Origin of the sequence: Variovorax palleresanus, assembly GCF_051144945.1 — a bacterium.
Classification (GTDB): domain Bacteria; phylum Pseudomonadota; class Gammaproteobacteria; order Burkholderiales; family Burkholderiaceae_C; genus Variovorax; species Variovorax paradoxus_S.
In genome coordinates, this window is sequence record NZ_JBJNVP010000001.1 from 724,268 (window position 1) to 779,497 (window position 55,230).

Genomic DNA, 55,230 nt, shown 5'->3' on the forward strand with positions numbered 1-55,230 from the left:
GATTTCGACACACGACGACCGAAGGCGGGCCGGTCCCGCCTTCGCGATCTGTTGAGAACGAGCGGCATGAAATCTTCGTCACTCCCGCCGTCCCGCGCCCAACATGCCATGCTGGGGCTCGCCCTGGTGTGCGGCGCCTGGCTGCCCAGCGCGCATGGCTTCACGGCCACCATCTTGCCCGGGCAGCGTTCGCTGTTCCTGCAGGTAGGCGCGGGCACCATGTCCGGGGGCAATTTCAACTTCGGCGGCACGCCGGGCGACAACCCGACGGTCAACAGCGCATCGGTCACGGTCCCGGCGGCCCAGCTGGGCACGGGCGCAGCGCAGCTCATGACGACGGACAGTACCGTCACGGCCAGTCCCTGGGATGGGAACGCCTTCTGCACGTCGCCCGCCACCACCGGTCAGGTGTACGTGGGCGGATTCTTCCGCCGGCCCGGGGTGGGGAGCGGAGGCAACGAAGCCCTGCTGACGGTCACTACACCGGCCGCGCTGACCAACACCAACGGCGACACGATTCCGTTCAGCAGGATTGCATGGACCTCTTCGGGCATCGGTGACGCCACTGCCACCATTCCGAGCGGCACCTTCGTCGGCGGCACGCAAGACCTGCTGACCGTCAGCCGCAACACCTGGTTCGAGAGCTGTCTCGCCTTTCGCTACCTCAATTCAGAGGTCGTCCCGGCCGGCACCTTCACCGGCACGGCCACCTTCACGCTGACCGCCCCATGAAAGCCCGACGCACGCTTGCCATGCTGGCCGGCCTGCTGGCCCTGGGGACCGTGATCCCCGCGGCTGCCGCCACCTACCGCATCGACGACACCGGCACCTATGCAAGCCAACCGGTCACGCAGATGCGCTGGCGCCGGCTGGCGCCCGGCCGCGCGGGCGACCACACGGTGGAGGGCCGCGTGTCCGTGTCGCTGCGGCTCAACCTGTCGCAGTGGCTCAACCGGCCCGCGCGCATCTACCTGTCGCTGGCGCCGACCGACGGCGAACAGCTGGTCGCCACGTGGCGCACGCAGGGCCGCCTGCTTCCGGGCACGGTCCGCGGCGGCGGCCGCACGCTGGTGTACGAGGGCGTGGTGCGCGAGTCTTTCCTGCAGGAAAGCATCGTGCTCGATCTCACGGCCGATGGCCGCAAGGTCGAGCACGCGCAGTCCCTGCAATTCTTTTTCGAGATCGAGGTATCCCCGTGATGCACCGAGTCGCAATTCTTTTCCGTGGCCGCTGCGCGGCCGTTTTTCTGCTTGGGGCCCTGGCGATGGGCACGACGGCGCAGGCGCAGTTTTCCCTTGCCGTGTCGCCGCCGCGCTTCGAGCTGTCGACCAAGCCCGGCGAGCGCGTGCGCGAGGTGATCGAACTCACGCATCGCGACACGCCGACCGGCGCCTACAAGCTCAAGACCGCCGACTGGACCTTCAGGCCCGACGCCTCGGTCGACTTCAGCGACGAGCTGTTGCCCGGCAGTTGCCGGCCCTGGGTGGCCATCGAGCGGCGCGAGCTCAACATCACGTCCGGACGGCCCTACCGCTTTCGCTTCGAAGTGACGCCACCAGCCGACGCGCCGCCGACCGAATGCCGCTTTGCGGTGTTGATCGAGGGCCAGCAACCCACCGCAGCTCCGGGCATGCCTGTGGCGCTGGGCGCGCGCATCGGCGTGATCGTCTATGTGGCCGTGGGCAACGTGGCGCCAGTGCTGGAACTCGTGGGCAGCTCGGTGCAGACGATCGACGGCCGTCCCACGCCCATGCTCAAGATCCGCAACACGGGCACGGCGCACGGCCGCCTGGCCGGCTTCCTTGCGGGCACCGATGCGGGCGGCACCGCCCTCGAACTGCAGGCCGGCACCACGCCGATCCTGGCCGGCGAAACCCGCGACATCGCGCTCGTGGCCAACAAGCCCGGCGACACCGAAAACGCGGTCTCGGTGCGTTTCCCGATCACCATCGCCGGCAAGCTGGAGTGGGGCAAGAGCGGCTCGCTGCCGATCAACCAACGCTTCGCCCCATGAAACGCTGGCTCCGTTATGGAGCCCTCGGATTGTGCGGCGCAGGACAGGTGCTGACCGGCACATCCGCATGGGCGCAGCCCCAGGGGACGCAGTACGTCGATCGCGTGCTCGACGACAGCCCGCAGGCCGCGCCGGTCGATGAGCCCCAGGTCCAGGGCAGCGGCTGGCCGCGCGGCTGGACCATCGAGGGCCAGTCCACCCAGCAAAGCGGGGGCTCGCGCTCACGCAACGATTCGCTGCTGTTCTCGGGCTACCTCGACACGCCCGACTACGGCACGCTTTCCGCCAATCTGAACCTGAACCGAAATTCCGTGCCGGTCAGCGGCATTGCGCTGTATGGCACCACCGGCACGCCGGTCACGCAGGTGCCCTACACCTACCGCAGCGGCAGCACCTGGCGCATCGACCAGCGCGCCATGCCTTTCAACGGCGGCTGGTTCGGCAACAACAGCATCGGCAACATCAACATGGCGAGCACGCCGCTCGCACGCGGTGTAGGCCGGGTCTACCTGCCCAGCCTGCCGATCGAGGGCGCGTCGCTCAGCATCGAGCAGCCGGGGCGAACCATGTTGAATGCGTCGGCTGGCCGGCTGGGCTATTTCGACGGCATTTCGTCCCAGGGCTTCACGTCCGGGCGGGGCACCGCGGCGGGCGCCGGAGCCCAGACCCAGCTGAGCGGCAGCGACGGCCCCTACGCGCTGGGCCGCACCGATGCGGCGGTCCAGTTGGTGGAAACGCGCAATTTCAACGCCAACGGCGTGGCCGGCTTTGCCCAGGACACCCGCTCGGTGTGGAGCGCCGTCTCCTGGCAAGGCCAGGCACCCTGGGCCGAGTCGGTCGGCAAAGGCTATGGCGGCATCGGCGAACGCGTGGGGGGCCTGCGCGTCCAGGCCAACCTGGCGCACAGCACCGGGCAGCCTTCCGACGCCTCGTCACGCGCAGCGCGCGATTCAGCCACCGGCGGCTGGGTCGACGCGACCTGGCGCACGGCGCTGATGCAGCAGAGCGCATCGGTGTTCTATTTCCAGCCCTCGCTGCGCTGGGGCGGCGACTCGCTGCCGAGCGACCTGCGGGGTGCCTCGTGGCGCGGCGACGTCTCCTCCCGCCAATGGCAACTGGGCGGCAACATCGAGGTGAGCGACAGCGTGAGCGGGCTGCAGCGCCGCTCGCTGTACGGCAACCTCTTCGGCCGTTTTCGCTTCGATTCGCGCGACTCGATCTCCGGCAACGTGGCCGCCCGCACCGGCAACTATGCCGCCCAGTCGGCGCAGCTCACCTGGGAGCACAAGTCCGACTGGGGCTACAGCCAGTGGCGCACCGACGTTGCGCACGGCACCGACCTGCGCGTGCTGCGCACCGGCATCGACCACGCCTGGCGCGTCAGCGAGGACCAGACGCTCTCGACCTCGCTGGCCTACGAGCAATCGCGCCAGGCCGGGGTCGATTCGCGCACCGTGCACTGGGGGGTGCTGGGCACCACGCCGCTCGCGGCCGGCGCCCGGCTCGACCTGAGCCTGCGCGGCAGCAACGGCATCGGCGACACCGATTCGCGCTATTTAAGCGCCAACGCGCGCCTGAGCTGGCCGCTGGGCCTGGGCTGGTCGTTCATCGCCCAGTACGCCGCCTCACGCGGGCAGGAGTCGCTCAACCCCGCCGTGGTGTCGGCGCTGACGACGGCCATGCAGCAGGCCGTGCGCGTGCTGCCCTCCAACCGCTCGTTCATGGTGGCGCTTCGCTACGAGAGCCGCGCCGGCGTGGCCAGCGCACCGATCGGCGGCGCCCCCGGGGCCGGCGCGGGCAGGCTCGAGGGCTATGTCTTCTTCGACCAGAACAACAACGGCCTGCGCGAGGCCAGCGAAGGCGGCGTTCCGGGCGTGACGGTGGTGCTCGATCGCAACTACGTGGCCCGCACCGACGCCCAGGGCCTCTACAGCTTCCCCTCGGTGGCCGCCGGCAGCCACCAGATCGAGCTGGTCCAGGACAACCTGCCGCTGCCCTGGAGCAGCGCGGGTTCCCCATCGCGGCGCGTCAACGTCTATGTGCGAGACGCCGCCATGACCGACTTCCCGATCCAGAAAGACCGGTGAATCCGACGAAAGGCAGTTGCGCTCACCGCGCCTGCTGTATTTACTTGCCCCTGCGGTCTTCACTTTTGAAGCCCGCTGCCGATATACGAAGGTCGGGCATCGCCAAGATGCCTTCAGCCCAGTGTTTTTCGGGGGGTCAGCCTTATGTCCGGGAGCAGGATATTTGCAGGGGTGTGCATGAAAGGCGCCCTGTCCGCATTGCTTGTTCTGCCGCCTGTGTGCACGGCGGAGACCATGCCCGGGGCGATGGCCAGCAGCGCCACGCGCCAGCTGAGCTTCAAGGTGGTCGTGCCCCCGGTGATGCGCGTGGTGCAGGTCACCCCCCTCAAGGACGGCTACGAATACCGCATCTGGACCAACACCCGATCAGCCTCGTTCAACGGCCGCGAGTACCGCTTCCCCAAGGTGGGCGAGTACACGCTGAAGGTGCCTTCGTCCCCGCGCGGGGTGTACCTCATTCACGGCCTCTGAAACCCCCGGGCCGCGGCTGCAAGCGACAGTCGGCGCCGGGTTGCCGTGCCCGCGCACGGCCGGCCCCAGCCATTCCACAGCCTGCATAGCCAAATGAAGACCTCCTATTGGACCCGCATGTGCGAAAACTGCGGGCACGGCCGACTGGTGTTGCAGCACGACATCACGAATCATCGGATCTACGTGCACTGCGAAGACTGCGAGATGGGATGGCTGCGCGCAGCCGACCAGGCCGACGTCGGCAAGGGATTTCTGGCGATGCTCGGCAATTTTGGATCCGTGGATCCGACCTTTGACGAGATCGCCCGGTCCGAATGGGCGGACCATGTCTGCGGGTCGTTCGACAGATGAGGGAGAAGTCGCCTAGGACGTGACGCCAGTCGTCTTCGGCATGGCCCCGCGGTGAAGAGGCAACCAGAGCGTGAAGCGGGTTCCGGCTCTGCTCGACTCCCAGCTCACGGCGCCGCCGATGGCCGATGCGCGCCGCTGCTGGTTGCGCAACCCCCGGCCACTTCGACGCAGGGCCTCGTCCACGGCAAAGCCCGCCCCGTTGTCTTCGATCACCACGCACACGCCCTGGCCATCCGTGGCGGTACTGAAGCAGATGCTGGTGGCCTGCGTGTGGCGCAGCACGTTGGCCACGCATTCCTGCATGATGCGCAGAATGTGCAGCGCGCTGCCCGGGTCCAGCCACGGCAGCGCAGGCACCGACTGCACTTCCCAGCGCAGCGCGAGTCCGGCGCTCTCGATGCGCGGCGCCAGGCGAAAACGCAAGGTCGCCAGCAGCAGCAGCAAATCGGCGTCCACGCTTTCCATGGAGTCGATCGCCAGCTTCAGGTCCTCCATGCAGCCCTTGAGCACGCCCGAGATCTCGGCCTTGTTCATGGCGCCCTGCTCCACCGAACGGATGGCGCTGATCAGCGACGAACCCAGCCCGTCGTGCATGTCCTGCATCAGGCGCCGGCGCTCGGCACCGAGCATGTGCTCGTTCTCGATCACGCGCATCCGCTGGTAGCTTTGCTCCAGCTCGGCTTCGCGCGCTTGCAGGCGCTGGGCCAGGCCCTTGTTCAGCCGGGCCACCTCGGCAAACGCGCCCGTGTACAGCTGGAACATGATGTACGAGAAGATGAAGAACAGGCCGATGATGGCGTAGGGTGAGGTGTACACGCTCTCCGGGCTGACCAGGTTGTTTTGCAGGAGCCCGTCGTACGAGGTGAAGGCCACCGCCAGCACGGCCCAGCCCGCCACCAGCCGCCCCTCGGGCAATTTGGCGCGCAGCGCCTTGCGCATGTTCACCGCAAAGATCAGCACCGCCACCGGCAGCACCATCAGGTTGAGCAGCGGCGTGAGCAGGTACAGGCTGGCAAACGACGCGTGAGGCAGCGTCGCGATGCTGCTGGCCGCCGCCAGGGCCACCGACAAACGGGTCAGCCAGACCGAGGGCTGCTGGTGCAGGCGCTGCAGAAACAGGTGAATGAGGATGATCAACCAGAGCAACGAGGCCACGGTGATCCACTCGAACCACTCATCCGAGATCGGGAGGTTCTCGCCGCTCACGTAGTAGTGCAGCGTGCGCAGGAAAGCCATCGTCGAGATCGCAAAGAACAGCAGGTAGAGCGATTCGCGCCTTTTGCCCACCCACACCGCCAAGGCGAATGCACCCACCGCAAGGAACGCGGCGCTGCCCATGAACGGCAACTGCACCTGCAGCAACTCGCGAGCCTGGTAGCGCCAGATCAGCGAATCCTGGTCGCCGACCCATACCGTCGAAAATCCGCTCCCGCTGCTGCGCAGGCGGTCGACCCGAATCAGCACGGACGCCGGGGACAGCGTATGGGCCGCTGCATTCAACGGCAGCAACAGCGGTCGGTTGTAGCCGTTGTGCACGGGGCTGCCATGCGATTGATAAAGCAGCACGCCGTCGCCATACACCGCGATGTGGCCCAGGGTCTTCCAGCGCGGAAGGTAGAGAAAGCGCTGCCGTTCCGATGACGCCAGCCGGGCCAGATCGATGCGGTACCAGTCGGTGACGGTCCGCTCGCCCCCCGTCGAGGTGGGGACCAGTTCGCGACCGGCCGTGTGCGGAAGATCGACCGTCTTCCACCCGTCGCTCGGCAATCCGGCATCGTCCGCACGCCGCGGAGGGGCGGAATAGCCCGAACCGGAAACGGACAGCAATTCGGCCTGGGTGATGTGGAGAACGCTGCCCGGCTGCTGCACCTCGTCCGCGGCCGGTGGCTCATTCGCGTGCGCGCAAGACAAGGCTGCCAGCGGCAAGGCCAGCCACAGCTTTGCGATCCACCGGCCCGCCCACCAACCACCGCTGCGGCCGGGCTTCATGAATTGCGTCTGCCTTCGACGCAAGCATCGACCGCCACCATCGCGACACGAGGAGTGTGGTGGCCAAGGGCAACGGAGGACGCTTTCATCAGGTCACAATTATGTGCGCGGCCGAACCACGCGCTCATCGAACGGACGGAACTGCTTCAGTCCCACCTCTGGTACAAAGCCGCATGAGCAGCGTCCCACTCGCGGCCTCCCTCGTCGATCTCTTGCTCGGGCTCGAACTCGGAGCTTCCGACAAGGCCGCTCGCGATCGCTGGTCGCTCGAGGGCGTCACCTGGCAACCCGAACAGGACGGCGTGATCGAAGTCGGCGCCCGGCAATTCGAGGCGAGCGCGCTCCGCCTTGCTTCGGGGGCGCTGGTGCTGGAGATCGATCGCATTGCCGTGCATGAACTGGTGGCTCAGCTGCGGACCGATGCCGGCTTACCGCATCTGTCTGCCATCCAAGCGGTCGAGGCCGAGCTCTCGGGCGTGAAGCTGCATGGCCCGTTGACCGTGCCGCCGCAGATGCGCGCCGCGTGGGACGCCCTGCGGAGTGCGGGCGCGGCCGCAACCCACGCGCCGCCGGCCGACGCATGGAGCCTCGGCCCGCTCGGCGAGGCAGACGGCACGATCCGCGGGGAAATCACCGACGCCCACCTGCTGTTCGACGCCGAGGTCACGGTGCCAATACGACAGGGGCAGATCGACTTCAACGATGCGACGGTCGAGCATGTGGGACCGGATTCGCGCATGGGCGTGAGTCGCCTGGGCCTGTATGTCGATGCGCCGAATGGGCGCAGCTATCTTTATCAGTTCGCATCGGCACCGCTCGCGGGTGTGGAATTCGAACGCCGCGGCGCATTGCTGAGTCCGTGGGTTTCGGAACGCGGCAAGCTGTACCTGAAGGCTTTCGGCGAGACGATGCTGCGCCAGAGCGGTGGTGGCCAGGGCCAGGGACTGACGGAGCAGGCGCGCCTGCTGCTGGGCCGCACCGCGCTTTCCGGCGAGGTGCAACTCGGTGATGGACTCTTTGCCGTGCCGGGCCTGCAAGTGCGATTGGAGGGGCGAGGCGAAGGCCGCAATGCGGTTGAATTGCACTCCGACGCCCTCGGCCAGGGCCTGGCCATCGAGATGGCTTCATTGTCGGCCGCCAATGCAGTGGCCCATTGGCGGGGCGCGCAGCTGAGCTGCGACAGCATCACGGCGCGGCTCAAGCTCCAGCTTGTTGTCGATGGGCCGCACATGCGTTTCATCCTCGACATCGGGAACTGCAAGGTTGCAGGGGCGCGGGTCGATCTTCGTCCGCATCCGGGCGTGCCGCCGGACGCGTAGCCGGGGCAGGCCACTCGGCCGCCTCGCAAGCATGTCGGCCGTGAGCGCCTTCGAAGACAATCGGATAAGCCCAGTTCGAAAATCACAGCCACGACCATGCCCCGTCTCGACGACCCCCTCCACGACGCCGAAATCGGCTCCCGCGACAGCACGCTCGACACCACCCGGATCGACGACGTGCGTATCGGCGCCGTTCGGCCGCTCATCACCCCTGCCTTGCTGCAGGAACGCGTGCCCGTGCGCGACAACACGCTGGCGCTGGTCGAAGGCAGCCGCGCGGCCATTGCCGACGTGCTCCACGGTCGCGACGACCGGCTGGTCGTCGTGGTCGGCCCGTGCTCCATCCATGACCACGACCAGGCCATCGAATACGCACAGCGCTTGAAGACCGTCGCCGACTCCCTGCAGGACGACCTGCTGATCGTCATGCGTGCCTATTTCGAGAAGCCGCGCACCACCGTGGGCTGGAAGGGCTACATCAACGACCCGCACCTGGACGGCAGCTTCGCGATCAACGAAGGCCTGGAGCTCGCGCGCCGCCTGCTGCTCGAGCTGACCACCCTGGGCCTGCCGACGGGCACCGAGTTTCTCGACCTGTTGAGCCCGCAGTTCATTGCCGACCTGATCGCCTGGGGCGCCATCGGAGCGCGCACCACCGAGAGCCAGAGCCATCGGCAGCTGGCGTCGGGCCTGAGCTGCCCGGTCGGCTTCAAGAACGGCACGGACGGCAGCGTCAAGGTCGCGGCCGACGCCATCCTCGCGGCCCGCGCGCCGCATGCCTTCATGGGCATGACCAAGATGGGCATGGCGGCAATCTTCGAGACCCGCGGCAACGACGACTGCCACGTGATCCTGCGCGGCGGCAAGGCGCCCAACTACTCGGCCGCCGATGTCGCGGCCAGCTGCGAGGCGCTGCTGGCGAACGGCCTGCGGCCTCAGGTCATGATCGACGTCTCGCACGGCAACAGCAGCAAGCAGCATCAGCGGCAGATCGTGGTCGCCGAAGACGTGGCGGCCCAGATCGCGGCCGGCGAGCGGCGCATCACGGGCATCATGATCGAGAGCCATCTCGAGGAAGGACGCCAGGACCTGAAGCCTGGCGTCGCGCTGAAGCACGGCGTCTCGATCACCGATGCCTGCATCGGCTTCGCCCAGACGGTGCCGGTGCTCGAGGGGCTGGCTTCGGCGGTCAAGGCGCGGCGGCGCTTGTCTTAAGCCGGCCAGCAGCCCTCCCTCAATGCGGCCGTCATGCGGCCGTCACGCGGCCGTCTTCCGCTACTCCTGCGGTTCCAGTGCCATGGGAGCCGGTCCCATGGCGCTTTTCTTTCGGGCCTGGAGAACGAAAGCGACCACCTGCCACACGACGAAGACCCCGATCAGGCTGAGCAAGGTGCCGCTGATGGGACGCGTCACGAAGGCGCCAAAGCTTCCCCGGCTCAGCAGCATCGCGCGGCGGAAGTTCTCCTCCAGCATCGGGCCCAGGATGAAGCCGAGCATGAGCGGCGCGGCGTCCAGTTCCAGGCGCATGAACATGTAGCCCATGAAGCCGAAGGCGGAGGTGATGAAGACGTCTTCCAGATTGTTGTTCACGCTGTAGGTGCCGATGCAGCAGAAGAACAGGATCGACGGGAACAGCACGCTGTACGGAATCTTGAATACCGAGAGCCAGTAGCGCACCAGCGGCACGTTCAGCACCAAGAGGAACACGTTGCCGATCCACATGCTGGCCACCAGGCCCCAGAACAGCTCGGGGTGGGCGCCGATCATGTTCGGCCCCGGCTGGATGCCCTTGATGATGAAGGCCGCCAGCATCAGCGCCATGACGGCGTTCTCGGGAATGCCGATGCTCATCAGCGGGATGAAGCTGGTGCGCGCTGCCGCTTCGTCGGCAGCGGCCTGGCCGGCCACGCCCTCGATGCAGCCGGAGCCGATCTCGTGCTTGTACTTGCTGACCTTCTTGTCGAGCGCGTAGGCAGCGAACTGCGCGATGGTGGGGCCGCCGCCCGGCAGGATGCCCAGCAGCGAGCCGACCACGCTGCCGCGCAGCGCGCTGGGGATGATCCGCTTGAATTCCGCCCAGGTGGGAATGAGGTTGATCTTGCCGTTGAAGGGCGAACGCTCCTCGCGGGAGTCGAGGTTCTTGGTGATCTCGGCAATGCCGAAGCATCCCAGCGCGATGCTCACGATGCCGACGCCGTCGGTCAGGAAGGGCATGTCCAGCGTGAAGCGCGCCATGCCGCTGTTCACGTCGGTGCCGATCGTTCCCAGCAGCACGCCGATCATGCACATCGCCAGGCCGTTCAGCAGGCTGCCCGTTGTCACGAAGCTCACGCACACGAAGCCCACCAGCATCATCGCGACATAGTCGGCCGGGCCGAACAGGAAGGCGACCTCACCCAGCATGGGCGCGAAGAACGACAGCACCAGGATGGCCACCGTGCCGCCGATGAAGCTGGAGAACCCGGCCGTGAAGAGCGCCAGGCCGGTCTGGCCCTTCAGCGTCATCGCGTACCCGTCGATGCAGGCCACGATGCTGCTCGCATGCGGGATCTTCATGGTGATGGCGCTCACGCTGTCGCCGTATTGCGCACCGTAGTAGATGCCGGCCAGCATGATGAGCGCACCGGTGGTGGGAATCGAATAGGTCAGCGGCAGCAGCAGGCTGATGGTGGCCAGCGGCCCCAGGCCGGGCAACAGGCCGACCAGTGTTCCCACCGTGCAGCCGATGGCGCAGAACATCAGGTTCTGCCACGTGAGGGCGTGCGAAAAACCGAACGCCAGATTGTTCAGGACTTCCATGATCGTGGCCTCAGTGGCCTCAGAAGAGCGGCAGGTTCAGGCCGAGGAGTTTCTGAAGCGCGAATGCCATGGCGATCAGGCCGGCAGAAATCTTGACGTTGCGCAACCATGAGTTCGAGCTGCCGGCGAAGGCCGAGCAGAACACCATGAAGACGATGCCCGCGACCATGTCCAGGTACATCGAGATCAACGCGAAGCCGCAAAGGCTTCCGAGGATGAGTGCGATGTTCTTGAAGTGGAGGTCCAGCCGCACCGGCGCGACGAGGAACGATCGGACCACCGTCGAGGCGCCGATCAGCAGCAGCAGGCTGCTCACCATGACGGGGAACAGACCCGGCCCGGCCCGGCTCAGGTCTCCAATGGGGTAGCGAAGCGCCGTGAGGCCGAAGGCCAATGCGATTGCCATGAGGAAGAGTCCCCTGACAAGATTTCTGTTTCTCATACGTTCCCGATGCGGTGGGTTTATTGAACGCAACCGGCGCAGGTGAAGCCGGCCGGGCTTGTCTCCATCCGGCTGGCACTCCGGACGATCGAATGCTCTTTCGCCGAGCTGATCGCAATCTGACCCCGAGGCGAGGGGAACTACGTACCCTTCGCTCCGAAGGGCTCCCCGGTCATCCGTCGCTTCGAGGAAAATGCGGCCCAGAAGCCGGAGCTTTCGAATGACCCCCACCATCACCGCCTTCGAACGATCGCCCGATCGCGGCAGAGGATTGGCGCGCGACATGCGCGTGCGCTGGGCGCTTGAAGAAGTGGGCCAGCCCTACGACGTTCGCCTTGTTTCGTTCAAGGAGATGAAGGAGCCCGCGCATCGGGCGCTTCATCCTTTCGGGCAGATTCCGACCTATGAGGAAGGCGATCTCGCCCTGTTCGAGTCAGGGGCCATCGTGTTCCATATCGCCGAGCGCCGTGCCGGCCTGCTGCCGGACGATGCGACCGCACGGGCGCGTGCGATCGCATGGATGTTTGCGGCGCTCAACACGGTGGAGCCGCCGATCCTCGATCGCGAGATCGCCACGCTCGTGGAGCGTGACAAGACCTGGTACGGGGAGCGCCTACCTGTGCTCGAGGATCGCGTCCGCATACGGCTGGGTCAACTCTCCAGCCGGCTTGGCGATGCCGATTGGCTCGATGGTGCCTTCAGCGCTGGCGACCTACTGATGGTGACGGTGCTGCGCAGGTTGAGCGGATCGGGGTTGCTGGATGGATATCCGAACCTCTGCGCGTATATCGCCCGCGGCGAGGCGCGACCGGCCTACAAACGCGCTTTCGCCGATCAGCTGGCGGTTTTCACTGGCAAGGCCCAGAGCCGCTGATGGGGTCTGCTCCAGGAGCAAGAAGCGCATCCATCGATCCTGGGTGGCACTTCAGAAAAGAATCACCCATTCGCCGCGAATGTACCGGTACTGGTAGCTGGGTCCGGAAAAGGTGGTGCTTCGACTGTAGCCGGCACCAAATCGAAACACCTGCGACCCTCTGACGGGACTTTGGAGACTGAAGTCCAGCAATTTCGTTGGCTGGCTCAGCTCGTGATTGATGGTCTCATTGCCGAGCCCCGCCGTCACAGCCGCGGTCCATCCCTGGAAACGGTGTCGCCAACTGACCGCCAGCATCGACTCGGCGTAGCTCTTCGGATTGAAATAGGCCCTGTCGACATCCTCGTGGGTACTTCGGTACGTTCGATAGCGCGCCTGCAGCGTCAGCCCCAGATCGAGCGACGGCTGATAGATCAGCCGCAGGCGGCCGTGGTCCCGCCGATTGCCGTCGGAGAAATACTGCTGTGCCAGCAGGCCCACCAGGGTCACGTGGCTCCCGAGCCCCTGATCCACGGCGACCCCGACGAAGGAAAAATCGATTCCGCGGTCCAGTGACTTGGGGGTTTCGACCCAGTCGCGCGTCAGAAGAAACTCCACCGCCGTACTCTTTGTCGGGGACATGCGGTAGCTGCCGTCGAGTGTCAGCAGCGTATGCCCTCCCTGTTGAAACACACCCGCCTCCATCGCCCCTCCGTCGCCCGTTCTGGTTTCGATCGAGCGGGCGAGAAACGAGATCTTCTGGCCATTTCTTCGCCAGTTGTCCTGCTTGTATTGGTAATCGCCCAGCCGGAACCCCAGGAAGCGATCCGCGTTTTCAAAGGCGGGAAAAAACTCCACGGACACGCGCCGCGATTGAAAATGATCGCTGTCATTGGTCAGAAAGAATTCCGTCCCAAACGCCATGCCGGCTGCTTTTTCGTTGGTTTTTTCTTCCTCTGCCTTGCAAGGAGAAATCAACGCCGCGAAGCCCAAAAGACCGGCCAGACCGCATTGGAGTCCCCCGCTCATTTCGTACCCCACGACTTCGGCTTTCTGAACAGTTCATCCAGATATCCCAGAATGCTGGCCGGCTGCAGAATGAGGCTGTACAGCAGCACGTAGACAAAGAATCCCTGCACATTTTTTCGCACGACCAAGCCTGTTTTCTTGAACATTCGGCGTTCGATCGAAAACATCAGAAGACTCAATGCGAAAGCGGCCGGCAGCAGCGCAAGGGTCATCAACCCCACAATCCAGTAATAGCCGAAGAAGGCAAGGATCAATCCAGGTATGAATCCGAAGGTGAACGCCAGATCCAACCATGGAAACAAAAGGTTCCAGTAAACGAAAAATGTCGACAACCGGGATTTGAGGAGGATCCCCGGATGCTTGATGAAGGCTTCCGTCATGCCACGCGCCCATCGCTGGCGCTGCTTGACCAGTTGTTTGACGGTGCTGGGCACGTTGGTAAACAGGCATGCATCCTCGCAATGGCCGACCCGATAGCCCGCCTTCAGCAGGGCCCACGTGAGCACGATGTCTTCTCCCACGCACTCCGGCCATCCGCCCACCTCGGCCAGCGCGGCACGGTCGTAGACGGAAAATGCACCCTGCGCAACCAAAGTGCCCTGGAACAGCGATTGAACCCGCTTGATGGCAGAAATACCGTGGAAATAGTCCCATTCCTGGCAACGGGTGATCCAGTTTTGCCGCGAATTTCGGACCAGGATCTTTCCCGCAACAGCGCGCGTATTCGGCGGATCCGCTTGATAACGCTCGACGATATTGACCAGCGCCCCTCGGTACAGAAACGAATCTGCATCCACCGTGATGACAAGGTCGTGCAGAACCTCCTTGAGCCCGATGTTCAGCGCGCGAGCCTTGCCTCCGTTCTTTTTCAGGTCGACGAAGGTCAGCCACGGGTACCGGTCCTGATTGCGCTGAACAACAAGAGAAGTGCCATCCGTGGATCCATCGTTGATCACGATGACCTGCAATTCGCCGGGGTATTTCTGGTGGCCGATGCTGACAAGCGTCTCCTCGATCGAAGCCTCTTCGTTGTATGCGGCAACCAGAATGGAGATCGGGGGATAGACGGACAAAGCGCGGTGCGGCGGCCTTTTGTCCAGGACCAGGCTTATCGCCAGGAACGCATTCATGAAGCCCGGAATGATGGCGATCCCATACACCAGGAAAATCGCCAAAGCGGGGCCGACATGGAATTGAAGATCGGCGAACCAAGGCCCCGCGGCCCATATTGAAAACCCCATCCAGGCGCTGGCACCAATCAATGCGATGAGAAATTTTCCCGACACCGGCAGGTAAAGTATTCGCTGCAGCGCTGTTTGGCCATCTTCGTTCATGTCGCCCTCGATAGTTCCAAAAATGTAACGCGCATGGAGCCCGGGGAACAGTCTGTTTACACTGTTCGAGGCGCGTTAACAACTATGAATCGAGGGCGTTGCTTCGCCCGGCGCCGCCGGCGGGTCGGTAGGTGACCGTCAGAGGGCCCCGACGATTTCAACTCAGCGAAGAGCTCCGCATCCTGTTTCGAGCTATCTGCAGCGTCCTGCCCATTCGTCGGGGTTCGTTGAGCATCTTGTTGATTTCCGCCATGCCGTCCTCCGTGATGCACGTCACGGTGGCTGTTCGGGCGACGTTGTACTTGCCGGCCGAGTCCGAGGCAGGCGCGATCTCTGCTTCAATGAGACCGGTCGCTTTCAATACGCTCACATGCTGAACGTCTTCGGGTCTCGCCACCACCTTCGGCAGGGCGACGTACTGCAGGCTTAGCAAATAGAACAGGGGCATGGCCGTTACCTCATTCGATGCGTTTTGTTGTCGAGATGGGGCGCTTGCTCGCGTCGCTCCTTCGTTGGAGAACTCGAAGATATGCCACTGCCCCGGCCAGCCTGTCGGACGCCAACCAGCAGCTCTGTAGCCCAAGAAACCTCCTCAGGGCTGCCGATCGCTCCGTCGAACAAGCCTGGATCAATGACTGTGGCCGGGTCTGCCACAGGCTGTGCTCGCGGGGTCTGGATATCGATTTCCGCAGTCTCCAGACATAAGCAAATTCTTAACTCGGCCAAATGACCCAGAGCGGCGTAGTTGGTCGAGATCGCCTTGAGGACGACCAGCACCATCGGGTCGTCCTTGCCGATCGGCATCCCGTTGATCTCGTCGCAGATCCGTTTTGCCTGCTGGTATTGAAGCTCGGTGACTTTCGCGGCGTACGCAATCCGGCGTTTCGCCACTTCGGAAAGTTCGACCTGGGAGTCGTCGCTCATTTTCTGCTCCGGGTTGCGAGTCCCCCTACGGCACATGGCCGAGACAGGAGGCGAATCGGACGAGCCAGGCAGATGACCCGACATGGACGAATATCCATGGAGAGAAGGTCGCGGCCATTGGAGCCGGTCATATGCTTCCTTGGTGAACGCCGGAAGGCGGCCTGTGTGGTCTCGACGATGTATTGGATTGCGCCGACGACATAAGCACATGGAAGGAATGTCCTCTCCTTCTCGTTCGATAAGTACTGGAATAGCACTGAAGAGCTGGGACTTTTGTCCTGTTGAAGCATCCGCCCGCGGGCGTGTTGGCTTTTGCGGAGCTGGGCCAGCGGCAATGACGTGTGCACGTCCCAACCGTCGCGCTGGCGACGACCGCTGGACGACGCCGCGCCAAAGCGCGGCCCGAAGGCCAGCGGGTCAGCGCGTCTTGGGAGCGCTCGCAGACGGCGCTGGCGTTGCGCCCCTTTCAGAACGCGAGCGAGTCGGGCCGTGCGGGCGGGCCGCGCCGCGGCGTCGCAGCGTGCGCCGATGCCACGCCATCAGGCTGGTTGCCACGCTGATGGCAAACAGCCCGGCAACCTGCTGGATGAGCTTGGCGGTGGCCACCCGCGTGCGCTCCTCCAGCACCCGCCGGGTGTCCTCGACGTTCGCAAGAGCTTCGAGTTTTCCCGTTTCGTGCTGGCGCACGGCGGCGCTTTCGGTGCCCTGCTCGGCTTGCTGCGCCGCGATTTCCGTCGCGGCCTGTGCCTTGCTCGCGGCAACCGATCCATGGGCGTTGGCATAGACCTTGGTGAATTCCGCGCCGAGCAAAAAGACCTGCGCCGCGTAGTACACCCATGCCAACAGCACCACCAGCGATCCGGCCGCGGCGAACGATTCGGTCACGCTGCTCTTGCCGAGATAGAGGCCGATCAGAACCTTGCCGACCTCGAAGAGCACGGCGGTCACCGCCGCGCCGATCCACACGTCGGGCCATGCGATCGGCGCGCTCGGCATGAGCTTGTAGATCATCGCGAACAGCAGCGTGAGAATGCCCAGCGTCACCACTGCATTGAGCGACTGCAGCAGCAGCTCCCACCCCGGAAAAAACCCGACGCTCCAGTTTCCCAGCGCCGCGAGCACGGCACTGACGACGAGCGACACCATCAGCAGGAACGCGAGCCCCAGGATCAGCCCGAACGACAGCACCCGCGCCCGCAAAATGCCCCACAGGCCGCTCGGCTTGGCGCGCTCGGGCACATGCCAGATGCGGTCGAGCGCGCTTTGCAGTTCGGCAAACACGGTGGTCGCACCGACGATCAGCACCACGATGCTGATGGCTCCGGCAATCAGCCCGCGCGACGGCTCGTTCGCGCTCTTGACCAGCGCTTGCACCGCCTGCGCACCCTCCTCGCCGATCAAGCCCGTCAGCTGCGCGGCGATCTGGCCCTGCACCGCTTCAGCCCCGAAGAGCGCGCCCGCCACCGCGATCACGATCACCAGCAGCGGCGCCAGCGAGAACATCGTGTAGTAGGAAATCGCCGCTCCCATGCTCGGCGCGAAATCGTCCACCCAGGCCATGGCGGCCTCCTTGCACAGGCGCAACAGATGCTTGAGCTTGTTCATGGCCCATCGAAGCTCGCGCTTTCACGCAAGATTCGCTGTAGGTAGACACCGCTTCAGCGTGCAAGGTCCGCGCCGTCTGCATGCGGCTGCATCCATCGGCCGGCATGATCGCGCAGCGATTCGATCTGCACCCGGACCATGGCGAGCTCGGCCCGAAAAAGCCGGGCGATGTGATCGGCCGCCTCGTCGCCATCGGCCTCCTCCACCGCTGTCGCGGGATCGATCGGCTTCGGGGCCGCTTCGCCGCCGCCATCCGGCGACGCACCTTCCATACCTTCCATGTACGAGGCCAACGCATCCAGCGCGCTTGCCGCGCCTTCGGCCTCGGCATGCAGCGCGGCCAGCTGTTGCGGCGCGTGCAGCGCCGCGCGATGCGCGCCAAGCGCGGACAAGTAGCTCAGGAGCGCGTGCGACTGGATCAGGAACCGCAACGCGACGCCCGCGCGCGGCCGCACGAGGCCCGGTTCGCGATACATCTCGAACACGGCGCCGGACAGCGTGGCGTCGGCGTTGTGGGCATTGCGCCTCGCGAGCCGATAGGCCAGGTCGTCGCGCGCCCCCGAGCGATATTGGCTGGCGATCTGCCGCAGGTAGTGCCCGTGGTTGCGCAGCGCCGTCGCAGCCAGATCGCTGAAGCGCCGCGACTGCCAATGGGGCAGCACGAGGATCATCGCCAGCGCGGCAATCACGCTGCCGATGGCGGTGTCGATCAGCCGAGGCACGATCAGCACGTCGCCATCGCCCACCTGGTTGGAGCACATCAGCACCAGTACCGTGACCGCGGCCGTGGCGAGCAGGTAGCGCGTGGCACGCGTGGCGAAGAAGAAGACACCCGCGGCCACGGCCACCAGCGATTGCAGCCAGGGCTGGGGAAAGAGCGCCAGCAAGGCCCACCCGGCCACCACGCCGACCGCCGTGCCCGCGATGCGCTGGCCCATGCGCGACACGGTATCGCCCCAGGCCTGCTGGCAGACGAACAGCGTGGTCAGCAGGATCCAGTAGCCCCGCACCGGGTGGATCAGCAGCATCACGCCATATCCCGCCATGAGTGCGACGGCCAGCCGCAGCGCATGGCGAAACAGCGCCGACTGCGGCGTGAACTGGCGCCGCACGCGCTCCACCCGCTCGCGCCAGGAACGCGGCGAGCGGTCGAACAGCCCCATGTCGGCGCGCCCGGCCCGGGCCGATGGCTCGGTGGCGCCGGCGAGCTGCCCGTCGAGCTGCGCCAGATTCCACGCCAGCGCCTCGACGGACGCGAGCAGCGCAAGCCGGCGCGGTTCGCGCACCTGCGTGCGCTCGTGGTCGATGGCGCTTTGCAGCTCTGCCAGCGCGCGGCCCGTCTCGGGGCCGGCGACGAAGGGTTCGCGCCGCTCGATCGAATGCGCAAGGCGGCGGCAGGCTTCTCCCTGCAAGCTCAGCACGCGCTGGCAGCGGTACAGCAGGTCGCTGTGAAAGAACGCATCGGCCAGCGCGTTGTAGTCGTCATGCGACGAGGTCGCGCGCTCGTGCACGTCCTGTGCGATCAGGTACAGGCCGCGGTAGCGAGCGATGCGGCCCTTGGGTGCGCGCGCGCCAATGCGCCGGAAGATGCCCTCCTTGGCCGCGTTGAGTTCGCCCACCACGTCGGCATTGAGCTGTGCAAGCGAAAGCCGCTTGCGCTCCACGTCGATGCCGCGCAGCGGCTCGAACAGCGATGCCTTGAAGCACACGTAGTCGCCGAGCACGGAGAACAGCTTCACCAGCCGCACCTGCACCGGCTGGGCCGGAAAGAACGCGCACCACGCCACCGAGAACACGCCATACCAGGCGGCGCCCGCCAGCAGGAGCAGGACCTCCCGCAGCCTTGCGGCTTCGCTTGCGGCGGCGTTGCCGTCGGTGCCCAGCGTGGCATAGATCGCAAGAATGAGCGTGGCAAAGCCGATGGCCTTGTAGCGCGGCTCGATGGCGCCAAGCATCGTGAGCGAGAACGCGGCCAGCGCGAGCCCCGCGATGAAGAAGACCGGCTGGTCGATCCAGGACAGCACCGCGAAGGCCGCCACCGCGAAGCAGGCCAGCGTGACGAGCTGCGCGCGCAAGCGCCCGCGGGCGCTGTCGTCGGTCTCTGCCAGCGCGCTCGCAATGGTGCCCAGAAAAAGCGGCGTGACGGCTTCGGCGTGCCCGCTCAGGCTGCCGATCGCCATCAGGCTGCCCAGCGTGAGCAACACCCGCAGCGGCTGGGCCTGCCCGGCCAGTTGGCGCAGGCGATAGCGAAAAGTATCCAGGGAAAATGAAAACATGCCCGTCTTTGTGCACGATGCATGCCAACACGCACCCTGCCCTTGCGCTCGCCGGCGCCGCTCAGCCTAGGCGGGCACGGGCCGCATCGATGCGCATACGCGGTTGCGGCCGCCCGCCTTCGCCGCATACAGGGCCTGGTCCGCGGCACGGATCAACTCCTTCGGCTGCGCCGCTCCGGGCACGGGCTTGAGCGCATCCACGCCGGCACTCAACGTCACGAAGCCGTCTTCGGTGCCGGCATGAACGATCTTCAGGTCGCGAACGGCGCTGCGAATGCGTTCCGCCAGGATGACGGCGCCCGCCACGTCGGTGTTCGGCAGCAGCACCACCAGCTCCTCTCCGCCGTAGCGCGCCGCCAGGTCCCCCGGACGGCGGCCTGCAACCTTGGCGATGGTGCGGCCGATCGATTGCAGGCACTCGTCGCCGGCCGCGTGGCCGTAGATGTCGTTGTACTGCTTGAAGCAGTCCACATCCATCATGATCAGCGCGAGCGTGCTCGCATTGCGCATCGCGCGGCCGAACTCGTTGTCGAGCGTCACGTCGAACTGCCGGCGGTTCGCAAGCCCGGTCAGCCCGTCTTCCATGGCCAGCGTGTTGAGCGTCTTGTTCAGCGTCTCGAGCGCGTCGCGCGCCTGCCGCAGTTCGTTCTCGGTCTGGGTCTGGAGCTCGAACTGCTTGACGAGCCGCCATCCGACGAAACCGACCACCAGCGCGAGCAGCAGCACACCGGCCGAATGCCAGATCGTCTCGCGCCACCAGTTGGCCAGGATTTCGTCCTTGGACAAGGCCGCGGACACGAACAGCGGATAGTTCTCGAGGCGCCGGAAACTGTTCAACCGCATCGTGCCGTCCTGCGCCGAGCGGATGTACGCGGTGCCGACTGCGCCCTGCTCGACGTAGGCGCGAAAGAGGTCTGTCTCCCGCATGTCGCGCCCGACCATGTCGGCGCTGTAGGGCCGGCGGGTCATCATCGTTCCGTTGTCCAGCACCAACCCTACGGCGCCCGCCTCGCCGATGTCCAGGCTGTCGTAGAACTTCATGAAGAAGTCGACGTCGATCGTCGCAAGCGCCACCCCCGCAAAGCTGCCGTCTGCATGGTTGATGCGACGCGACACCGGCACCAGCAATTCGCCGCTGGTGCGGCTCTTCACCGGAATGCCGACGTGCGGTCCGCGCTCCTCGTGCGTGCGATGGAAGATGAAGTATTCCCGGCTCGCATTGTTCAGGTTCTGCGGCGTGATGCGGCGCGAGTTCGCGACCCAGTTGCCGTCCTCGTCGTAGATATGGAGGCCGTCGAGCTGCGGAAATTCATCGACCTGCGCGGCAAGCACCTTGCGAAGCCGCTGGACGGCCGCCGGACCGGTGCCGTCATGTTCGACGCGCTCGACGATGCCGACCAACGCGGAGTCGGCCGCCTTGAGCGTGTCGTCCGCCTGTTGCGCCATGGCGCGCGCAAGGTTCGACGTCGCTGCGTTCATCTGCCGCAGTTGCACCGTGCGCGACTGCCAGCTGTTCCAGCAGTCGATTGCCAGCAGGCTGAGGCAGACGATGGCCACGAAGGCCATCGTCCGAAAGGTGATGGAGGGTCGGCGAAGCACGATGCGTTTCCAAGGGATGCCGTAACGGCCGCTCGCACTTTGACACATCTGCGACCCGATCACCTCGAATACGGCAAATCGAGCCGGACCCTGAGCGGCAAGGCTTCAGGGTTTGCCCTATTTTTTAGTTATCACATAAAACTATATTGGTTATCCAAGATAACTTCATCACAGCCGGCCCGACCCGGCAAAGGAGACACCGATGAGCCGGATCATGTTCCCTTCATGCCACCCGACATGGGCCGCATTGGCCACAGCCTCGCTGCTTGCCGCCTGCGGCGGCGGTGGTGGCGGTGGCGCAAGCGGCTTCGGGTTCCTTCCCGCCGCGCCCTCCCCCGGCGGCTCCGGGGTGTCGGAGGCACGCCCCGGCACGCTCCAGTCGTGCAGCGATCTCGCAAGCCAGGCGGCGTTCGGCAACACCGCCTACACCAGCGTCACTTCGGTCGCCGCGGGCACGCTCGTCGTCGCCGGCGTGAGCACGCCCGTGCCTGAGCATTGCCTGGTGCAGGGGCAGATGAACCAGCGCACCAGCAGCGTGGACGGCAAGACCTACGCCATCGGCTTCGAGATGCGCCTGCCGGTCAGCTGGAACGGACGGTTCTTCTACCAGGCCAACGGCGGGCTCGACGGCAACGTGGTGCGCGCGACGGGCGGCATCGGCGGCGGCGCGCCCACGAGCACGGCGCTGCACCGGGGCTTCGCGGTGATCAGCTCCGACGCCGGGCACTCGGGCGCGCAGATTCCGACCTTCGGCATCGACCCGCAGGCGCGCCTGGACTACGGCTACAACGCCGTCGCGCAACTGACGCCGATGGCCAAGAACCTGATCGCCAAGGCCTATGGGCGCGCACCCGACCGCTCCTACTTCGGCGGCTGCTCGAACGGCGGCCGCCACGCGATGGTGGCCGCGGCACGGTCCGCAAACCAGTACGACGGCATCCTGGCCGGCAACCCCGGGTTCAACCTGCCGAAGGCCGCGGTGGCCCAGCTCTATGGCGTGCAGCAATATGCCAAGGTGACCACCGCCACCACGGCGGCCGGCAAGCCGGACCTGCAGACCGCCTTCACGCCGGCCGAGATGACCACGGTGGCCAACGCGGTGCTCGCGCGCTGCGACGCCCTCGACGGCGCAACGGACGGCATCGTGGCCGACGTGCAGAGCTGCAAGCAGGCCTTCGACCTGGCCAGCGCCGTGCCCACCTGCGGCGCCACGCGCAACGGCAGCTGCCTCACGGCCACGCAGAAAACCGTGCTCGACAACATCTTCTCGGGCGCGCGCAACAGCGCGGGCACGGCGCTCTACAGCAGCTTTCCGTATGACGCCGGCATCAAGGGCGCCGACTGGCGCCAGTGGGAATTTGCCAATTCGCAGAACCTGGACACGGCCGCCGTGGGCTTCGTCTTCAGCACGCCGCCGCTGGGCACGAGCCGCCCACCGGGCATCGACTTTGCGCTGGGCTTCAACATGGACACCGATGCGCCGAGCATCTTTGCGAGCACGGCGCTCTATACGGAGTCGGCGATGTCATTCATGACGCCGCCGAACCCCGCCAATCTGTCGGCGCTTCGCGAGCGCGGCAGCAAGCTCATCGTCTACCACGGCACCAGCGATGCGGTCTTCTCTTCGGACGACACGACGACCTGGTACGAGCAGCTGCGCGCGGCCAACGGCGGCGACGCGTCCGGCTTTGCCCGCTTCTTCCCGGTGCCCGGCATGAACCATTGCGGCGGCGGCCCGGCCACCGACCAGTTCGACATGCTGGCGCCGCTGGTGGCGTGGGTGGAACAGGGCAAGGCGCCCGCGTCCGTCACCGCCACGGCGCGCGGGCCCGGCGCCAACGTGGTCAATGCCGAAGTGCCTGCCGACTGGTCGCCTGCCCGCACACGGCCGCTCTGCCCATACCCGCAGACGGCGGTCTACATGGGCGGCAGCATCGAATCGGCCGCCAGCTTCGCCTGCCGATAGCCACGGTCCTCCCCCGCCCGGCCCGAAGCCTCAGGCCGGCTCCATGCCGTGGCGGCGCTTGGTGTCGGCGCTGTCCGCCGAGCGCATGAAATCGAGCAGCGCGCGCACCGCCTCCGGCTGTGCGCCGCCGCCGATGCCGGGAGCGGCCGTAAAGACGGTGGTGATCTGAACCGCCGGCGGCAGCGGGCCGATCAACTCGATGCCTTCGACGCCGATCAGCTCGCTCAGCTGCTGGAACCCGAGCTCGGCATCGCCGCGCGCCAGCAGCGAGCCGACCGGCACGCCGGTCGGCGCCTGCACCAGGCGGCCGCGGATGTCGCCGGCAATGCCCCAGCGCTCGAACAACGCCATCAGCGCCGTGCCGCTCGGACCCGTCGAGTAGGCGATGCGGGGTGCCGCCAGCACGCTGCTGCGCAACGCCTCTTCGGTGGAAATGTCGGGACGCGGCGCACCGGCGCACACCGCCGCCGCCACGCCCGAGCGCACCAGGTCGGTCTTGCCGGCGGCATCGAGTTTGCCCGCCGCCGCCAGCTTGTCGATGGCGTCCGAGGCCAGCACCACCACGTCGAACGGCTCTCCCGCGGACACGCGCCGTGCAGCCTCGACACCTCCGATGGCCAGAAAGGAGACCGGCACGCCCGTGTGCTGCGCATAAGCGGCCGCGAGTTCATCGAGCAATCCGCGCGTCGCCATCGAACAGAGGCCCTGGATCGGTGTCGTCATACGTTGCCTCGCTCGCGTGGTCAATCAGGCTTGATGTTGGCTTCGCGGATCAGCTTGCCGTAGCGCGCCGCATCGGTCTTGAGCAGCTTGTCGAATTGCGCCGCCGGTCCGGGCAGGGTGACGCCGCCGGCCGCGGCAAGCTGGTCGCGCACCTCCGGCGAGGCCAGCGCCTTCTGCACCGCATCGTGCAGCTTGGCCTGCAACGGCTGCGGAAGCCCCGCGGGCGCGACGAAGCCATACCAGACGCTCGATTCGAAACCGGGATAGCCCGACTCGGCCACCGTCGGCACGCCCGGCAGCACCGCGGCGCGCTCGCCGCCCATCACCGCGAGCACCTTCAGCTTGCCCGACTTCGCGAGCGGCAGCACCTCCAGCGCGTTGACCGCCACCACGTCGACATGTCCGCCGAGCAGATCGGTGAGGGCCTGCGCGCCGCCCTTGTACGGCACGTGGCGCAGTGACAGGCCGGCCGTGTGCTGGAACAGTTCCATCGCCAGATGCGGGGTGGAGCCATTGCCCGGCGTGGCGACAGTGACGCCGCCCGGCCTGGCCTTGGCCGCGGCTACCAGTTCGGGCAGCGTCTTGATGGCCGAGCCCTCGCGCACCGAGAACACCACCGGCACGCGGCCGACCGAGGCGACTGGCGTCAGGTCGCGCTCGAGATCGTAGGGCGCGGGCTCGAAGAGCGAAGGGTTCACCGCCAGCGCGTTGGCCGCGAGCAGCAGCGTGTAGCCGTCGGGCGGGCTCCCGATGAGCGCCTTCACCGCGATGTTGGTTCCCGCGCCCGGCTTGTTCTCCACCACCACGGGCTGCCCGAGGATGGCCGACATGCGCTGGCCGACCGAGCGTGCAATGGCGTCGACCGCACCACCGGCGCTGTAGCCGACCAGGATCTTGATGGGGCGGGACGGATAGGCATCGGCGGCACCGGCATTGACTGAGGCGCCGAGCGCCAGCACACCGACCAGGGCCAGCAAGCGGCGGCGAATGAAAGAAGTGGTCATCATCAGTTTTTCAGGTTGCGGGGATTTCTGGTCCCCAGGTCTGCGGCGCGGGCATCCTTGCCGGGCCAGCGGTGCGCCGCGCTCAGTCGATGTAGCGCAGGCCGGCCTTGGCCAGCGGCTCGCGCATGGCGTACATGTCCAGGCCAAGCTCGCCGGCCGCGAAGCGCTCGCGCTTGGCCGTCTCGTTGGCTTCGCGCGCTTCGGCCGCATCGGCCACCTGCTGCGCGCGCGCGGCGGGCACCACCACCACGCCGTCGATGTCGGCCACCACCACGTCGCCCGGATACACCAGGGCGCCCGCGCACACCACCGGCACGTTGACCGAGCCGAGCGTCGCCTTGATCGTGCCCTTGGCATGGATCGCGCGGCTGAACACGGGGAAGCCCATCGCATTGAGGTCGCGCACGTCGCGCACACCGCCGTCGATCACGAGGCCCTTGCAGCCGCGCGCCTTGAAGGAGGTGGCGAGCAGGTCGCCGAAGAAGCCGTCGGTGCTGTCGCTGGTGCAGGCCGCAACGACCACGTCGCCGGGCTGTATCTGCTCGGCCACCACATGCAGCATCCAGTTGTCGCCGGGCTGCAGCAGCACGGTGACGACCGGGCCGCAGAAGCGCGCATCGGGATGGATGGGGCGGATGCGCGGCTGCATCAGCCCGAGCCGGCCGAGCGCCTCGTGCACGGTGGAAACGCCGAAGCGCGAAAGCTTTTCGACGGCGGCCGCATCCGCGCGCACCACGTTGCGGTGAACCACGCCGAGCTGTTGGAGGGTGTTGGAAGCAGACATGAGATCAGAGCCCCTTGGCGATGAGTGCGCGGTCCAGGCGCGGGTACACGCGGCGTGCATTGCCTTCGAACACCTTGTGCCGCGCCTTCGCGTCGAGCATGGGTGTCGAATCGATATAGCGACGCGTGTCGTCGTAGAAAAAACCTGTCTCCGGATCGATGCCGCGCACCGCGCCGATCATTTCGCTCGCGAAGAGAATGTTGTCGACCGGGATCACGCGGGTCAGCAGGTCGATGCCCGGCTGGTGGTACACGCAGGTGTCGAAGAAGATGTTGTTCAGCAGGTGGTCCTTGAGCAGCGGCTTCTTCATCTCCTGTGCCAGCCCGCGAAAGCGCCCCCAGTGGTAGGGCACCGCGCCGCCGCCGTGCGGAATCACGAAGCGCAAGGTCGGGAAGTCGGTGAACAGGTCCGACGTGAGGCACTGCATGAAGGCCGTGGTGTCGGCGTTCAGGTAGTGCGCGCCGGTGGTGTGGAAGCAGGCGTTGCAACTGGTGCTCACGTGCACCATGGCCGGAATGTCGTGCTCGACCATCTTCTCGTACAGCGGATACCAGTGGCGGTCCGACAGCGGCGGTGAAGTCCAGTGCCCGCCCGAGGGATCGGGGTTGAGGTTGATCGCCACGAAGCCGTATTCGCGCACGCAGCGCTCCAGCTCCGGAATGCAGCTGCGCGGGTCCACGCCCGGCGACTGCGGCAGCATGGCCGCGCCGATGAAGTGGTCCGGGAACAGTTCGCTCACCCGAAAGCACAGCTCGTTGCAGAGGGCGGCCCAGGTCGACGAGGTTTCGAAATCGCCGATGTGATGCGCCATGAAGCTCGCGCGCGGGCTGAAGATCGTCAGGTCGCTGCCGCGCTCCTTCATGAGGCGCAGCTGGTTGCCCTCGATCGACTCGCGCAGCTCGTCGTCGCTGATCCGGAGGTCGGCGGCGCGCGGCTTCAGCGCGGCGTCCGCGAGGCCCGCGATCTGCTGGTTGCGCCAGTTCTCCAGCGCCTTGGGCGCCGTGGTGTAGTGGCCGTGGCAGTCGATGATCATTGGCAGTTCCGTGAATGGCTTGGTGGTGCCGTCGCCGGCACATGAGGGAGTGCGCCAGCCCTTGCGGCAAGTGTGGTTCGCGGGACTGCCGCGTGGGGTGAGTTCGGGTTGGCCTACCATCAGACTTTTTTATCGATCAGGGTTTTCCCCAAATCCTTCAGAACCCTCCGCCGAGAGAACATCTTCAAAAAAGCAAAGCCCGTGCACCCACGAGACAAAGTTATCGACCGGACGCACGCTGGCGCGCTCGGCATCAACCTGCGGCATCTGCGCGCGTTCTCGGCCGTGGCCGCGGCCGGCAGCATCGCCAGGGCCGCGGACGAGCAGCTGTTTCGCGTCGCCTCGGGCGTGACGCGCTCCATCGCCGAGCTCGAAGGCGCGCTGGGCCGGCCGCTGTTCGACCGCGGCTCGCGCGGCATGGCGCTGAACTCGTACGGCGACCTGGTGCTGGTGCGCGCGCGGCGCATCGAGCGCGAGTTCGAGGATGCGCGCGCGCAGCTCATGGCACGCGGCGGCATCGGCGCCTCCGCCGACGTGCATTCGCTCTTCGCGTCGATCCTCAACGGCAGGCGCCTCGCGGTGATCGCAAGCCTGGTGGAGAAGCGCAACATGCCGGCGGTCGCGCGCGAATTCGGCATCACCCAGCCCGCCATCAGCCGCGCGCTCAAGGACCTCGAAGGCGGACTCGGCGTCGCGCTGCTCGAGCGCAGGACACGCGGCCTCGTGCCCACGCCGGCGGGCGAGATCGTGGCCTTCTACTTCAAGCGGGTGCTCGCGGAGCTGCGCCACATCGGCCCGGACATCGCGGCCAGCGAGGGCATGCTGCAGGGCAGCGTGAACGTGGGCGCGCTGCCGCTCGGGCGCACGCAGATCCTGCCGCTGGCCATTGCCTCGCTGCTGGCGCGCCATCCGGGGCTGCACATCGCCACGGTCGAAAGCCCCTACGACGCATTGGCGGCATCGCTGCGAAGCGGCGACATCGACTTCATTCTCGGCGCGCTGCGCAGCGGCGCCGAGGCCGGCGACCTGCAGCAGGAAGCGCTGTTCGAAGACCGCATCTCGGTGATCGCGCGCGCCGGCCATCCGCTCGAGCGCGCCGCGCGCGTCGACTTCGATGCCCTGCGCCAGGCCACATGGGCGCTCTCGCGGCATGGCACGCCCTCGCGCGAATTGCTCGAGCGCTTTTTCTCCGCCGCGCGGCAGGCGCCTCCCATTCCCGCGGTGGAGACCGGCGACCTTGCCGTGCTGCGCGGCCTGCTGCTCGAAAGCGACATGCTCACCGCGATCTCGGCCCACCAGCTGCGCTACGAGATCCGCGACGGCAGCCTCGTCGTGCTCGACTTTCCGCTCGACGAAACGCGACGCGAGATCGGGCTCACCCAGCGCCTCGGCGCGTTCCCCTCGCCGGGCGCGCGCGCGCTGATGGAGGAGATCCGCGCGGTGGTCCGCCGCTCGCCCGATTTCCACATGCCAAGCTGAATCAGTACACTGAACACCCGCGCGAAGGCTCTGCAGAGGTGCCCATCATGCAAATCGCGATTCCCGAAATGACCACGGACGTGCTGCAAGCATTTGCCGACGCGTGGAATCGCCACGATGTCGATGCCCTCATGTCGTTCATGACCGACGATTGCGTCTTCGAATCGTCTGCTGGCGCCGATGCCTGCGGCACCCGATACGTCGGCGTCGAGGCCGTGCGAGCCGGTTTCGCGGAGGTCTGGGCCGTCTTTCCCGATGCCCACTGGGGCAACGCGCGCCACTTCGTCCACGGAGACCGCGGTGTATCGGAGTGGACGTTTACCGGAACGCGCACGGACGGCACGCGCGTTGAAGTCCAAGGCTGCGATCTGTTCACTTTTCGGGCCGGCAAGATCCTGCTGAAAAACTCCTACCGCAAGAACCGCCTGTCCCCTGCCGCGCCAACGCGCTGAGATGAGATGTAGCCGGCAAGCTGCCAAGCGTACCGTTCAGAACCTCGAGGAGATCTCATATGGCTGAGAGCGACAAGGTGTTCGCGGGCTCGATCCCGAAGTTCTACGACACGCTGATGGTCCCCCTGATCTTCGAGGCCTATGCCTCCGACATGGCGGAGCTTGCCGCGGCCTCCTCGCCCGGCTCGGTGCTTGAAACGGCGGCCGGCAGCGGCGTGGTCACGCGGGCGCTTGCACCAAGGCTCGGCGCCAATGCGCGCTACGTGGTGACCGACCTCAACCAACCCATGCTGGACTATGCCGCGAGCCGCCAGGGGCCCGACGGCCGCATCGAATGGAAGCAGGCGGACGCGCTCGACCTGCCGTTCGAAGATGCCTCGTTCGACGTCGTTTGCTGCCAGTTCGGCGCGATGTTTTTTCCCGACCGGGTCGCCGGCTACACCGAGGCGCGTCGCGTACTGAGGCCAGGCGGTCGCTTTGTCTTCAATGTCTGGGACCGCATCGAAGACAACGCCTTTGCCGACGACGTCACCAACGCCGTGGCCGCGGTCTTTCCGCACGACCCGCCGCGATTTCTCGCCCGCACGCCGCACGGCTATCACGACGTCGCACGGATCCGCGAGGAACTGAGCCGCGCAGGATTTGTCGACATCCAGATCGAGACGCGCGAGAAGACGAGTCGCGCACCCTCGGCACGCGACGCTGCAACCGCCTATTGCCAGGGAACGCCGCTGCGCAACGAAATCGAGGCGCGCGACGCCAGCTTGCTCCAGCTCGCGACGGACCGTGCCACGGAAGCGATCGCCAGCCGCCATGGCAAGGAAGGCCCGGTGGCCGGCAAGATTCAGGCGCACGTGATCGTGGCAGCGCGATAGCGGAGTCCCGGGTTCCTCTGCTCATTGATGAAGCTCCAGGCCGCAATGGCTGCAGTCGGCCCACGAGCTGACCTGCGCTGCGTCCGCCGACTACCATCGAGACATGACTTTCAGCCTCAAGACGGACCATGAGCAGAGGCTTGCTGCAATGGTGTCTGCATCCGACGAATTGATGGCCGCCTTGCGAGTCGTCCGCTCGCTCGGACTGCGATCTTGGTGCATCGGCGCCGGGGCCATCCGGTCTCTGGTGTGGGACACCCTTCATGAGTTCGACCAGCGCTCGGCCGTCGAAGACATCGATGTCGTCTACTTCGACGCGGAGGCTGGTCCAGAGCAGGATGCAGAGTTCGAGAACCGGCTTCATTCGGCCATGCCAGGCTTTCATTGGGAGGTAACGAATCAGGCAGGCGTGCATCGTTGGTTTGCCTCCGCCCTCGGTCAGGCGGTGCCGCCTCTCTCATCCCTGGAAGAAGGCGTTGCGACGTGGCCGGAATATGCGACCTGTGTCGGTGTCTACCTGAACGAGGGCGAGTCGTTGGGCGTGGTCGCCCCGCACGGGCTTGATGACCTGTTCGAGCTGCGTGTTCGGCACAACCCGCTCCGGGCAAGCGTCGCGACCTACCGGCAGCGGGTTGCGGCGAAACGGTTTGGTGAACGGTGGCCTCGGCTTTCGATCGACACAGCCTCGGGCCAGAATGCCGCCTGACATTCGATTGCACCTTCGATGGCCTACCAACCTGCAACGTCGTTCCCGGACTTCATCGAGACCGCCCGCCTGAAGCTTCGCCCACCACATGTTGACGATGCACAGGCGATGTTCGACTCATACACCCAGGATGCGGACGTAGCTCGGTGCATGGTCTGGCGGCCGCATTCCTTCCTGGAGACCACACGCGAATTCATTGCCGACTGTGTCGCTCAGTGGGACGCTGGCACCACCCTTCCATACGTCGTCACTCTGAAGTCGAACGGCCAACTCATCGGCATGCTCGACGCACGTCTCCATGGTCATATCGTCAACATCGGCTACGTGCTCGCACGCAGCCAATGGGGTCAAGGCCTGATGGTCGAGGCCGTACAAGCGTTTACTGCTCACGCCCTTGGTGCGCCAGAAATTTTTCGCGTCGAAGCGACCTGCGACGTTGACAACCGATCCTCCGCTCGAGCTCTGGAGAAAAGCGGCTTCCTGTTGGAGGGCCGGCTTGCCCGCCACACGATTCATCCGAACATCTCCGATGAACCACGCGACTGTTTTATCTACGCAGCGTGCCGGCGGTAGTCATCCGGCTTGCCGTCATTGGGAAACATGCGTGGATGGTTATGTCGTTCTCCCTCGATGGCTGTCGTCACCGCGGAATTCATGACGGTCGCCGAAAGCGGTCGTCAATCAGGCGTGAAAAGGACTGTGCCGTGAGCGAGAACGCTGGTCCGGTCGTCTGCGCCCTTCATTGAGCCTTGCAATTCGAGGATGCAGCCGCCCTTCGGGTGGGCTGCAATCGAAGTCACGTTCCATTCGATGGAAACCGTCTCGCTCGCCAGCACGGGACGCAGCAAATCCACCGAGAAGTTGATCCCCAGCACATTTCCCTTCTTGGCAAAGTGACTGGCCGTCAACCCCATCAACAAAGACGTGGCGTGAGTTCCGCTTGCAATCAAACCACCGAAACGCGTGCCTCGTGCGAACTCCACATCATGGTGCAGAGGGTTCTCGTCTCCTGCAGCCAGTGCAAATGTCCTGACTTGCTCTTCGTCGAAGGTATGGAATCGCGAGAAACGATAGCCGGGTCCGATGGGTGCAACGGCAGCGATTTCGAACTCAACCATGGCTCGCGAGCCTGGTGATGGCTTCCTGGCTCCCGGCCTGCTGGCGGAGCCGGAACTTCTGGATCTTCCCCGTGGCCGTCTTCGGCAAGCTGCTGAATATCACGCGGCGCGGACACTTGAAGTGGGCCAGCCGTTCACGGCAAAACAAGATGATCTCTTGCTCGGAGGGCGCCGCAACGCCTGCCTTGAGCTCGATGAACACGCACGGCACCTCCCCCCATTTTTTGTCGGGCTGGGCGACCACCGCAGCATGCAAGACCGCCGGGTGTCCATGGACAACATCCTCGACTTCAACGGAAGAGATGTTCTCACCGCCGGAAATGATTACGTCCTTTGAACGATCGGTAATCTGCGCATACCCGTTGCCATGAAGGACGGCGACGTCGCCGGTTCGAAACCAGCCGTTGGCGAGCGCTCCGCGCGTTGCGGCCTCGTTCTTGAAGTACCCCATCATCACCGTGTTCCCGCGCAGCATCAGCTCCCCCGCGGTTTTCCCGTCGTGAGGGACCGGATCCAGCGTGTCCGCATCGCCGACCATGAGGCCTTCGAACATGGCGGCTCGCACGCCCTGGCGCACACGCAGCATGCCTTGCTCGGCCGGCGGAAGGTCGTCCCAGCCGTCTTGCCACACACAACCTACCGGCGTACCGGAAACCTCTGTGATGCCATACACGTGCTCCACATCGAACCCCATGGCCAAGACGGCGTTCAGCACCGCAAGCGGAGGCGGAGATCCCGCGGTCAGTACGCGTACGGCACGAGGCAGCTTGCTGTTTTGCGCCGAATCCGCGAGCATGGCCATCACGACCGGCGCTGCACAGAGATGATCGATCTGGTGCTTGTCGATGGCCTCCAGCACCGCGTCGGCGGAAACCCGGCGCAGGCAGACATGGGTGCCCGCGGCCGCGGTCACGGCCCAGGTGAAACACCATCCATTCGCGTGGAACATGGGCAGCGTCCACAGGTACTTTGGCGCCCGGGGCATCGCCCAGTTCGTGATCTGCAGCAGGCTCATGAGGTAGGTGCCGCGGTGGCTGGCGACTACACCCTTTGGATCTCCTGTCGTACCGGACGTGTAGTTCAGGGCGATGGGTTGCCACTCGTCGTTCGGCCATCGGCCGGGAAAGTCCGGGTCTCCGCTAGCCAGCAAACATTCGTAGTCGGTCTCGCCAATGCATTCACCGGGCGGCGCGAGGTGGTCGTTGATGTCGATGACAGGAGGAGGCTTGTCCAGAAGCTTCAAGGCGGCGGCAACCGTTCCGGCGAACTCGCGGTCGACCATCAGCAACTTGCATTCGCCGTGGCGCAGGATGAACGCGATCCCTTCAGGATCCAGGCGGTGGTTGATCGCGTTGAGCACGGCGCCTGCCAAGGGTACGCCGAAGTGCGCTTCCAGCATGGCGGGCGTGTTGGGCGACAGCACTGAAATGGTGTCTCCTGGCTGGATGCCCCTGCTCACCAGCGCCGACGCAAGGCGATGGCAGCGCTCTCGGGTCTGCTCCCACGTTCGCGACAAATCGCCGTGCACCACAGCCAGGCGTTTCGGATGTGCCAGGGCGGCGCGATCGAGAAAGCCGAGTGGAGTCAGCGGCACATGATTGGCCTCGCAGCGATCGAGGCCTTTTCCATAGGATTCTGCGCTCATGCTTTTGTCTCCTTTGCATTGTTGTGGAATGTCGTGAATGCGGCAACCGGCTCACGCTCCGTGGCGAGCGAGTTTTCGATCGCGGACTCGTCGACGTAGCCCAAGCTCATGCCGCAGACAAGCATCTGGTCGGCGGGAAGTTGCAGGAACTCGGCGATCTGGCGGTGAAACTTCAGAAAGGCGGCTTGAGGGCAGGTGTGAAGGTTCCGGCCTCGCGCGGCGACCATCACGCTTTGCAGGAACATGCCGTAGTCCAGCAGGCTTCCTTCCTGGAGCTCGCGGTCTACCGTAAAGAACAAGCCCACGGGCGCATCGAAGAACCGGTAGTTGCGCCCGTGTTGCATGTGCATGCGCTGCTTGTCGCCCTTGGCGATGCCAAGCAACCCATAGAGATCCCAACCCACCTTGCGGCGCCGCTCCAGGTAGGGAGAAAACCATTCGCGCGGATAGTAGTCGTAGGGCTCAAGCAGTTCCCCCGCTCTTCCGGGGTCGTCGTCGAGCGCTGCAACCGCAGCGGACAGGCCGGCCTTCACAGGCCCGGTCAGGACATGTACATGCCAAGGCTGCATGTTCATGCCGGAAGCGCTGTAGCGCGCGGTCGAGAGAATCGCTTCGATCTCTTCTTGTGGCACTGGCTCGGGCAAATACGCCCTCACGCTGCGTCGGGTGGCAATTGCCCAATCGACCGCACTTTGCAGCATTTCTGCACTGAGCGGTGGCGCCATCATTCGATTCATTCCTGGGTCCCTTGCCTCAAACAAACTCGTGGCGCCGCGGGTGCGACGGCGAGAGGAGATTAGTTCTGCAAGGGCTCGGCGCCCATGCCCGGACGCCTCGATTCGAGCGGGGCTTTTGGGCATGCGAGCGCCCTCTTTGGTGGACCCCAGAAGTCCGGCGCCTACTCTTGCGTGGGGGGAGAGGAGCGATAGGCTCCCGGGCTGACGCCTGTCCATTTCTTGAAGGCGCGATGGAAAGCGCTTGTTTCCTGGAATCCGGTTCGGGCGGCAACCTCAGCCACCGTCAACGACGCGCTCGACAACAGATCGATGGCGATGTCCCGCCGCAGATCGTCTTTCACCCGCTGGTAGCTCATGCCCTCTTGTTGCAAGCGGCGCTGGAGCGTGGTGCCGGAAACGCAGAGCTCTTGCGCCAGCTTCTCCAGCTCCGGCCACGCATCGGGCATCTGGCCGCGCAATCGGTTGCGTACCTGCGCACCGGTACTCGCGTCGTTGCGGTACTTGACCAGCAAATTGGCAGGTGCTGCCCGCAGAAAGTTGTCGACTGTCTCTGGAGATTCCGCGATCTTCAAATCCAACAGATCGCTTGCGAAGGTGATGTGCGTGGTCTTGCCGTTGAATTTGACGTTCTCGCAGAATCGCGTGCGGTAGTGGCTGTCATCACCGGGTGGCGGGCATCGGAACTGCATCTCGCGCAGGGGAATGCGCCTGTGCACGAGCCAGCATGCCAACCCATGAACAAGAATGAACCAGGTGCCATAGCCAAACAGCCGGCGCAGCACGCCGCCGTCATGCAGGATCAGGCAGGCCTCATCCGCCGAGCGCACCAGTTCCCCACGGAAGTCGTCCAATGTCGCGTGGAGGAACCTGAGGGTCCGGCGCAGCGCGTGCTCCAGGTTTTCGGCGCTGACCGCCGCGCGTGTCATGAGTGCGTAGCTACCACGGCGAAGTCCGTGGCTGTCCAGGCCGAAGAACTCATCGTCCATCAAATCGGCCAAAGCCACCCACATGCGTGAGTACGCAGCCGCTGAGATGCGAGCACGCGGCGCGTTCAGCAGCTCGCGATCGAGCTTCGCACTTTCAAGGACACTGCTGATGTCCATGTTCCGGAGCGCCGCGGCGTGAATCGCCTCGTGCACCAACTCAATGGAAACTGTTCCCTTCAAGCCTGCTGACTTCATACGAACTCGCCAAAGAATCGTTGATTGGGACGAGCCCTTTATACGCGCGTATTGCGTCGCACGAGACAGCCACAGGCCGGGACGTCGTATGCCTAGCGAGGCCCTCAAGCGCGAACTGGCAGAGCACCGCTGATGCCTGGCGCCGCGGTGAAGGCACTGACGAGGTCCTGAGGCGGGTCGCCGTTTCCCGAATCTCGAACAAGTCTTGAACGAACTCCGTGCACGGGAGCCCATCTTTTATCGTCGGGAATTCGGGACCAGTCGTGGAGATCTTCTTCGAATGACGGCTGACGACTTCTGGGAGATCGGTGCGAGTGGCAGGATTTACGAGCATGAGTTCGTTATCTCTGAACTTCTGGAGCGGTGAGCCCAGCCGAGCGATGCACTGGCTTGCATCGCTCGGCGATCTGCCTCAGCACATCGATCCCCATCTGCAGGGTGTGCAATGCGCTGAGACCGATCATCCGTTCATGCCTTGGCGTGAGCGGTAGGTTGTCAATCAGCGCGATGAATTCGCGACGATGATGCTGGTCAAGTACCTCATGGCGTGCAATTGCGCGAAAAGCAGAGGGTGCAAAGCCAGTGACGGCAGCGAGGTGGTTCGCAAAACCGGTTGGGGGATGATTGCATTCCATTGCAGCGATATGGCCAAGCAGCGAGACGGGGTGATAGTGGTGCAACCAGTAGTACTGCGCACCAACCATCGAAGCGATCACGGGCGAAGGAATAGCATGCATCACGTCTTGGTCCGGGTCGCCGGTGGCGGCAAGGTCTTCGCGCAGCCATTCGTCATGACCCTTCTCCTCCAACGCATGGCTTGCGTAGTACCCAGCCAGCCGTTCGCACAGCGGATCGGATGCGCGAAGTCGGGCCTGTGCCTCTGCTGCAGTCAATAGAGGCACCGCTGAGCGAACCACCATGTGCATGGTCCGAAGGTAGATCGGATAGGCCACTCTGGCACGCTCTGGCATCCACAAGCAGTGGGCATAGTGCTGCATTGTTGGCATGGCTTGGGCGATCTTGCGCAGAAGGCGCTCACTGGGCTTACCCTGTGCTGTGCAACGGCCGCCATCCTGCGCGGGAATGAACTCTTCTGCATGCATGGCTCATCTCCTTCTCGACGTTTTTGGTGACCAGGCTTTCAAGTCGTGTGCTCTACTGGTCCGGGGTCCGGCACAAGCCGGTCTATCAGAGTCATCAGGCGATCGGGCTCGCTGCGGTCGGGCATGCGCTCGAAGACTTTCCAGCAGAGTTCGCAATTGCTGCTGAAGCGCTCGCGGGCAAGCGCCTTGAGCTTGGGGTGCTGTACGACGACACCCAAGCCCGCGGTACCAATCGCGTGCAAAAGCGGGTCGGCCGCAAAACCCTCCACTGCCGCGTCGATGGCGCTGGCATCGGAGCAAGGCTGACGAAGCCGCTTCGGCCCCTGACCCATGATCACACCCTCATTGCAGCAGCCGGTGACCACACCGTCGTAGCGCAGCATCGGCGAACGCGCAAGGGCGCAGGCGCCGAAAGATTCACCCCGAGACCAGGCAATCCGCGCGAACATGCCCTGGCCACGACCGTTGTCGAGTGGCTGCACCAGGTTCAGTTCGGCCTGCGATTGCCAATCGTTTCCCAGCGCGCGGGCCAGCAAAGATCGGGCTCGAGCCTCACCGTCACCGTACGCAACAACCTGTACGACCAGCGACGAACCCGCACGCACGATCGTTCTTGCGGCACGTACGAACTGTTCGTCACCGACGCCGGTGGCGTGGAAAGCATCAGTACTCAAATAGATGCAGGCGCACTCGCGCAGAACCTCCTCGATCCAAACTGGCACGACCCTTGTCTGCGCCCACACGCCGCTGGTGAAAACCACGAGCTGCTTGCCCGCAGCACGCAACCGCTCGGTCGCCATGCGCAGACCTTTGCGCTCGACGAAGGGTTCGCCACCGGAAATTCCGATGATCTCGATACCAATCCGTGCGCCGAGCCAGTCGAGGATCTGGTCGAACAGTACAAAATCCCGGATCGTCGGACTGTCGGGCCGCGAATCGACCGAACAGTGGTCACAGTTCACTGGGCAGCGATCGGTGATGAACAACAGCATGGAGCGGCTGCGTTGGTGACGCACAGCCTCGATCTGCGCATGCGTGAGCTTGCGGCGTGGCGATGGCTTGGTGATCGCGGTCATCACGTGGCTCCGAGCAGCGCGAGGTCGGCATAGCGCGCAACGCCGTTGCGGCGGGCGAATGCGAGGGCACCACCTTGTCGAATCAGCTCACCGGCTGCCGCTTCAAGCACTCGCGTAGATTGCTTCTGCATCGAAATCGCGATGCTGGCCCGCACGCGTTCCTCCACCAGCGCGTCACCACTCATCGCCATGCAAGTGCGACATCCCGCGGCACACCCACTCGGGTGCATCTCGGCACGCGCGGCCAAGTAGTCCGGGCCATAGAGTCGGATCGCGCGCATCATGCTCGACTCGAGCGTGCGCTCGCGTATCTGCGCCCAGGTATGCGTCGACGCATGGCCAAGCACCAAGTGCCCAGGCATCCGGTCCATGGCGTCATCGTTGCCGCAGGCCACGATGCGGCCATCGAAACCCATCACCGGCCAGGCAGCCATGGTGCAGGGCTGGGCTTCGACACGCGCAGGGCGCTTCGTCATGACCATCGGTGTCCAAGCTCGCGCACGGCCAAAGCTCGCGACTTGGTTCACGAGCATCGGTATGTGTATGCCGAAGTGGCGTCGGACTGCGGCGATACGCGTAGTGAGGTAGGGATCGTCCGCATCGCGGCCAACGAGGTGGATGCTCAAGTCCTTGCCATCATCGAGCAATGTGCGCAGAACGCGCCTGACGTTCGGCCAGGGCACCTCAGCCTCGTGAAAGGCATCCAGGCTCGCGGAGAAATGATCAACGGCGTCGATGGCAGCCCGAATGGGCGCCGGTATCTTCGTACCGTCATGAGCACGCGCGAAAAAGAGGCCGGAGAGCACCGAGCTTGTCGTCCCGCAGCGCCGCGCACTCTTCGCGAGCGCGCTTACCAGCGCGGGACGCAACAGCGCTTCGCCGCCCGACATCGCCAGGATGGCTGGACGGCTCTCGTGCGAAAAACTCGCGACGAAGCGCTTGAACAGCAGTTCGGGATGCTGCTCACTGGTCATCGAGGATTGCGTGGAACAGTGTGCGCAATGCAGCGGGCACCGACGAGTCAGCCCCATGGAGATTCCAGCGGCTGGGACGCTGCGCCAGTTCAGGATTTCAGCGAGATGCATCATGTACTCCTTCTTGCGTTGCCTGCAGGTGATGACGCGGCGTGCCCAAGGCGCAATGTGCGGCGCGCGGCGACGGAAGCTGAAAACGGGGCGGCGGCTTGAAGTCGCCGCCCCCAGCCCTGCCCGTGCGGCTCAGGCGCAGGCGACGCCTACCAGACGAAGCCGCCCACCGTGTCGGCAGCCTTCTTCAGTGCGTCGGTCAGGCCACTGTTGAGCTTGGACTTGATGTCCGCAAGGACCGCAAGTTCGTCGTCGTCGAGCAGAGCGACCTGCGACTTCAGTTCGTCGTTGAGCGCCTCTACCTGGACGGCCGAATTGCGCAGTCGCACCGCCCGAGCTGAAGAAATCGCCTTGTTTTCTGAAACCATGATTGAACTCCGTCAAGATGCTCCGGCATGCGGAGCGTGGGTTGAATGAACATCGAACTCTCCCGCCCTTGAAGCAGCGAATCACAGGACGCCGGCTGCCATGCAGACTCACCATCTCACTGGCAATTGAAGGCTAGCTCTCACCTGCAGCTTGTTCAATGAAGCAATCGGACTATCCCTATGTGCACGAATGTATGAAGCGACCCGCGCGCGATGCCTGACTGGGTGTTGCGCGGGTCGCGAACAAATGAAGCTTTGGAACTACACCCGGCAAGTGTCATGCGACGCGTGCAGCACCCACGAAGAGGCAGCTTCATGAGCCTGGGACAAGCCTGCCCGATTCAGTATTGAATGAGCGGGCGCGAAGCGCTTGCGCTCACCTGCCGAAGGCGAACGTCTTTTGAATGTTGTCGAGAGGAAAGACGAAGAAACGCGTTGACGGGCGATGGCCTCGCGAAGGTGCCCAGTTCAATGCGTGAGTGCTTTGGCACTATCGGCAAGAGACCCTCGTTTTGATTCGCTCCGCCCCACGTTGCGTATCAAACGTCACTACGCGCCACATGACACCTCCCCGTTTGCCATAGGTCAGAGGACGCATGGGGTCTGCGCGGACGGCTCATCGAAGCAGCTCACGGATCCAGGTGGCGCACCCGGTCGCGGCACTCAAGAGATGCGACTCGCAGGAACTCTTGCAATCCAACGGCGAAGAACGCCTTAACCCTCAACGTAAAAGTAGCGGTCTGCGTTCTCGCAGAGATGCCTGACCAAGTGGGGAATACGCTCCCAGTCGTCCTTGTAGGGATTGTCCACCGCGTTGTACTCCGCCTCGACTCGATCGTGGTCGAGCGGCGTCTTGGCGTACTGCTCGAGCACGCGCCGAAGCGCTACGGCCTCCTCAGACATGCCGACTTCAGCATAGCTCGCAGCCGCGACATGGACCAGCGCCTGGCCCGAATTGCGCATACCCGTCGTGAATCCTTCGCCCGCCCGGCTCTGCTCCCAGATGAAGATCGAGTACACGATCCTGTAGCCAGGTGGGAGTTGATCGAGCAGTTGGTCGGGGTCGCGGACGTCCAGTTCCGTCGCCAACTGGTACATCCCTTCCTCCGGGATTCCCTCGCTGTCCGACTGCCAGAAGGGAGAAACATCCGAGTGAGCTGAACTGGAGGCCTCTTCGACCATCCCCAGAACGAGCGCTGGAATGATGCGGGTCATCTATGCCTTTCTTGATTCGCCGTAAGCGTTTTGGTCATGCGATTCTGGCATCGGCCCCACATAGTGCCCGCGCGGGCGGATGACTTGCGCCACGCCCAGTTGCTGAAGGATTCAAAACCCGCCGATTGATAATCCTTGCCATGCCCATCAACGAGCTTCGGTCCATCACCATCTTCGCGAAGATCGCGGAGCTGGGCAGCCTGCGCAAGGCCGCGGAGGCGCAGAACATGACGCCCCAGGCGGCCAGCCAGGCGCTTGCGCAGCTGGAGCAGCACCTGGGCGTGCGGCTGTTCCATCGGACGACGCGCAGCGTGGCGCTGACCGACGCCGGCCGGCAGCTTCTCGATGCCTCGATGCCGGCCGTGGCCACGCTGCAGCAGGCCCTGGCAATGACGCGAAGGACCACCGAGGAGATTGCCGGGCCTTTGCGGATCGTGGGGCCGCGGTCCGTGTTCGCACGCGTCTTCTGGCCCCTGCTCGATGAATTCTGCCGCCTCTATCCGGATGTGCAGCCCGACGTGGAGCTGGACGATCGCATCGGCAACTGGGTCGAAGACCGGGTGGACGTCGGCTTCAGGATCGGCGTTTCCCCCGCGGAAGGGGTCATCGCACGCAAGCTCTTTCCGCTGCAGCTGATCATCTGCGCGGCTCCTGCCTACATCGCGCGGCATGGTGCGCCCGACTGTGTCGACGCGCTGGCTTCGTACCCGTGCAGCGCATTTCGCAGTCCCGCCACCGGGCGCGTAATCCCTTGGCGGATCAAGACCGAGAAGCGCTTCGAGGAGCACCAGATCGAGCCCTCCCTGTGCGTCAACGACGAAGAGCTCGAAACGCAAGCCGTGCTCGCGGGGCATGTGATGGGACAGCTCACGGCCGTGGCCGCGGCTTCGCACATCCGCGCCGGACGCCTGGTGCCGCTGCTCACCCAGCATGTCGATGAGCAGGTGGGCACCTTCATCTACTACGGCAGCAGGGCCGCGCAGCCGGCTCGCGCGCGGGCGTTCATCGACCTTGCCGTGAAGCGCCTCGCGGGAAATTCCGAGTGGGTCCTGACGGCCGAAGAACTTCGCGCCGCGGAAGCCAGGGGCCGCAAGGCTGCCGGTTGAAGCTGGCCGCACGCATGCGGCCCCTGACGCTTTTCGCCAATCGCCCGGAGCGGTGCTGCCATTGCCGCGATGCCCCGCACCGCCTAGATTGCAGGGCACATGACCTCTTTCCCTGAATCCACGGCGAGCGCATCCAAGGGTGCGCCGCTCGCAGGCGTGCGCGTGCTCGACCTGACCCGCCTGCTGCCGGGACCGCTTGGCACCATGCACCTGGCCGACCTCGGCGCCGACGTCGTCAAGATCGAAGACACCGGCGCCGGCGACTACGCGAGCCCCTCGGTGCGCGCGCTCGTCAACCGCAACAAGCGTGCGATCCGCATCGACCTGAAGCACGCGCAAGGCGTGGCCACGCTGCTTCGCCTGTGCCGCGATGCCGACGTGCTGGTGGAGGGCTTCCGGCCCGGCGTGATGCAGCGGCTCGGCGTGGGCTACGAAGCGGTGGCGGCGGTGAACCCGCGCATCGTCTACTGCAGCATCAGCGGCTTCGGCCAGACCGGCCCGCTGTGCGACACGCCGGGGCACGACCTGAACTACGCGTCGCTCGCTGGCGTGGCCGACCAGATCGGCAATGCCGCGGGCCCTGCCCTGTCGAACCTGCCCGTGGCCGATCTGCTGGGCGGCACCATGACCGCGGTGGCAGGCATCCTGGCCGCGCTGTTCGATGCCGCGCGCAGCGGACGCGGACGGCATGTCGACATCGCCATGGCCGACGGCGTGCTGGCCCACGCGGTGCTGCCGCTGGCCGGCCTGCACCAGCACGGCCAAGTGGCGCGCGTCGGCCAGAGCGCGCTGACGGGCGCCCTTGCCTGCTATGGCTACTACCGCACGGCCGACGACCGGCAGGTGGCGGTCGGCGCGCTGGAGCCGAAGTTCTGGCACGACCTGTGCCGCCTGCTCGAGCGCCCTGACCTCGCCCCGCTGCACCGCAGCGGCGATGCAGCCACCGAGGAGCGTTTGCGCACCGAACTGGCGGCCATCTTCGGCGCGCGGCCGCTCGCGCACTGGCGCGGCCTGTTCCATGACGGCGTGGGCTGCGTGACACCGGTGCTGCGCATCGACGAGACACTGGAACATCCGCATTTCCGCGCACGCGGCATGCGCGTTGCGGCCGATGATGCGGCGGCGCCGCAACTCGGCTGTCCCATCAAGATGACCGGCTTCGAGCCCGCTGTTCCGCGGCCCGCCCCGCGCGCCGGCGAGCACACCGACGAGATCCTGCGACAGGCCGGGCTCGACGCATCGGCCGTGGCCGAACTGCGGGCGGCCGGCGCCATCGATTGAGGCGCTTTCTCCCGCGGGAGCGCTGCCTACAATCCCAACGGCCGAGACGCCGCGGCCGCCACCGATGACGCACACCCACCACACCGTTGCCATCCAGCAGGTGCACAGCATCCTGATGGGCGCGCGCCATCGCGGCATCGACGCGGCGCGCGTGCTGGCGCGGGCCGGCATCGCGCCCTCGCTGCTGGAGTCGCCGCTCGCGCGCATCTCGCAGCGCCAGTACGCATTGCTGATCCGCGCGCTGCGGCGCGAACTGCGCGACGAAATCTGGGGCCTGCTGAGCCGGCCGCTGCCGCCCGGCAGCTTCGGCCAGTGCATGCGCCAGCTGGTGCGCTGCGCCACGCTCGGCGAGGCCCTGCGCGACGGCTTTGCCGCGTATCACCTGCTGCTGCACGACTTCGTGCCGCGCCTCACCGTGCAGGGCGGCAGCGCGCACGTGCAGTTCGTGCTGCGCCGCGCCTCCGATGCGCGGCTGGACTACGCGGTGAAGGCCTTCATGCTGTTCGCCTTCAACGCCTCCTCATGGCTGGTGGCGCGCCGCATTCCGCTGCTCGAGGTCGACTACACGGCCGAACAGACCAACACCGAGACCTCGCGTGTCTACCAGGTGCCGATCCGCTACGGCCAGGCGCACGTCGGCATGTCGTTCGAGGCCCGCTGGCTCGATCTGCCGGTGGTGCAGTCGCCGCAGAGCCTGCGCGAATTCCTCGCCGGATCGCCGGCCAACCTGATCGTGAAGTACCGCGACACCAGCAGCCTCACCGAGCGCATCCGCCGGCTGCTGCGCAAGGGCCTGGGCAGCGAGCTGCCATCGCTCGAGGAAGTGGGCGATGCGCTCGCCGTCACGCCGCAGACGCTGCGCCGGCGGCTGCGCGACGAAGGCCGCGGCTTCCAGCAGATCAAGGACGAGCTGCGGCGCGACGCCGCCGTCGAATACCTGCTGCACACGCCGCTGCCGCTGCTCGACATCGCCAACCGCGTGGGCTTCTCGGAAGCCAGCACCTTCCACCGCGCCTTCAAGCAGTGGACCGGCGTGGCGCCCGGCGAGTACCGGCTCGCGCACGCCTCCGAACGCTGAGCGGTTTCGCCAAGCCCTTTGGCGCTTCCCGCCATGGGTGCGGCGCGCGGTGCGCCATAAGCTGTGCCGCATCTTCGTTACCAGCCGGCGGCTTCCATCGTGTACCTGACCCAAGGCCTGCATCGCGCGCTCCAGCGCAACTCCGACACGGCTGCGCTCACCCACGTCAGCGACAGCGGCGTGCGCCGCCAGACCCATGCGCAGCTGGCCAGCGGCGTGGCCCGACAGGCGGCCGCGCTGGCGCGGCGCGGCATTGCGCGCGGCGACCGCGTAGCGCTGCTCGCACCCAACAGCGACCAGCTGGTGCGGGCCATCCTCGCGTGCTGGTGGCTGGGCGCCGTCGCCTGCCCCCTGAACATCCGCTGGAGCACGCCCGAACTCGCGCATGCGCTGCAGGACAGCGCAGCCTCGCTGCTGCTGGTCGACGAGAGGTTGCAGGCGCTCGCGCCGGCCGGCGAGACCGCGCTGCTGCGCCTGGCCGCGCTGGAAGACGAAAGCGCCACGCTGGAGCCCTTGGCCGACACGCGCACCGGCGGCGACGCGCTGGCCGCCATCCTCTATACCGGCGGCACCACCGGCCGCTCCAAGGGCGTGATGCTGAGCCACGCGAACTTCTGGACCGCGTCGATGACGCGCGGCGCCGAACTCAACAATGCGCCCGATTCGGTGTCGCTGCTGGTGGCACCGCTGTTCCACGTCGCCGGGCTCGGCCGCCTGGTGGGCCAGCTGATCGTCGGCGGCAGCTGCGTGACGATGGCGCAGTTCCGGCCCGCGGCGGTGATCGAGGCCATTGCCGAGCACCGCATCGGCGACATCATCGTGGTGCCGAGCATGCTGCAGTCATTGCTGGACGATCCCTCGTTCACGCCGGAGCGGGTGCGCAGCCTCACGCGCATTGCCTTCGGCGCCGCGCCGATGCCGCCCGACCTGCTCGACCGCGCGCTGGCCGCCTGGCCGCATGCCGAGTTCTTCCAGGCTTACGGCCTCACGGAAACCGCGGGTGCGGTGTGCATCAACATGCCGGCCAACCACCGGCCCGAGACTCGCGCGCTCGGCCGGCTGAACGCCGTCGGCCGCGCCGGACTCGGCGCCGAGATCATCGTCGCGGACGAGAGCGGCCGCGAGCTGCCGCGCGGCGAGGTAGGCGAGATCCTGGCGCGCGGTCCCATGGTGATGCAGGGCTACTGGCGCAACCCCGAGGCCACGGCCGCTGCGCTGCGGGGCGGCTGGCTGCGCACCGGCGATGCCGGCCGCATGCTGGACGACGGCTACCTGTTCATCGTCGACCGCCTCAAGGACATGATCATCAGCGGCGGCGAGAACGTCTACTGCGCCGAAGTGGAGGCCGCGCTGCGCAGCCATCCGCAGGTGCGGCAGGCAGCAGTCATTGGCGTGCCCGATGCGCGCTGGGGCGAGGCGGTGCACGCGGCGGTGGTGCTTGCCGAAGGCAGCGCCGCCACGGCCGACGAGCTGCGTGCCTGGTGCCGCGAGCGTCTGGCCGGCTACAAGTGCCCGCGCGGCATCAGCTTCATGCACGAGCTGCCGCTGTCGGCCGCGGGCAAGGTGCTGAAGAACGTGCTGCGCGAGCGGGTGCAGACATGATGAAACCCGTCACGGGCGCGGACCGCCGCAACCTGTTCGGCCAGGTGCCGTTCATGCGCCTGCTGGACGCGCGCCGCGAGTTCTCCGAAGGCGGGCGCGCGCGGCTCGTTCTCGACGAGCGGGCCGAGCTCGGCAACGTCATCGGCGCCGTGCATGGCGGCGTGCTGGTCACGCTGCTCGACGTGGTCATGGCCAGCGCCGCCGTGTCGCTGTTCGACTTCGAACGCACCGCCGTCACGCTCAACCTCAACACCAGCTTCCACGAGCCGGGCCGCGGCCGCCTCACGGCCGACGGCGAAGTGGTGCAGCACGACGCCAGCGTGGCCTGGTGCCGCGCCTCGGTCACCGATGCGGGCGGCCGCGTGGTCGCGCGTGCGCAGGGCTCCTTCCGCTACCTGCCGCTGCCGCAGGCCGCCTGACCCGCAATTTCAAACGACAGGAGACAACACCATGACGAAGATGCATCGCCGCGCGGCCCTGGCCGCACTGGCCGCCTGCGCGCTGGCCGCGCCGCTGGCGCAGGCTGCCGACCCCTACCCGCACAAGCCGATCCAGCTGGTGCTGCCATTTCCGCCCGGGGGCTCCTTCGACCCGATCTTCCGCACGCTGGCCGAAGCCGCCTCCAAAGACCTGGGCCAGCCCATCGTGCTGATGCACAGGCCGGGCGCGGGCGGCGTCACCGGCACCGCCTCGCTGGCGACCATGAACGACGCCGACGGCTACACGATCTCGGTCATGCACAACTCGGTGATCCGCGCGCCGCTGGTGCAGAAGGTGACCTGGGACCCGCTCAAGGACTTCACTTACCTGATCGGGCTGGCCGGCCTCACCACCGGCATCGTCGTGGCCACCGACGCGCCCTGGAAGTCGCTGCCCGAGCTGCTGGCCGACGCCAAGAAGCGTCCCGGCGCCGTCAGCTGGGGCAACGTCGGTGCGATCAGCATCAACCGCATCTACGCCGAGCGGCTTGCCAAGCAGGCAGGCACCTCCTTCAACCTGGTGCCCTACAAAGGCGGCAGCGAGGCCTTCCAGGCGGTGATCGGCCGCCATCTCGACGTCTACGGCGACCCCGGCTTCGGGCCCCAGGTTCAGGGCGGCAAGGTGCGCCTGCTCGCCACCTTCACCGCGGAGCGCCTGAAGCGCTACGACGCGCCGACCGTGAAGGAGCTGGGCCATGACATGGTGATCGAATCACCGGTGGGCCTGGTGGCGCCGAAGAACCTCGACCCGAAGATCGCCGCCAGGTTGCACACGGCCTTCAGCAAGGCTGCGACGGACCCCGCCTACCTCCAGCAGCTGGAGCTGTTCGACATGCAGCCCAAGCTGATGAGCGGCGAAAGCTACGCCGACTACGCCCGTGCCCAGTTCGAGCGCGAGCGAAAGATGCTGGCCGAGATCGGCTTCAAGCCGGAGTGACAGGAGCAATGAACCCCATGGACTTTTCCGCATTCGACTTCAAGGGCCGCCACGTGGCCGTGGCCGGTGGCTCCAGCGGCATCAACTTCGGCATCGCGCAGGCCTTCGCGCGCGCCGGTGCCCGCCTCACGGTGCTCAGCCGCTCAGCCGACAAGGTAGCGACGGCCGCGCAGCAGCTCGAGGCCCTCGGCACGGAGGCGCTCGGCATATCGGCCGACGTGCGCCAGCCCGAGGCGCTGGAACGCGCGTTCGCAGCGGGCGCCGAGCGCTTCGGACCGATCGACGTGCTGGTTTCTGGCGCCGCGGGCAACTTTCTCGCGAGCGCGCTCGACATGTCGCCCAACGCCTTCAAGACGGTGGTCGACATCGACCTGCTGGGCAGCTTCAACGTCGCCCGGCTGGCGCATGCGCACCTGCGCAAGCCCGGCGCCTGCGTGATCCAGATCTCCGCCGGGCAGGCCTTCACGCCCACGCCCTTCCAGGCCCACGTGTGCGCGGCCAAGGCCGGCGTCGACATGCTGACGCAAGTGCTGGCGCTGGAGTGGGGTCCGCAGGGCATCCGCATCAACTCCATCGTGCCGGGCCCCATCGCCGACACCGAGGGCCTGAAGCGGCTCGCACCCACCGACGACACCATGGCCGCGATGGCGCAGCGCGTGCCGCTCAAGCGCCTGGGCCGCATCGAGGACATCAGCCGGATGGCGATGATGCTGGCGAGCGACTGGGGCTCCTACATCACGGGCGCCGTCATTCCCGTGGACGGCGGCCTCGCGCTGACCGGGCCGCGCGACTTCACCGCGGCGGCTGCCGCCTCGAAGCGGGGAGCCGCGCCATGAGCCTGCACCTTGCGAGCGCGACGCCGGAAGGCGACGACCGGCCGCGCAGCGGACCGCAGCGCTACGTGCCCTTCTCCGAGCACCTTGGTCTCAAGGTCGAGCGGGCCGAAGGCGGCGAATCGCTGGTGTCGGTGGCGTTGCGCCCCGAGCTGCTGAACAACCACGCCAACGGCCATGGCGGCGTGCTGATGACCCTGCTCGACAGCGCCATGGCGCATGCCGCGCTCTCGCGCGTCGACTACGCGCGCGAGGTCGTCACCGTCGACATGCACATCGCCTTCATGCGGCCGGCAAGCGGGCTGCTGCAGGCCGAGGGGCGTGCCACCGGCGGCGGCCGCTCGGTGTGCTTTTGCGAAGCCACCGTGACCGACGCCAGCGGCGAAGTGGCGGCGCGCGCCATGGGCACCTTCCGCTACCGCGACCCGGCGTGAGCGCGCCGCCAAGGGTGTGCCAATGAGCGTTTCGGCCAATCGTTTTGGGCCGATCCGCGATTGTTGATGCCGGCGCATCGGCCGAGACTTCATTCATCGTCACCGCATCCCATCAGGAGTTTCAATGACACGTATGCAGCGCCCCGTCCATGTGGTCGGCGTGGGCATGATTCCCTTCACCAAGCCCGGTGCCAGCGACCCCTACACCGTGATGGGTGCGCGCGCCGCCAAGCTCGCGCTCGACGATGCCGGCGTCGACTATTCGCTGGTGCAGCAGGCCTATGTCGGCTATGTCTATGGAGACTCCACCGCCGGGCAGGCCGCCATCTACGGCGTCGGCCTCAGCGGCATTCCGGTCTTCAACCTCAACAACAACTGTTCCACCGGCTCCAGCGCGCTGTTCCTCGCGCGCCAGGCAGTCGAAAGCGGCATGGTCGAATGCGCGATTGCGCTCGGCTTCGAGCAGATGCAGCCCGGCGCGCTCAAGGGCGCCTACGACGACCGGCCCTCGCCGATGGCGCGCTTTGCCGACGTGATGTCCGAGAAGCAGGGCTACATTCCCGAAGCACCGCGTGCCGCGCAGTTCTTCGGCGGCGCCGGCCGCGACTACATCGCGCAGCACGGCATCCGCCGCGACACCTTCGGCCGCATCTCGGTGAAGGCGCGCCAGCACGCCGCGCGCAACCCGCTCGCGGTGTTCCGCCAGACGCTGACGCTCGACGAGGTCATGGCCTCCCCGCTGGTGTTCGATCCGCTCACGCGCTTTCAATGCTGCCCGCCCACCTGCGGCGCGGCTGCGGCCATCGTCTGCTCGGCCGAGTTCGCGGAGAAACACGGCCTCGACATGCGCGTGGTGATTGCCGCGCAGGCCATGACCACCGACACGCCCTCCACCTTCGAGAGCAAGGACATGCGCAAGCTGGTCGGCTACGACATGACCGCCGCTGCGGCCCGGCAGGTGTACGAAGACGCCGGCATCGGCCCCGAGGAACTGGACGTGGTCGAGCTGCACGACTGCTTCACCGCCAACGAACTCATCACCTACGAGGCGCTGGGCCTCACGCCCGAGGGCACGGCCGAGCGCTTCATCGTCGAGGGCGACAACACCTACGGCGGACGCGTGGTGACCAACCCTTCGGGCGGCCTCCTGTCCAAGGGCCATCCGCTCGGCGCCACCGGGCTCGCGCAGTGCGCGGAGCTGGTGTGGCAGCTGCGCGGCCGCGCGGAGCAGCGCCAGGTCGAAGGCGCACGCCTCGCGCTGCAGCACAACCTGGGCCTGGGCGGCGCCTGCGTGGTCACCCTCTACCAAGCGGTTTGACATGCTAGCCCCCACGCTTGTCACTTCGTGTACTGCGCTGCCCCCCGAGGGGCCTCCAGCCGCCTTGGGGCGGCCCGGCGGTGGCTGGTCATGATCGACCGCCGCCACATCGGCCACACCCTGCCGCCCTTCCAGGTGGAAGTGGAAAAAGGCCGCCTGCGCTTCTTCGCCAAGGCCACGGGCCAGACCGATCCCATCTACACCGACGAGGCCGCCGCGCGCGATGCGGGACATCCGGGCCTGCCGGTGCCGCCCACTTTCTTCTTCTGCCTCGAGATGGAGGCGCCGAACCCGGCCGCCATTCGCGAGCTGCTGGGCATGGACTACCGCAGCCTCCTGCATGGCGAGCAGGGCTTCAGCTACTACACCATGGCCTACGCCGGCGACACGCTGACCTTCCGCCAGCGCATCGAGGACATCTACGACAAGAAGAACGGCGCGCTCGAGTTCGTCGTGCGCAAGACCCGCGTCAGTAACCAGCAGGGCGAACTGGTGGCCGAACTGCGCTGCGTGACGGTGGTGCGCAATCAATGAATGACCGGAACCTCGCGATGACCCACGCCACCCTTCCCGACTGGAACGCGCTGCAACCCGGCGACGCCCTGCCCCCGCTGGAACTGCCGCCGATCAGCCGGCTCGACCTGGCGCTGTACTGCGGCGCCTCGGGCGACCACAACCCGATCCACGTCGACATCGACTTTGCCAAGTCCGCAGGCATGCCCGACGTATTCGCACACGGCATGCTGTCGGCGGCCTGGCTCGCGCGGTTGTTGACCAATTGGGTGCCGCAGCCTGCGATCCGTTCGCTCGACGTTCGCTTTGCCGCCCTCACCCATGTGGGCGAGCGCATCAGCTGCACCGGCACGGTCGCCGAGAAGTTCGACCGCGAGGGCCGGCGCAGCGTGCTGCTCAAGGTCGCAAGCGCCAATGCGAACGGCGTTATCAAACTGAGCGGCGAGGCACTCGTCGCCTGGCTCTGACACACCCCCGAGGAGACAACCCATGAACAGCAGCAACAACAACAGAAAACTCGAAGGCAAGGTGGCCCTCGTCTCCGGCTCCGGCCGCGGCATCGGGCGCGAGATCGCGCTCAAGCTGGCGAGCGACGGCGCGCGAGTCGTCATCAACGACCTCGACGCCGAACCGGCCGCGCAAACCGTCAACGACATCGTGGCCGCGGGCGGCAACGCCATCGCCTGCGCCGGCAGCGTGACGGACAGCGGCTTTGCCGACCGCTTCGTGGGCACCGCCGTCGACAGCTACGGCGGCCTGGACATCATCGTCAACAACGCCGGCTACACCTGGGACAACGTGGTACAGAAGATGAGCGACGAGCAGTGGGAGGCCATGCTGGCCGTGCACCTAACTGCGCCGTTCCGCATCCTGCGCGCCGCCTCCAGCTTCATCCGCGATGCCGCCAGGCGCGAAGCCGACGAAGGGCTCGAGGTGTTCCGCAAGGTGGTCAACATATCGTCGACCTCCGGCGTGTACGGCAACGCGGGGCAGGCCAACTATGCGGCCGCCAAGGCCGGCATCAACGGCCTGACCAAGGCCATGGCCAAGGAATGGGGCCGCTACAAGGTCACGGTCAACAGCGTCGCCTTCGGCCTCATCAAGACCCGACTGACCGAAGCGGATGCGAGCGCGGGCGCGAGCATCGACATCGAGGGCCGGCAGATCAAGGTCGGCGTCAATCCGCAGATCCTCAAGAACGCCGAAGCGATGATCCCGCTCGGCCGCGGCGGCACGCCGCAGGAAGCGGCGGGCGCGGTCTACATGTTCTGCATTCCCGAATCGAATTACGTGAGCGGCCAGGTGCTGGTCTGCGGAGGCGGCCGTCCATGACCGGCGGGGCCGTTGCCACGCGGCCGTGGATGAACGAAGAACTCGAGATGCTGCGTGACAGCGCGCGCCGCTTCTTCGAGCGCGAATGCGTGCCCCATGAACCGCGCTGGCGCGCGCAGCACCACGCCGACCGCGACATCTGGACCCAGGCCGGGCGGGCCGGACTCCTGTGCGCCAGCATCCCCGAGGAATACGGCGGCGGCGGCGGCAGCTTCCTGCATGAGGCGGTGATCTGCGAGGAGCAGATGCGCGCCATGGCGCAGAGCTTCAGCAACAACGTGCACAGCGGCATCGTCGCGCACTACCTGCTGGCCTACGGCACCGAAGCGCAAAAGCGGCGCTGGCTGCCGCGCATGGCCAGCGGCGAACTGGTGGCCGCCATCGCGATGACCGAGCCCGGCGCCGGCACCGACCTGCAGCGCATCAAGACCCAGGCACGGCGCGACGGCGACCATTGGCTCATCAGCGGCAGCAAGACCTTCATCACCAACGGCATGCATGCCGGCCTGGTCTGCGTCGCGGCCAAGACCGATGCGGCGGCCGGCGGCAAGGGCATCTCGCTGCTGATGGTCGAGACCGAGGGCGCGGCGGGCTTTCGCCGCGGGCCGCTGCTCGACAAGATGGGCCAGAAGACGCTGGACACCACCGAGCTGTTCTTCGACGACGTGCGCGTGCCGGCCGACAACCTGCTGGGCGACCAGGAGGGCTCCGGCTTTGCGCAGCTCATGGCGCAGCTGCCGCGCGAGCGCATGCTGATCGCGGTCGGCGCGGTGGCGACCATGCAGCGGGCGATCAGCGACACGCTCGAGTACGTGCGCGACCGCCAGGTGTTCGGCCAACCGCTCTTGAAGATGCAGAACACCCGCTTCAAGCTGGCCGAATGCGAGACGCAGGCGCAAGTGGCGCGCGCCTTCGTGGACGACTGCATCGCCCGCCTGATGCGCGGCGAGCTCGACGTTCCGACCGCCGCCATGGCCAAGTGGTGGACCACCGACACCTGCTGCCGCATCGTCGACGAATGCCTGCAGCTGCACGGCGGCTACGGCTTCATGAACGAATATCCGATCGCGCGGCTGTATGCCGACGTGCGCGTCGGCCGCATCTACGGCGGCGCCAACGAGGTGATGAAGGAAATCATCGCGCGGGCCATGGAGAAGCAATGATGGTGAGCGCCGCACGGCCGCCCGAAGGCGCGAAGGCCCCCCTGAGTGGGGGCACTGTTCCCGAACGTCCGCACTTCCGCTTCTGGCCCAAGGGCGTCGCGCGCGAGTTGGTCGTGCCGCAGGCAACGCTGCCGGAGTACCTCGAAGTTGCGGCGCGGCGCTATCCGGACAAGGCCGCGATCGTCTACTGCGGCAGCGTCGTGCGCTATGCCGAGCTCCAGCAGCGCGTGGCTGCGATGTCGGCCTGGCTGCGCGACACGCTCGGGCTGCAACGCGGCGACCGCGTGCTGGTGGCCAGCCAGAACTGCCCGCAGTTCGTGGTCGCCAGCTACGCGATCCTGCGCGCGGGCGGCGTCGTGGTGCCCGTCAATCCCATGAGCAAGGCCCAGGAGGTTCGGTACTACGCCGAGGACAGTGGCGCGCGCATCGCGTTCGTGGCACAGGAGCTGCTGGAGCACTTCGAGCCGGGCCTGTGCGACCGCATCGTGGTGCACGCGTACAGCGAGGCCGTGGGCGATGCCTCCGATGAAATCCCGGATTGGGTGCGCGAGCCGCTGCGTCCGATCTCGCGGCCCGACTGCGCAGGCTGGGCCAGCGTACCGGCCACCGGCGATGGTGCCGACCCGGGCGTGCGCCCCACGGACCTTGCGGTCCTGCCCTACACCTCGGGCACCACCGGCCACCCCAAGGGCTGCATGCACACCCACCAGACGGTGATCGCATCCCTGGCCGCCTCGCACGTCTGGAAGGGCCTGCATTGCGAGACCGTGGTGCTGGCCGTCGCGCCGCTGTTCCACATGCTCGGCCTGCAGAACGGCATGAACATGCCGATCTTCCTGGGCGGCACCTCGGTGATGCTGCCGCGCTGGAATCCGGCCCTGGCCGCGCGGCTGATCGAGCGCCACCGCGTCACCGCGTGGACGGCCCCGCCCGCGATGATCCTGGACTTCTTCGCGAACCCCGAGGTGGCGCAGCGCGACATCTCCAGCCTGACGCTGCTCTCCGGCGGCGCCGCGGCCATGCCGGAAGCGGTGGCGACCATGATGCAGCAGCGCTACGGCATCACCTACAACGAAGGCTACGGCCTGACGGAGACCGCCTCCTTCCTGCAGGCCAACCCGCTTGCACGCGGCAAGCGACAGTGCCTGGGCATTCCGGCGCAGGGCGTGGACACCCGCATCGTCGATCCGCTGACGCTGAAGGAACTTCCGCAGGGCGAGCTGGGCGAGCTGGTCACCCACGCGCCGCAGAACACCGTCGGCTACTGGCGCAACCCGCAGGCCGACCGCGATGCTTTCTTCGAGCTGGAGGGCAAGCGCTTCTTCCGTACCGGCGACCTCGCCTACGTGGACGAAGAGGGCTACTTCTTCATGCGCGACCGCCTCAAGCGGATGATCAACAGCTCGGGCTACAAGGTCTGGCCGGCCGAGGTGGAGAACATGCTGTACGAGCACCCGGCGATCCACGAGGCCTGCATCATCGGCGTGCCCGACGCCAGGCAGGGCGAGGCGGTGAAGGCGATCGTCTCGCTCAAGCCCGCCTTCCGCGGCGAGGTGCAGGCGCAAGACATCGTCGATTGGGCACGCGAGCGCATGGCGGTCTACAAGGCGCCGCGTCTCGTGGAATTCGTGGATGCCCTGCCCAAGTCGGGCACCGGAAAGATTCTTTGGCGCGAGCTGCAGGAAGCGCATCGCGCCGCTGCCCAGGAGCAAACTCGATGAACGATTTCTCTGCGCTGCGCTACGAGCGCCACGGCAGCACGGCGCTGTTGACGCTCGACACGCCCGCCAACCGCAATGCCTTCACCCCCGCCATGCGCGACGATCTTGCAGAGGCCATCGCGCAGGTGCGAGGCGATGGCGATGTACGCGCATTGGTGCTCGCAGGCGCCAACGGCCAGTTCTGCTCGGGCGGCGACCTGCGCGGCATTGCCGATGCGAAGCTCGACAACGCCGGCTGGCGCGCCCGCATGCAGGCCACCCAGCGCTGGTTCAGCGAACTGATCCTGCTCGACAAGCCCGTGATCGCGGCGGTCGATGGCGCCGCCTATGGCGCGGGCTTCAGCCTCGCGCTCGCGGCCGACTTCGTGCTGGCGAGCCCGCGCGCGCGTTTCTGCATGTCCTTCCTGAAGCTGGGCCTGGTGCCGGACTGCGGCGCCTTCTACACGCTGCCGCGCGCGGTGGGCGCCCAGCGCGCACGCGAGCTGATGCTGTCGGCGCGCGAAGTCGGCGCCGCCGAGGCGCACGAACTCGGCATCGCGATGGAGCTGCACGCCCCCGAGCAACTGCTGCCGCGCGCGCTGGCGCTGGCCGAAAGCTTTGCCGGTGCCTCGCCACTCGCGGTGAGCCTGGTGAAGCGCGCCACCGGCGATGCGGGCGCGCTGGCCGCGCTGCTCGACACCGAGGCGAACGTGCAGGCACTGGCCTTCGGCAGTGCCGAGCACCGCGACGCGGTGAACCGATTTCTGGACAAGAAGCCGCTGGCCTTCCAGTGGCCGGCGAACAAGGAACCAAACCAATGACCGACACCACCACCGGCGTGCAGGCCTTCCACCAGGCCGAGCTGGACGCCGGCCGCTTCCTGCTGCAGCGCTGCGCCGACTGCAGCCGCCACGTCTATTACCCGCGCGAAAGCTGCCCCCATTGCGGCGGCGCAGCGCTCGAATGGAAGGCGCCTGAGGGGCTCGGCACCGTGCATGCGGTGACGACCGTGCGGCGCAAACCGGCCGACGGCGGCGACCTCAACGTCAGCCTGGTCGAGCTCGACGAAGGCGTGCGGCTCATGAGCCGCATCGAGAATCTCGCGCCCGGTGCGGTGCGCATCGGCCAGCGCGTCAAGGCGCGGGTGCAAGTGAAGGACGGCCGGGGGCTGGTGCTGTTCGACGCCGTCGAAGGAGAAACCGCATGAGCGCCGGACTGAAAGCATTGCGCGGCAGCGCGGCCATTGCCGGAGCCGCCACCTTCGGCTGCGGCGAGACGCCGGGCTTCACCGACATGGAACTGCTCGCACGCGCCGCGCGCGCGGCCGTGGCCGATGCGGGCCTGGAGATGCGCGACATCGACGGCCTCTGCACCGCGAGCGCCTCGGCCGCAATGTGGGCCCTGCCCGTGGTCGAATACCTGGGCCTCAACCCGCGCTACATCGACGGCACGATGCTGGGCGGCAGCAGCTTCATCGCGCACCTGCTGCCCGCCATGCAGGCCATCCGCTCGGGCCAGTGCAGCGCGGTGCTCATCTGCTACGGCAGCGCACAGCGCAGCGCGGCCTTCGGCCGGCGCGAGATCGTGGCGGCGCGCCGCTTTCTCGATCCGCAGCCCTACGAGCATCCTTACGAACCGATGCTGCCGGTGTCGGCCTACGCGCTGGCGGCATCGCGCCACATGCACGAGTTCGGCACCACGCGCGAGCAGCTCGCCGACGTGGCGGTGGCGGCACGTGCATGGGCCGGGCTGAATCCGGAGGCCTTCATGCGCGAGCCGCTTACGCGCGAAGAAGTGCTGGGCGCCCGCATG

The 55,230-nt window shown here is 66.3% G+C and carries 55 protein-coding genes (1 of these 55 running past the window's edge); 32 read left to right on the forward strand and 23 right to left on the reverse strand.

Annotated features, from left to right (window positions below; all coding sequences use genetic code 11):
- The first annotated feature begins 108 nt into the window (after positions 1–108).
- The 6 genes from ACJ7Z0_RS03435 (at position 109) to ACJ7Z0_RS03460 (ending at position 4,923) form a co-directional block, all read left to right on the forward strand.
- Positions 109–732, forward strand: a complete 624-nt coding sequence (locus ACJ7Z0_RS03435) for a hypothetical protein (protein WP_434788687.1) — start codon at positions 109–111, stop codon at positions 730–732.
- Positions 729–1,199: a hypothetical protein gene (locus tag ACJ7Z0_RS03440; RefSeq protein WP_434788688.1), complete on the forward strand. Its 471-nt coding sequence runs from the start codon at positions 729–731 to the stop codon at positions 1,197–1,199. The genes ACJ7Z0_RS03435 and ACJ7Z0_RS03440 overlap by 4 nt, the downstream gene beginning before the upstream one ends.
- Complete coding sequence (locus ACJ7Z0_RS03445) at positions 1,196–2,014, forward strand: cupredoxin domain-containing protein (protein WP_434788689.1); 819 nt, start codon at positions 1,196–1,198, stop codon at positions 2,012–2,014. Before ACJ7Z0_RS03440 ends, ACJ7Z0_RS03445 begins: the two co-directional genes overlap by 4 nt.
- A complete protein-coding gene (locus ACJ7Z0_RS03450; RefSeq protein WP_434788690.1) occupies positions 2,011–4,101 on the forward strand; it encodes an SdrD B-like domain-containing protein in 2,091 nt (696 codons plus the stop codon). Before ACJ7Z0_RS03445 ends, ACJ7Z0_RS03450 begins: the two co-directional genes overlap by 4 nt.
- Positions 4,102–4,278: 177 nt before the next feature.
- Entirely contained in the window at positions 4,279–4,572 is a 294-nt protein-coding gene (locus ACJ7Z0_RS03455) for a hypothetical protein (protein WP_434788691.1), read from the forward strand.
- A 93-nt stretch (positions 4,573–4,665) separates the two neighbouring features.
- Positions 4,666–4,923: a hypothetical protein gene (locus ACJ7Z0_RS03460; protein ID WP_434788692.1), complete on the forward strand. Its 258-nt coding sequence runs from the start codon at positions 4,666–4,668 to the stop codon at positions 4,921–4,923.
- Between the two features lie 12 nt (positions 4,924–4,935).
- On the opposite strand, the gene ACJ7Z0_RS03465 is transcribed toward ACJ7Z0_RS03460, so the two are convergent.
- Complete coding sequence (locus ACJ7Z0_RS03465) at positions 4,936–6,912, reverse strand: sensor histidine kinase (protein WP_434788693.1); 1,977 nt, start codon at positions 6,910–6,912, stop codon at positions 4,936–4,938.
- Between the two features lie 173 nt (positions 6,913–7,085).
- Here ACJ7Z0_RS03465 and ACJ7Z0_RS03470 point away from each other — a divergent pair, with 173 nt between their 5' ends.
- Both ACJ7Z0_RS03470 and ACJ7Z0_RS03475 read left to right on the forward strand, forming a co-directional pair.
- Complete coding sequence (locus tag ACJ7Z0_RS03470; RefSeq protein WP_434788694.1) at positions 7,086–8,231, forward strand: hypothetical protein; 1,146 nt, start codon at positions 7,086–7,088, stop codon at positions 8,229–8,231.
- Between the two features lie 96 nt (positions 8,232–8,327).
- Positions 8,328–9,446, forward strand: coding sequence for a 3-deoxy-7-phosphoheptulonate synthase (locus ACJ7Z0_RS03475; RefSeq protein WP_434788695.1), 1,119 nt, complete (start codon positions 8,328–8,330; stop codon positions 9,444–9,446).
- Positions 9,447–9,506: 60 nt separating this feature from the next.
- Here the strand turns inward: ACJ7Z0_RS03475 and ACJ7Z0_RS03480 are convergent, their stop codons facing one another.
- Positions 9,507–11,030: a tripartite tricarboxylate transporter permease gene (locus ACJ7Z0_RS03480; RefSeq protein ID WP_434788696.1), complete on the reverse strand. Its 1,524-nt coding sequence runs from the start codon at positions 11,028–11,030 to the stop codon at positions 9,507–9,509.
- A gap of 19 nt (positions 11,031–11,049) precedes the next feature.
- Positions 11,050–11,472 (reverse strand): tripartite tricarboxylate transporter TctB family protein, encoded by a 423-nt coding sequence (locus ACJ7Z0_RS03485; protein ID WP_434788764.1) that lies wholly within the window; start codon positions 11,470–11,472, stop codon positions 11,050–11,052.
- A 220-nt stretch (positions 11,473–11,692) separates the two neighbouring features.
- Here ACJ7Z0_RS03485 and ACJ7Z0_RS03490 point away from each other — a divergent pair, with 220 nt between their 5' ends.
- Positions 11,693–12,346, forward strand: coding sequence for a glutathione S-transferase family protein (locus ACJ7Z0_RS03490; RefSeq protein ID WP_434788697.1), 654 nt, complete (start codon positions 11,693–11,695; stop codon positions 12,344–12,346).
- 51 nt (positions 12,347–12,397) lie between these two features.
- Here the strand turns inward: ACJ7Z0_RS03490 and ACJ7Z0_RS03495 are convergent, their stop codons facing one another.
- The 7 genes from ACJ7Z0_RS03495 to ACJ7Z0_RS03525 all read right to left on the reverse strand — a co-directional run bounded on the left by ACJ7Z0_RS03495 (position 12,398) and on the right by ACJ7Z0_RS03525 (position 21,092).
- On the reverse strand, positions 12,398–13,354 hold the full coding sequence (locus tag ACJ7Z0_RS03495) for a porin family protein (RefSeq protein WP_434788698.1): 957 nt from the start codon (positions 13,352–13,354) through the stop codon (positions 12,398–12,400).
- Complete coding sequence (locus ACJ7Z0_RS03500) at positions 13,351–14,688, reverse strand: glycosyltransferase family 2 protein (protein WP_434788699.1); 1,338 nt, start codon at positions 14,686–14,688, stop codon at positions 13,351–13,353. Before ACJ7Z0_RS03500 ends, ACJ7Z0_RS03495 begins: the two co-directional genes overlap by 4 nt.
- A 157-nt stretch (positions 14,689–14,845) precedes the next feature.
- Complete coding sequence (locus tag ACJ7Z0_RS03505; RefSeq protein WP_434788700.1) at positions 14,846–15,136, reverse strand: hypothetical protein; 291 nt, start codon at positions 15,134–15,136, stop codon at positions 14,846–14,848.
- A 5-nt stretch (positions 15,137–15,141) separates the two neighbouring features.
- A complete protein-coding gene (locus tag ACJ7Z0_RS03510; RefSeq protein WP_434788701.1) occupies positions 15,142–15,612 on the reverse strand; it encodes a hypothetical protein in 471 nt (156 codons plus the stop codon).
- Between the two features lie 417 nt (positions 15,613–16,029).
- Positions 16,030–17,217 (reverse strand): YihY/virulence factor BrkB family protein, encoded by a 1,188-nt coding sequence (locus ACJ7Z0_RS03515; protein ID WP_434788702.1) that lies wholly within the window; start codon positions 17,215–17,217, stop codon positions 16,030–16,032.
- A gap of 53 nt (positions 17,218–17,270) precedes the next feature.
- Positions 17,271–19,493 carry a YccS family putative transporter gene (gene yccS / locus ACJ7Z0_RS03520; protein ID WP_434788703.1) on the reverse strand — a complete coding sequence of 741 codons (2,223 nt, stop codon included), beginning with the start codon at positions 19,491–19,493 and terminating at the stop codon, positions 17,271–17,273.
- A 66-nt stretch (positions 19,494–19,559) separates the two neighbouring features.
- Entirely contained in the window at positions 19,560–21,092 is a 1,533-nt protein-coding gene (locus ACJ7Z0_RS03525) for a GGDEF domain-containing protein (protein WP_434788704.1), read from the reverse strand.
- A 202-nt stretch (positions 21,093–21,294) separates the two neighbouring features.
- Between ACJ7Z0_RS03525 and ACJ7Z0_RS03530 the strand changes: the two genes are divergently transcribed.
- Positions 21,295–23,058 (forward strand): tannase/feruloyl esterase family alpha/beta hydrolase, encoded by a 1,764-nt coding sequence (locus ACJ7Z0_RS03530; RefSeq protein WP_434788705.1) that lies wholly within the window; start codon positions 21,295–21,297, stop codon positions 23,056–23,058.
- Between the two features lie 30 nt (positions 23,059–23,088).
- Here ACJ7Z0_RS03530 and ACJ7Z0_RS03535 read toward each other — a convergent pair whose 3' ends face one another.
- From ACJ7Z0_RS03535 to ACJ7Z0_RS03550, 4 genes are all read right to left on the reverse strand, one after another.
- Positions 23,089–23,781, reverse strand: coding sequence for a substrate-binding domain-containing protein (locus tag ACJ7Z0_RS03535; protein WP_434788706.1), 693 nt, complete (start codon positions 23,779–23,781; stop codon positions 23,089–23,091).
- A gap of 20 nt (positions 23,782–23,801) precedes the next feature.
- A complete protein-coding gene (locus tag ACJ7Z0_RS03540; protein WP_434788707.1) occupies positions 23,802–24,785 on the reverse strand; it encodes a Bug family tripartite tricarboxylate transporter substrate binding protein in 984 nt (327 codons plus the stop codon).
- 82 nt (positions 24,786–24,867) lie between these two features.
- A complete protein-coding gene (gene ligK / locus ACJ7Z0_RS03545; protein WP_434788708.1) occupies positions 24,868–25,569 on the reverse strand; it encodes a 4-carboxy-4-hydroxy-2-oxoadipate aldolase/oxaloacetate decarboxylase in 702 nt (233 codons plus the stop codon).
- A gap of 4 nt (positions 25,570–25,573) precedes the next feature.
- Positions 25,574–26,602, reverse strand: a complete 1,029-nt coding sequence (locus ACJ7Z0_RS03550) for an amidohydrolase family protein (RefSeq protein WP_434788709.1) — start codon at positions 26,600–26,602, stop codon at positions 25,574–25,576.
- A gap of 201 nt (positions 26,603–26,803) precedes the next feature.
- Between ACJ7Z0_RS03550 and ACJ7Z0_RS03555 the strand changes: the two genes are divergently transcribed.
- From ACJ7Z0_RS03555 to ACJ7Z0_RS03575, 5 genes are all read left to right on the forward strand, one after another.
- The gene (locus tag ACJ7Z0_RS03555) at positions 26,804–28,081 is read left to right on the forward strand and encodes a LysR family transcriptional regulator (protein WP_434788710.1); all 1,278 of its coding nucleotides are present in this window, start codon (positions 26,804–26,806) and stop codon (positions 28,079–28,081) included.
- Positions 28,082–28,128: 47 nt separating this feature from the next.
- Complete coding sequence (locus ACJ7Z0_RS03560; RefSeq protein ID WP_434788711.1) at positions 28,129–28,533, forward strand: nuclear transport factor 2 family protein; 405 nt, start codon at positions 28,129–28,131, stop codon at positions 28,531–28,533.
- Between the two features lie 59 nt (positions 28,534–28,592).
- The gene (locus ACJ7Z0_RS03565; protein WP_434788712.1) at positions 28,593–29,408 is read left to right on the forward strand and encodes a class I SAM-dependent methyltransferase; all 816 of its coding nucleotides are present in this window, start codon (positions 28,593–28,595) and stop codon (positions 29,406–29,408) included.
- Between the two features lie 148 nt (positions 29,409–29,556).
- Complete coding sequence (locus ACJ7Z0_RS03570; protein ID WP_434788765.1) at positions 29,557–30,114, forward strand: nucleotidyltransferase family protein; 558 nt, start codon at positions 29,557–29,559, stop codon at positions 30,112–30,114.
- An 18-nt stretch (positions 30,115–30,132) separates the two neighbouring features.
- Positions 30,133–30,687, forward strand: coding sequence for a GNAT family N-acetyltransferase (locus tag ACJ7Z0_RS03575; protein ID WP_434788713.1), 555 nt, complete (start codon positions 30,133–30,135; stop codon positions 30,685–30,687).
- A 104-nt stretch (positions 30,688–30,791) separates the two neighbouring features.
- Here the strand turns inward: ACJ7Z0_RS03575 and ACJ7Z0_RS03580 are convergent, their stop codons facing one another.
- From ACJ7Z0_RS03580 to ACJ7Z0_RS03620, 9 genes are all read right to left on the reverse strand, one after another.
- Positions 30,792–31,232, reverse strand: coding sequence for a MaoC family dehydratase (locus ACJ7Z0_RS03580; RefSeq protein WP_431122192.1), 441 nt, complete (start codon positions 31,230–31,232; stop codon positions 30,792–30,794).
- Positions 31,225–32,877 (reverse strand): AMP-binding protein, encoded by a 1,653-nt coding sequence (locus ACJ7Z0_RS03585; protein WP_434788714.1) that lies wholly within the window; start codon positions 32,875–32,877, stop codon positions 31,225–31,227. The genes ACJ7Z0_RS03580 and ACJ7Z0_RS03585 overlap by 8 nt, the downstream gene beginning before the upstream one ends.
- Complete coding sequence (locus ACJ7Z0_RS03590) at positions 32,874–33,614, reverse strand: nitroreductase (protein WP_434788715.1); 741 nt, start codon at positions 33,612–33,614, stop codon at positions 32,874–32,876. The genes ACJ7Z0_RS03585 and ACJ7Z0_RS03590 overlap by 4 nt, the downstream gene beginning before the upstream one ends.
- A 161-nt stretch (positions 33,615–33,775) precedes the next feature.
- Positions 33,776–34,795, reverse strand: coding sequence for an AraC family transcriptional regulator (locus ACJ7Z0_RS03595; RefSeq protein ID WP_434788716.1), 1,020 nt, complete (start codon positions 34,793–34,795; stop codon positions 33,776–33,778).
- A 341-nt stretch (positions 34,796–35,136) separates the two neighbouring features.
- A complete protein-coding gene (locus ACJ7Z0_RS03600) occupies positions 35,137–35,898 on the reverse strand; it encodes an iron-containing redox enzyme family protein (RefSeq protein WP_434788717.1) in 762 nt (253 codons plus the stop codon).
- Between the two features lie 38 nt (positions 35,899–35,936).
- Positions 35,937–36,974, reverse strand: a complete 1,038-nt coding sequence (locus tag ACJ7Z0_RS03605) for a radical SAM protein (RefSeq protein ID WP_434788718.1) — start codon at positions 36,972–36,974, stop codon at positions 35,937–35,939.
- Positions 36,974–38,059: a radical SAM family protein gene (locus ACJ7Z0_RS03610; RefSeq protein WP_434788719.1), complete on the reverse strand. Its 1,086-nt coding sequence runs from the start codon at positions 38,057–38,059 to the stop codon at positions 36,974–36,976. Before ACJ7Z0_RS03610 ends, ACJ7Z0_RS03605 begins: the two co-directional genes overlap by 1 nt.
- 149 nt (positions 38,060–38,208) lie before the next feature.
- Entirely contained in the window at positions 38,209–38,427 is a 219-nt protein-coding gene (locus ACJ7Z0_RS03615) for an aroma-sacti cluster domain-containing protein (protein WP_434788720.1), read from the reverse strand.
- Positions 38,428–39,141: 714 nt separating this feature from the next.
- Complete coding sequence (locus ACJ7Z0_RS03620) at positions 39,142–39,642, reverse strand: DMP19 family protein (RefSeq protein ID WP_434788721.1); 501 nt, start codon at positions 39,640–39,642, stop codon at positions 39,142–39,144.
- A 140-nt stretch (positions 39,643–39,782) separates the two neighbouring features.
- Here ACJ7Z0_RS03620 and ACJ7Z0_RS03625 point away from each other — a divergent pair, with 140 nt between their 5' ends.
- The 17 genes from ACJ7Z0_RS03625 to ACJ7Z0_RS03705 all read left to right on the forward strand — a co-directional run.
- Positions 39,783–40,748 (forward strand): LysR family transcriptional regulator, encoded by a 966-nt coding sequence (locus ACJ7Z0_RS03625; protein ID WP_434788722.1) that lies wholly within the window; start codon positions 39,783–39,785, stop codon positions 40,746–40,748.
- 99 nt (positions 40,749–40,847) lie between these two features.
- Positions 40,848–42,029: a CaiB/BaiF CoA transferase family protein gene (locus tag ACJ7Z0_RS03630; RefSeq protein WP_434788723.1), complete on the forward strand. Its 1,182-nt coding sequence runs from the start codon at positions 40,848–40,850 to the stop codon at positions 42,027–42,029.
- A 64-nt stretch (positions 42,030–42,093) separates the two neighbouring features.
- Positions 42,094–43,107 carry an AraC family transcriptional regulator gene (locus ACJ7Z0_RS03635; protein WP_434788724.1) on the forward strand — a complete coding sequence of 338 codons (1,014 nt, stop codon included), beginning with the start codon at positions 42,094–42,096 and terminating at the stop codon, positions 43,105–43,107.
- A gap of 99 nt (positions 43,108–43,206) precedes the next feature.
- Positions 43,207–44,709: a class I adenylate-forming enzyme family protein gene (locus ACJ7Z0_RS03640; protein ID WP_434788725.1), complete on the forward strand. Its 1,503-nt coding sequence runs from the start codon at positions 43,207–43,209 to the stop codon at positions 44,707–44,709.
- A complete protein-coding gene (locus ACJ7Z0_RS03645; protein WP_434788726.1) occupies positions 44,706–45,128 on the forward strand; it encodes a PaaI family thioesterase in 423 nt (140 codons plus the stop codon). The genes ACJ7Z0_RS03640 and ACJ7Z0_RS03645 overlap by 4 nt, the downstream gene beginning before the upstream one ends.
- A gap of 31 nt (positions 45,129–45,159) precedes the next feature.
- On the forward strand, positions 45,160–46,125 hold the full coding sequence (locus tag ACJ7Z0_RS03650) for a tripartite tricarboxylate transporter substrate binding protein (protein WP_434788727.1): 966 nt from the start codon (positions 45,160–45,162) through the stop codon (positions 46,123–46,125).
- A 17-nt stretch (positions 46,126–46,142) separates the two neighbouring features.
- The gene (locus ACJ7Z0_RS03655) at positions 46,143–46,961 is read left to right on the forward strand and encodes an SDR family oxidoreductase (RefSeq protein WP_434788728.1); all 819 of its coding nucleotides are present in this window, start codon (positions 46,143–46,145) and stop codon (positions 46,959–46,961) included.
- Positions 46,958–47,392: a PaaI family thioesterase gene (locus ACJ7Z0_RS03660; RefSeq protein WP_434788729.1), complete on the forward strand. Its 435-nt coding sequence runs from the start codon at positions 46,958–46,960 to the stop codon at positions 47,390–47,392. The genes ACJ7Z0_RS03655 and ACJ7Z0_RS03660 overlap by 4 nt, the downstream gene beginning before the upstream one ends.
- A gap of 133 nt (positions 47,393–47,525) precedes the next feature.
- On the forward strand, positions 47,526–48,710 hold the full coding sequence (locus ACJ7Z0_RS03665) for a lipid-transfer protein (RefSeq protein WP_434788766.1): 1,185 nt from the start codon (positions 47,526–47,528) through the stop codon (positions 48,708–48,710).
- A 90-nt stretch (positions 48,711–48,800) separates the two neighbouring features.
- A complete protein-coding gene (locus tag ACJ7Z0_RS03670) occupies positions 48,801–49,244 on the forward strand; it encodes a MaoC family dehydratase N-terminal domain-containing protein (protein ID WP_434788730.1) in 444 nt (147 codons plus the stop codon).
- Positions 49,245–49,261: 17 nt separating this feature from the next.
- Positions 49,262–49,690: a MaoC family dehydratase gene (locus ACJ7Z0_RS03675; protein WP_431122145.1), complete on the forward strand. Its 429-nt coding sequence runs from the start codon at positions 49,262–49,264 to the stop codon at positions 49,688–49,690.
- 22 nt (positions 49,691–49,712) lie between these two features.
- A complete protein-coding gene (locus tag ACJ7Z0_RS03680) occupies positions 49,713–50,555 on the forward strand; it encodes an SDR family NAD(P)-dependent oxidoreductase (RefSeq protein ID WP_434788731.1) in 843 nt (280 codons plus the stop codon).
- Positions 50,552–51,718, forward strand: a complete 1,167-nt coding sequence (locus tag ACJ7Z0_RS03685) for an acyl-CoA dehydrogenase family protein (RefSeq protein WP_434788732.1) — start codon at positions 50,552–50,554, stop codon at positions 51,716–51,718. The genes ACJ7Z0_RS03680 and ACJ7Z0_RS03685 overlap by 4 nt, the downstream gene beginning before the upstream one ends.
- Positions 51,718–53,439 carry a long-chain-fatty-acid--CoA ligase gene (locus ACJ7Z0_RS03690; protein WP_434788767.1) on the forward strand — a complete coding sequence of 574 codons (1,722 nt, stop codon included), beginning with the start codon at positions 51,718–51,720 and terminating at the stop codon, positions 53,437–53,439. Before ACJ7Z0_RS03685 ends, ACJ7Z0_RS03690 begins: the two co-directional genes overlap by 1 nt.
- Positions 53,436–54,239: an enoyl-CoA hydratase/isomerase family protein gene (locus tag ACJ7Z0_RS03695; RefSeq protein WP_434788733.1), complete on the forward strand. Its 804-nt coding sequence runs from the start codon at positions 53,436–53,438 to the stop codon at positions 54,237–54,239. The genes ACJ7Z0_RS03690 and ACJ7Z0_RS03695 overlap by 4 nt, the downstream gene beginning before the upstream one ends.
- Positions 54,236–54,625: a Zn-ribbon domain-containing OB-fold protein gene (locus ACJ7Z0_RS03700; protein ID WP_434788734.1), complete on the forward strand. Its 390-nt coding sequence runs from the start codon at positions 54,236–54,238 to the stop codon at positions 54,623–54,625. The genes ACJ7Z0_RS03695 and ACJ7Z0_RS03700 overlap by 4 nt, the downstream gene beginning before the upstream one ends.
- Positions 54,622–55,230, forward strand: the 5' portion of a protein-coding gene (locus ACJ7Z0_RS03705; RefSeq protein ID WP_434788735.1) for a thiolase family protein. 570 nt of this gene lie beyond the right edge of the window; the window shows 609 of its 1,179 coding nt (coding positions 1–609); it begins with the start codon at positions 54,622–54,624; the stop codon falls past the right edge of the window. The genes ACJ7Z0_RS03700 and ACJ7Z0_RS03705 overlap by 4 nt, the downstream gene beginning before the upstream one ends.

Excerpts from the sequence above, each read along its gene's own strand:
- ACJ7Z0_RS03435 (WP_434788687.1), top strand. The coding sequence starts at position 109 with ATGCTGGGGCTCGCCCTGGTGTGCGGCGCCTGGCTGCCCAGCGCGCAT.
- ACJ7Z0_RS03440 (WP_434788688.1), top strand. The coding sequence starts at position 729 with ATGAAAGCCCGACGCACGCTTGCCATGCTGGCCGGCCTGCTGGCCCTG.
- ACJ7Z0_RS03450 (WP_434788690.1), top strand. The coding sequence starts at position 2,011 with ATGAAACGCTGGCTCCGTTATGGAGCCCTCGGATTGTGCGGCGCAGGA.
- ACJ7Z0_RS03455 (WP_434788691.1), top strand. The coding sequence starts at position 4,279 with ATGAAAGGCGCCCTGTCCGCATTGCTTGTTCTGCCGCCTGTGTGCACG.
- ACJ7Z0_RS03460 (WP_434788692.1), top strand. The coding sequence starts at position 4,666 with ATGAAGACCTCCTATTGGACCCGCATGTGCGAAAACTGCGGGCACGGC.
- ACJ7Z0_RS03465 (WP_434788693.1), bottom strand. The coding sequence starts at position 6,912 with ATGAAGCCCGGCCGCAGCGGTGGTTGGTGGGCGGGCCGGTGGATCGCA.
- ACJ7Z0_RS03470 (WP_434788694.1), top strand. The coding sequence starts at position 7,086 with ATGAGCAGCGTCCCACTCGCGGCCTCCCTCGTCGATCTCTTGCTCGGG.
- ACJ7Z0_RS03475 (WP_434788695.1), top strand. The coding sequence starts at position 8,328 with ATGCCCCGTCTCGACGACCCCCTCCACGACGCCGAAATCGGCTCCCGC.
- ACJ7Z0_RS03480 (WP_434788696.1), bottom strand. The coding sequence starts at position 11,030 with ATGGAAGTCCTGAACAATCTGGCGTTCGGTTTTTCGCACGCCCTCACG.
- ACJ7Z0_RS03485 (WP_434788764.1), bottom strand. The coding sequence starts at position 11,472 with ATGAGAAACAGAAATCTTGTCAGGGGACTCTTCCTCATGGCAATCGCA.
- ACJ7Z0_RS03490 (WP_434788697.1), top strand. The coding sequence starts at position 11,693 with ATGACCCCCACCATCACCGCCTTCGAACGATCGCCCGATCGCGGCAGA.
- ACJ7Z0_RS03495 (WP_434788698.1), bottom strand. The coding sequence starts at position 13,354 with ATGAGCGGGGGACTCCAATGCGGTCTGGCCGGTCTTTTGGGCTTCGCG.
- ACJ7Z0_RS03500 (WP_434788699.1), bottom strand. The coding sequence starts at position 14,688 with ATGAACGAAGATGGCCAAACAGCGCTGCAGCGAATACTTTACCTGCCG.
- ACJ7Z0_RS03505 (WP_434788700.1), bottom strand. The coding sequence starts at position 15,136 with ATGCCCCTGTTCTATTTGCTAAGCCTGCAGTACGTCGCCCTGCCGAAG.
- ACJ7Z0_RS03510 (WP_434788701.1), bottom strand. The coding sequence starts at position 15,612 with ATGAGCGACGACTCCCAGGTCGAACTTTCCGAAGTGGCGAAACGCCGG.
- ACJ7Z0_RS03515 (WP_434788702.1), bottom strand. The coding sequence starts at position 17,217 with ATGAACAAGCTCAAGCATCTGTTGCGCCTGTGCAAGGAGGCCGCCATG.
- yccS (WP_434788703.1), bottom strand. The coding sequence starts at position 19,493 with ATGTTTTCATTTTCCCTGGATACTTTTCGCTATCGCCTGCGCCAACTG.
- ACJ7Z0_RS03530 (WP_434788705.1), top strand. The coding sequence starts at position 21,295 with ATGAGCCGGATCATGTTCCCTTCATGCCACCCGACATGGGCCGCATTG.
- ACJ7Z0_RS03535 (WP_434788706.1), bottom strand. The coding sequence starts at position 23,781 with ATGACGACACCGATCCAGGGCCTCTGTTCGATGGCGACGCGCGGATTG.
- ACJ7Z0_RS03540 (WP_434788707.1), bottom strand. The coding sequence starts at position 24,785 with ATGACCACTTCTTTCATTCGCCGCCGCTTGCTGGCCCTGGTCGGTGTG.
- ligK (WP_434788708.1), bottom strand. The coding sequence starts at position 25,569 with ATGTCTGCTTCCAACACCCTCCAACAGCTCGGCGTGGTTCACCGCAAC.
- ACJ7Z0_RS03550 (WP_434788709.1), bottom strand. The coding sequence starts at position 26,602 with ATGATCATCGACTGCCACGGCCACTACACCACGGCGCCCAAGGCGCTG.
- ACJ7Z0_RS03560 (WP_434788711.1), top strand. The coding sequence starts at position 28,129 with ATGCAAATCGCGATTCCCGAAATGACCACGGACGTGCTGCAAGCATTT.
- ACJ7Z0_RS03565 (WP_434788712.1), top strand. The coding sequence starts at position 28,593 with ATGGCTGAGAGCGACAAGGTGTTCGCGGGCTCGATCCCGAAGTTCTAC.
- ACJ7Z0_RS03570 (WP_434788765.1), top strand. The coding sequence starts at position 29,557 with ATGGTGTCTGCATCCGACGAATTGATGGCCGCCTTGCGAGTCGTCCGC.
- ACJ7Z0_RS03575 (WP_434788713.1), top strand. The coding sequence starts at position 30,133 with ATGGCCTACCAACCTGCAACGTCGTTCCCGGACTTCATCGAGACCGCC.
- ACJ7Z0_RS03580 (WP_431122192.1), bottom strand. The coding sequence starts at position 31,232 with ATGGTTGAGTTCGAAATCGCTGCCGTTGCACCCATCGGACCCGGCTAT.
- ACJ7Z0_RS03585 (WP_434788714.1), bottom strand. The coding sequence starts at position 32,877 with ATGAGCGCAGAATCCTATGGAAAAGGCCTCGATCGCTGCGAGGCCAAT.
- ACJ7Z0_RS03590 (WP_434788715.1), bottom strand. The coding sequence starts at position 33,614 with ATGAATCGAATGATGGCGCCACCGCTCAGTGCAGAAATGCTGCAAAGT.
- ACJ7Z0_RS03595 (WP_434788716.1), bottom strand. The coding sequence starts at position 34,795 with ATGAAGTCAGCAGGCTTGAAGGGAACAGTTTCCATTGAGTTGGTGCAC.
- ACJ7Z0_RS03600 (WP_434788717.1), bottom strand. The coding sequence starts at position 35,898 with ATGCATGCAGAAGAGTTCATTCCCGCGCAGGATGGCGGCCGTTGCACA.
- ACJ7Z0_RS03605 (WP_434788718.1), bottom strand. The coding sequence starts at position 36,974 with ATGACCGCGATCACCAAGCCATCGCCACGCCGCAAGCTCACGCATGCG.
- ACJ7Z0_RS03610 (WP_434788719.1), bottom strand. The coding sequence starts at position 38,059 with ATGCATCTCGCTGAAATCCTGAACTGGCGCAGCGTCCCAGCCGCTGGA.
- ACJ7Z0_RS03615 (WP_434788720.1), bottom strand. The coding sequence starts at position 38,427 with ATGGTTTCAGAAAACAAGGCGATTTCTTCAGCTCGGGCGGTGCGACTG.
- ACJ7Z0_RS03620 (WP_434788721.1), bottom strand. The coding sequence starts at position 39,642 with ATGACCCGCATCATTCCAGCGCTCGTTCTGGGGATGGTCGAAGAGGCC.
- ACJ7Z0_RS03625 (WP_434788722.1), top strand. The coding sequence starts at position 39,783 with ATGCCCATCAACGAGCTTCGGTCCATCACCATCTTCGCGAAGATCGCG.
- ACJ7Z0_RS03630 (WP_434788723.1), top strand. The coding sequence starts at position 40,848 with ATGACCTCTTTCCCTGAATCCACGGCGAGCGCATCCAAGGGTGCGCCG.
- ACJ7Z0_RS03635 (WP_434788724.1), top strand. The coding sequence starts at position 42,094 with ATGACGCACACCCACCACACCGTTGCCATCCAGCAGGTGCACAGCATC.
- ACJ7Z0_RS03645 (WP_434788726.1), top strand. The coding sequence starts at position 44,706 with ATGATGAAACCCGTCACGGGCGCGGACCGCCGCAACCTGTTCGGCCAG.
- ACJ7Z0_RS03650 (WP_434788727.1), top strand. The coding sequence starts at position 45,160 with ATGACGAAGATGCATCGCCGCGCGGCCCTGGCCGCACTGGCCGCCTGC.
- ACJ7Z0_RS03655 (WP_434788728.1), top strand. The coding sequence starts at position 46,143 with ATGGACTTTTCCGCATTCGACTTCAAGGGCCGCCACGTGGCCGTGGCC.
- ACJ7Z0_RS03660 (WP_434788729.1), top strand. The coding sequence starts at position 46,958 with ATGAGCCTGCACCTTGCGAGCGCGACGCCGGAAGGCGACGACCGGCCG.
- ACJ7Z0_RS03665 (WP_434788766.1), top strand. The coding sequence starts at position 47,526 with ATGCAGCGCCCCGTCCATGTGGTCGGCGTGGGCATGATTCCCTTCACC.
- ACJ7Z0_RS03670 (WP_434788730.1), top strand. The coding sequence starts at position 48,801 with ATGATCGACCGCCGCCACATCGGCCACACCCTGCCGCCCTTCCAGGTG.
- ACJ7Z0_RS03675 (WP_431122145.1), top strand. The coding sequence starts at position 49,262 with ATGACCCACGCCACCCTTCCCGACTGGAACGCGCTGCAACCCGGCGAC.
- ACJ7Z0_RS03680 (WP_434788731.1), top strand. The coding sequence starts at position 49,713 with ATGAACAGCAGCAACAACAACAGAAAACTCGAAGGCAAGGTGGCCCTC.
- ACJ7Z0_RS03685 (WP_434788732.1), top strand. The coding sequence starts at position 50,552 with ATGACCGGCGGGGCCGTTGCCACGCGGCCGTGGATGAACGAAGAACTC.
- ACJ7Z0_RS03690 (WP_434788767.1), top strand. The coding sequence starts at position 51,718 with ATGGTGAGCGCCGCACGGCCGCCCGAAGGCGCGAAGGCCCCCCTGAGT.
- ACJ7Z0_RS03695 (WP_434788733.1), top strand. The coding sequence starts at position 53,436 with ATGAACGATTTCTCTGCGCTGCGCTACGAGCGCCACGGCAGCACGGCG.
- ACJ7Z0_RS03700 (WP_434788734.1), top strand. The coding sequence starts at position 54,236 with ATGACCGACACCACCACCGGCGTGCAGGCCTTCCACCAGGCCGAGCTG.